The 47,965-nt window shown below is 66.4% G+C and carries 38 protein-coding genes and 2 tRNA genes; 21 read left to right on the top strand and 19 right to left on the bottom strand.

All coding sequences use genetic code 11. From position 1 onward, the window contains the following. The first annotated feature begins 252 nt into the window (after positions 1–252). Positions 253–1,251: a lipid A deacylase LpxR family protein gene (locus LWH48_RS12850; RefSeq protein WP_232912885.1), complete on the top strand. Its 999-nt coding sequence runs from the start codon at positions 253–255 to the stop codon at positions 1,249–1,251. 162 nt (positions 1,252–1,413) lie between these two features. Continuing rightward, positions 1,414–2,256 (top strand): fructosamine kinase family protein, encoded by an 843-nt coding sequence (locus LWH48_RS12855; RefSeq protein ID WP_232912886.1) that lies wholly within the window; start codon positions 1,414–1,416, stop codon positions 2,254–2,256. Between the two features lie 3 nt (positions 2,257–2,259). Here the strand turns inward: LWH48_RS12855 and LWH48_RS12860 are convergent, their stop codons facing one another. From LWH48_RS12860 to LWH48_RS12890, 7 genes are all read right to left on the bottom strand, one after another. Then, positions 2,260–3,375, bottom strand: a complete 1,116-nt coding sequence (locus LWH48_RS12860) for an ABC transporter permease (protein WP_232912887.1) — start codon at positions 3,373–3,375, stop codon at positions 2,260–2,262. Between the two features lies 1 nt (position 3,376). Next, on the bottom strand, positions 3,377–6,106 hold the full coding sequence (rbbA, locus tag LWH48_RS12865; protein WP_232912888.1) for a ribosome-associated ATPase/putative transporter RbbA: 2,730 nt from the start codon (positions 6,104–6,106) through the stop codon (positions 3,377–3,379). Further along, the gene (locus LWH48_RS12870) at positions 6,103–7,134 is read right to left on the bottom strand and encodes an HlyD family efflux transporter periplasmic adaptor subunit (protein WP_232912889.1); all 1,032 of its coding nucleotides are present in this window, start codon (positions 7,132–7,134) and stop codon (positions 6,103–6,105) included. Before LWH48_RS12870 ends, rbbA begins: the two co-directional genes overlap by 4 nt. A gap of 162 nt (positions 7,135–7,296) precedes the next feature. Then, a complete protein-coding gene (locus LWH48_RS12875) occupies positions 7,297–7,908 on the bottom strand; it encodes an ABC-type transport auxiliary lipoprotein family protein (protein ID WP_176760213.1) in 612 nt (203 codons plus the stop codon). Positions 7,909–7,964: 56 nt separating this feature from the next. Beyond that, positions 7,965–8,903, bottom strand: a complete 939-nt coding sequence (locus tag LWH48_RS12880) for an MlaD family protein (protein ID WP_023005165.1) — start codon at positions 8,901–8,903, stop codon at positions 7,965–7,967. A gap of 2 nt (positions 8,904–8,905) precedes the next feature. Continuing rightward, positions 8,906–9,688, bottom strand: a complete 783-nt coding sequence (locus LWH48_RS12885) for an ABC transporter ATP-binding protein (protein WP_031217758.1) — start codon at positions 9,686–9,688, stop codon at positions 8,906–8,908. A 5-nt stretch (positions 9,689–9,693) separates the two neighbouring features. Then, entirely contained in the window at positions 9,694–10,818 is a 1,125-nt protein-coding gene (locus LWH48_RS12890; RefSeq protein ID WP_232912890.1) for an ABC transporter permease, read from the bottom strand. Between the two features lie 107 nt (positions 10,819–10,925). Between LWH48_RS12890 and LWH48_RS12895 the strand changes: the two genes are divergently transcribed. Further along, on the top strand, positions 10,926–12,563 hold the full coding sequence (locus LWH48_RS12895) for a phospholipase D family protein (protein ID WP_232912891.1): 1,638 nt from the start codon (positions 10,926–10,928) through the stop codon (positions 12,561–12,563). On the opposite strand, the gene LWH48_RS12900 is transcribed toward LWH48_RS12895, so the two are convergent. Further along, positions 12,558–13,415, bottom strand: coding sequence for an alpha/beta fold hydrolase (locus LWH48_RS12900; RefSeq protein WP_232912892.1), 858 nt, complete (start codon positions 13,413–13,415; stop codon positions 12,558–12,560). The genes LWH48_RS12895 and LWH48_RS12900 overlap by 6 nt on opposite strands. 124 nt (positions 13,416–13,539) lie before the next feature. Between LWH48_RS12900 and LWH48_RS12905 the strand changes: the two genes are divergently transcribed. From LWH48_RS12905 to LWH48_RS12920, 4 genes are all read left to right on the top strand, one after another. Continuing rightward, positions 13,540–15,042, top strand: coding sequence for a TolC family outer membrane protein (locus tag LWH48_RS12905; protein ID WP_232912893.1), 1,503 nt, complete (start codon positions 13,540–13,542; stop codon positions 15,040–15,042). Between the two features lie 117 nt (positions 15,043–15,159). After that, entirely contained in the window at positions 15,160–16,425 is a 1,266-nt protein-coding gene (locus LWH48_RS12910; protein ID WP_232912894.1) for an efflux RND transporter periplasmic adaptor subunit, read from the top strand. Continuing rightward, complete coding sequence (locus LWH48_RS12915) at positions 16,422–19,601, top strand: efflux RND transporter permease subunit (protein WP_232912895.1); 3,180 nt, start codon at positions 16,422–16,424, stop codon at positions 19,599–19,601. The genes LWH48_RS12910 and LWH48_RS12915 overlap by 4 nt, the downstream gene beginning before the upstream one ends. 155 nt (positions 19,602–19,756) lie before the next feature. Further along, on the top strand, positions 19,757–20,455 hold the full coding sequence (locus LWH48_RS12920) for a hypothetical protein (protein WP_332875628.1): 699 nt from the start codon (positions 19,757–19,759) through the stop codon (positions 20,453–20,455). Positions 20,456–20,468: 13 nt separating this feature from the next. Here the strand turns inward: LWH48_RS12920 and LWH48_RS12925 are convergent, their stop codons facing one another. Beyond that, a complete protein-coding gene (locus LWH48_RS12925; RefSeq protein ID WP_232912896.1) occupies positions 20,469–21,083 on the bottom strand; it encodes a TetR family transcriptional regulator in 615 nt (204 codons plus the stop codon). Between the two features lie 174 nt (positions 21,084–21,257). Here LWH48_RS12925 and LWH48_RS12930 point away from each other — a divergent pair, with 174 nt between their 5' ends. Then, entirely contained in the window at positions 21,258–22,289 is a 1,032-nt protein-coding gene (locus LWH48_RS12930) for a succinylglutamate desuccinylase/aspartoacylase family protein (RefSeq protein WP_232912897.1), read from the top strand. A gap of 29 nt (positions 22,290–22,318) precedes the next feature. Here LWH48_RS12930 and dusA read toward each other — a convergent pair whose 3' ends face one another. Then, positions 22,319–23,314: a tRNA dihydrouridine(20/20a) synthase DusA gene (gene dusA, locus LWH48_RS12935; protein ID WP_232912910.1), complete on the bottom strand. Its 996-nt coding sequence runs from the start codon at positions 23,312–23,314 to the stop codon at positions 22,319–22,321. A 128-nt stretch (positions 23,315–23,442) separates the two neighbouring features. Here dusA and LWH48_RS12940 point away from each other — a divergent pair, with 128 nt between their 5' ends. Beyond that, positions 23,443–24,048, top strand: a complete 606-nt coding sequence (locus LWH48_RS12940; protein WP_232912898.1) for a hypothetical protein — start codon at positions 23,443–23,445, stop codon at positions 24,046–24,048. Positions 24,049–24,077: 29 nt separating this feature from the next. Here LWH48_RS12940 and LWH48_RS12945 read toward each other — a convergent pair whose 3' ends face one another. Next, positions 24,078–24,674: a helix-turn-helix domain-containing protein gene (locus LWH48_RS12945; RefSeq protein WP_232912899.1), complete on the bottom strand. Its 597-nt coding sequence runs from the start codon at positions 24,672–24,674 to the stop codon at positions 24,078–24,080. Between the two features lie 105 nt (positions 24,675–24,779). Then, positions 24,780–25,520, bottom strand: coding sequence for an SDR family NAD(P)-dependent oxidoreductase (locus tag LWH48_RS12950; RefSeq protein ID WP_232912900.1), 741 nt, complete (start codon positions 25,518–25,520; stop codon positions 24,780–24,782). 135 nt (positions 25,521–25,655) lie between these two features. On the opposite strand from LWH48_RS12950, the gene gltX reads away from it, so the two are divergent. The 3 genes from gltX (at position 25,656) to LWH48_RS12965 (ending at position 27,369) form a co-directional block, all read left to right on the top strand. Continuing rightward, the gene (gltX, locus tag LWH48_RS12955; RefSeq protein ID WP_232912901.1) at positions 25,656–27,134 is read left to right on the top strand and encodes a glutamate--tRNA ligase; all 1,479 of its coding nucleotides are present in this window, start codon (positions 25,656–25,658) and stop codon (positions 27,132–27,134) included. A 59-nt stretch (positions 27,135–27,193) separates the two neighbouring features. Beyond that, positions 27,194–27,269: transfer RNA gene (locus LWH48_RS12960), tRNA-Ala, on the top strand. Between the two features lie 24 nt (positions 27,270–27,293). Beyond that, positions 27,294–27,369, top strand: a tRNA-Glu gene (locus LWH48_RS12965). 406 nt (positions 27,370–27,775) lie between these two features. Here LWH48_RS12965 and LWH48_RS12970 read toward each other — a convergent pair. Together LWH48_RS12970 and gltA are read right to left on the bottom strand one after the other, a co-directional pair. Beyond that, the gene (locus LWH48_RS12970) at positions 27,776–28,666 is read right to left on the bottom strand and encodes an NAD(P)-dependent oxidoreductase (protein WP_232912902.1); all 891 of its coding nucleotides are present in this window, start codon (positions 28,664–28,666) and stop codon (positions 27,776–27,778) included. 88 nt (positions 28,667–28,754) lie between these two features. Beyond that, a complete protein-coding gene (gene gltA, locus LWH48_RS12975) occupies positions 28,755–30,038 on the bottom strand; it encodes a citrate synthase (RefSeq protein ID WP_161432515.1) in 1,284 nt (427 codons plus the stop codon). A 454-nt stretch (positions 30,039–30,492) separates the two neighbouring features. Between gltA and sdhC the strand changes: the two genes are divergently transcribed. The 9 genes from sdhC (at position 30,493) to sucD (ending at position 42,098) form a co-directional block, all read left to right on the top strand. Next, on the top strand, positions 30,493–30,870 hold the full coding sequence (gene sdhC, locus LWH48_RS12980; protein ID WP_232912903.1) for a succinate dehydrogenase, cytochrome b556 subunit: 378 nt from the start codon (positions 30,493–30,495) through the stop codon (positions 30,868–30,870). Then, positions 30,864–31,211 (top strand): succinate dehydrogenase, hydrophobic membrane anchor protein, encoded by a 348-nt coding sequence (gene sdhD, locus LWH48_RS12985; protein WP_161432513.1) that lies wholly within the window; start codon positions 30,864–30,866, stop codon positions 31,209–31,211. The genes sdhC and sdhD overlap by 7 nt, the downstream gene beginning before the upstream one ends. 3 nt (positions 31,212–31,214) lie before the next feature. Then, positions 31,215–32,987, top strand: coding sequence for a succinate dehydrogenase flavoprotein subunit (gene sdhA, locus LWH48_RS12990; RefSeq protein ID WP_161432512.1), 1,773 nt, complete (start codon positions 31,215–31,217; stop codon positions 32,985–32,987). Positions 32,988–33,013: 26 nt separating this feature from the next. Continuing rightward, positions 33,014–33,718, top strand: coding sequence for a succinate dehydrogenase iron-sulfur subunit (locus LWH48_RS12995; protein ID WP_161432511.1), 705 nt, complete (start codon positions 33,014–33,016; stop codon positions 33,716–33,718). A 267-nt stretch (positions 33,719–33,985) separates the two neighbouring features. Next, complete coding sequence (locus LWH48_RS13000; RefSeq protein ID WP_161432510.1) at positions 33,986–36,820, top strand: 2-oxoglutarate dehydrogenase E1 component; 2,835 nt, start codon at positions 33,986–33,988, stop codon at positions 36,818–36,820. A gap of 42 nt (positions 36,821–36,862) precedes the next feature. Further along, the gene (gene odhB / locus LWH48_RS13005) at positions 36,863–38,419 is read left to right on the top strand and encodes a 2-oxoglutarate dehydrogenase complex dihydrolipoyllysine-residue succinyltransferase (protein WP_232912904.1); all 1,557 of its coding nucleotides are present in this window, start codon (positions 36,863–36,865) and stop codon (positions 38,417–38,419) included. Between the two features lie 63 nt (positions 38,420–38,482). Continuing rightward, complete coding sequence (gene lpdA / locus LWH48_RS13010) at positions 38,483–39,922, top strand: dihydrolipoyl dehydrogenase (RefSeq protein WP_161432508.1); 1,440 nt, start codon at positions 38,483–38,485, stop codon at positions 39,920–39,922. A 137-nt stretch (positions 39,923–40,059) separates the two neighbouring features. Then, complete coding sequence (gene sucC, locus LWH48_RS13015) at positions 40,060–41,226, top strand: ADP-forming succinate--CoA ligase subunit beta (protein WP_161432507.1); 1,167 nt, start codon at positions 40,060–40,062, stop codon at positions 41,224–41,226. Next, positions 41,226–42,098, top strand: coding sequence for a succinate--CoA ligase subunit alpha (gene sucD, locus LWH48_RS13020; protein ID WP_161432506.1), 873 nt, complete (start codon positions 41,226–41,228; stop codon positions 42,096–42,098). The genes sucC and sucD overlap by 1 nt, the downstream gene beginning before the upstream one ends. Here sucD and LWH48_RS13025 read toward each other — a convergent pair. The 5 genes from LWH48_RS13025 to LWH48_RS13045 all read right to left on the bottom strand — a co-directional run. Beyond that, positions 42,037–43,200 (bottom strand): lysylphosphatidylglycerol synthase transmembrane domain-containing protein, encoded by a 1,164-nt coding sequence (locus tag LWH48_RS13025; RefSeq protein WP_232912905.1) that lies wholly within the window; start codon positions 43,198–43,200, stop codon positions 42,037–42,039. The genes sucD and LWH48_RS13025 overlap by 62 nt on opposite strands. Then, complete coding sequence (locus LWH48_RS13030) at positions 43,193–44,311, bottom strand: glycosyltransferase family 4 protein (protein WP_232912906.1); 1,119 nt, start codon at positions 44,309–44,311, stop codon at positions 43,193–43,195. The genes LWH48_RS13025 and LWH48_RS13030 overlap by 8 nt, the downstream gene beginning before the upstream one ends. Before the next feature lie 147 nt (positions 44,312–44,458). Next, entirely contained in the window at positions 44,459–46,399 is a 1,941-nt protein-coding gene (locus LWH48_RS13035) for an exoribonuclease II (protein WP_232912907.1), read from the bottom strand. A 170-nt stretch (positions 46,400–46,569) separates the two neighbouring features. Then, positions 46,570–47,010, bottom strand: a complete 441-nt coding sequence (locus LWH48_RS13040) for a universal stress protein (protein WP_161432499.1) — start codon at positions 47,008–47,010, stop codon at positions 46,570–46,572. Between the two features lie 99 nt (positions 47,011–47,109). Next, positions 47,110–47,965: TIGR01620 family protein (locus tag LWH48_RS13045; protein ID WP_232912908.1), on the bottom strand; the 856-nt coding region annotated here is incomplete at its 5' end.

Consider the following 47,965-nt stretch of genomic DNA (forward strand, 5'->3'; position numbering starts at 1 on the left):
CACTTTGGTCATCAACGTGACACCGCTCAGGACCATGACACAGGGCAGCGCTGTGCAGCTGCAGCCAAGGCCGAGACGATAACTTAAATCGGGACGTTTTCTGTCTTGACGATGGGGTCCACTTTAGAGGTCCTGCTCTTCGATTTGCCGTGAGCGCCCAGGCGCCGTCGGGTGTTGATTGTTGATCCGGTCATCAGTTGCGATATTATTAGCGTTAAAAATACATTTCTGTTTGTATATAAAAGGGGCCGCATGGTGCAGGTACGAGCCTGGGTATTGGGTGGGTTGCTGCTTGGATTGACGTCGCTTGTGCATGCGCAGCAACCGGCATCGGGGTTGCTGACGATTAAATCCGAGAACGACAGCTATTCCGTCTTCAGCGATTCGGATGGGCACTATACCAACGGGGTCGAAGCCATCTGGTCATTCGAACCCGAGGCGCAGCACTGGCTTCACCGGGTCGCCGCCATCCTACCGGGCTGGCGTGACAGCGGGCTGGATGGCGGGGCGTATCGTCTGACACACCAGATGTATACCCCCGAGGAGATCCGAATCCCCCGCCTGGTCGAGGACGACCGCCCCTATGCGGGCCTGTTGCTGGGCGGTATCTCGCTCTTCGATAACGTGCCACATGCTGGCTGGCGGGAAGCGCGAAGCCTCAACCTAGATGTTGGCCTGGTGGGGCCGGCCTCGGGGGCCGAGTTGCTCCAGCGCGAGTTCCACGAGGTCATCGCCGCGGACAAGCCGCGTGGCTGGGATCATCAGCTGAATAACGAGCCGGTGGTCAACCTGGCCTACAAGCACGCCTGGATCGATCGCGCTTCAGTGGCGGGGCTCGACCTGGAGTACGGTCCCCGGCTGGGCTTCGCGTTGGGGAACCTCTACACCTACGCCGCCTCGGGCCTCGGGTTGCGTCTCGGCTCCAACCTCGATGCCAGCTTCGGCATCCCGGCCATCGCCCCGGCCCAGGGCGGCTGGTCATACTTTCGACCCGACCAGGACTTCAACTGGAGTGCCTTCGCCTCTCTGGAGGGGCGCTACATAGCCCACAACCTGCTGCTCGACGGCAATACCTTCGAGGATAGCCACTCGGTGGATCGCGAGGAGTGGGTGGGGGATGCATTGATCGGCGTGACGCTCTCCTGGGATCGCTGGCAGCTCTCCCTGGCTCACGCCTGGCGCACCAAGGAATTTGCCTCCCAGAATGCCCACCACGCCTTCGGGTCGCTCACCCTGTCGCGCTGGTTCTGAACGGTCGCCATCGATAAGTCCGAAGCGGCGGTGTTGGCGTAAGCCCCTCACTGCAGCGAGCGACGCGGCCGCGACAGGGCGATCATCAGGAAGACGCCGCCCCTTGACGCCCATCGCCACGACGGCAAGCCTGGGGCTCCTGGCCATGACGGGAGGAGACAGATGGAGTCGAGTCTGCAGAGCTGCCTGGCCGCAGCCGGGCTGACGCCGAGAGGTGAGCTCGAGCCGCTCTCGGGTGGCGATATCGCCGCGGTCTATCGCCTGGCCACCGACCGTGGCGAGGTGGTGGTCAAGCGCGACGCCGCCGAGCGCCTGGCGGGTGAGGCCGATGGGCTGCGTGCCCTGGCTGCGGCAGGCTCGGGGCTGGTGGTGCCCGAGGTGCTGGCCGAAGGCGATGGCTGGCTGGTGATGGAGGCGCTTGAGGCGGCACCCGGTCGCCGTGATCCGGTGGCACTGGGCGAGGGATTGCGACGGTTGCATGAGGCTACCGGCGAGTCCCATGGCTGGCCTTGTGACAACGCCTGCGGGCGGACTCCCCAGCCCAATGCGCCGCTCTCCGATGGCCGTGCCTTCCAGCGCGAGCGTCGGCTGCTGCCGCTGGCCGAGGCGTGCCATGCGAAAGGTCTACTCGATCATCGATTGCGCACCCGGGTGGAGGCCATCGCCCACGGCCTGGAGGCATGGCTGCCTGACGCCCCGGCGAGCCTGGTGCATGGTGACCTGTGGTCAGGCAACGTACTCTTCACTCCGTCGGGACCCGCGCTGATCGACCCGGCGGTCTATCGCCACTACCCGGAGGTGGACCTGGCGATGCTGACCCTGTTCGGTGCACCGGGCGAGGCCTTCCTCGAGGCCTACTGGGATGGCGAGCCACCAGTGGAGTGGCCGCGCTGCGAGACGCTGTTCCAGCTCTACCCGCTGCTCAACCACCTGCTGCTGTTCGGCGGCGGCTATCGTGGAGCCGTGGAACGTGCGGTAGCGCGGCTGGAGGCCGGCATATCGTGAATGTTACTGCAGCGAGCGACGCAGGCGTGACAGGGCAATCACGAAGAAGCCGGCACCGATGGCGGCCAGGGCCAGCAGTTGGGGCCAGATAACCGCGACCCCGGCGCCGCGGAACAGCACCGCCTGGGCCAGTTGGATGAAGTGGGTGGTGGGGGCAGCGAGCATGATCTGCTGCACCAGCTCGGGCATGCTCTCGCGGGGTGTCATGCCACCGGAGAGGATCTGTAGCGGGATCAGCACCAGGATGATCAGCAGGCCCAGCTGAGGCATCGAACGGGCCAGGGTGCCGAACAGGATGCCCATGGAGGTGGTGGCGAAAAGGTGCAGAGCGGCGCCGAGCAGGAACAGTTCCACCGAGCCTCGCACCGGCACCTCCAGCCAGCCCTGGACTACCAGGCGCAGGGCCAGCGCCGAGGCGACCAGCACTACAGCGGCCATGGACCATACCTTGGCCAGCATAATCTCCAGTGGCGTGACCGGCATTACCAGCAGGTGCTCGATGGTGCCGTGCTCGCGTTCGCGGATCAGCGCAGCCCCGGTGAGGATGATCGACAGCATGGTGATCTGGTCGATCACCGAGTTGATCGCACCGAACCAGGCACGATCCAGGTTGGGGTTGTAGGCGGTGCGTATCACCGCCTCCACCGGCATGACCGGTTCGGCGCGGTGGCGGGCCAGGAACTCGACCACCTCGGCGTTCATGATCTGCTGTATATGGCCGGCGCCGGTAAAGGCCTGGGAGACCTGGGTGGCGTCGACGTTGAGCTGGATTTCGGCACCGCGCCCACCTAGCAGGTCGCGCTGGAAGTCGGGGGGAATGTCCAGGGTGAAGGTAAAGCGACCACTATCCATGCCAGTGTCCATCTGTTCCCGGGTAATTGATTCGGGGGGTAGGAAGTAGGGCATTTGCAGGGCGTCGATCAGCCGCCAGGAGAGGGCCGAGGCGTCTTCGTTCACCACCCCGACGGTGGCGCGATGCGGCGACTCGGGGACGGCCGTGGCGCTGGTATGGATATCCAGGCTGAAGGCATAGAGGATCAGCAGTACCATCGCCGGGTCCCCGGCCAGGCTGCGCAGCTCCTTGATCCCCAGCTGCAGGATATTGCCCAGTGATGGCATTTTATTTCTCCTGGTCGCGCAGGCCGGCCACGCTGGCCAGCGTCAGTAGCGGAATCGCCACCAGCAGCGGCACGAAGTAGGGCCACAGCTCGGTGAAGCCCAGGGCCTTGGAGAACACTCCCCGTGTGATGATCAGGAAGTGCGTGGTGGGGTAGGCCTGGCCGATCAGGGCACTGATGCCCTCCATGGCCGAGACCGGATGAAGCATCCCCGAGAATTGCACCGCTGGGATCAGGGTGAGAACCGCGGTGCCGAAGATGGCAGCTATCTGGCTGCGTAGTAGCGAGGAGATCAGCAGCCCCAGGCCGGTGGCACACAGCAGATAGAGTAGAGCGGCCAGGCCAAGGGTTGCCAGGCTGCCGCTCACCGGCACCCGAAAGACCCACACGGAAAGCGCCACCAGGGTAACGAAGTTGATCATGCCCATGGCCACGTAGGGCAGCTGCTTGCCGAGCAGGAACTCGGTACGGGTGACCGGCGTGACATAGAAGTTGGTGATCGACCCCATCTCCTTCTCGCGCACCACGCCGAGCGCGGTGAGCATGGCCGGAATCATCATCAGCAGTAGCGGAATCACCGCCGGCACCATGGCGGGCAGACTCTCCACGTCGGGGTTGTAGCGGTAGCGAAGGGCGATCTCCACGCCCGGGACTGCCACGGGAGCCCCCGACTCGCGAGCCAGGGTCTGCAGGTAGTTAGTGTGCAGGCCCAGGGCGTAGCCCTTGATGGTATCGGCTCGGGTGGGCATGGCCCCGTCGATCCAGAAGGCAATCTCGGGAGTCGCGCCGCGCTTGAGGTCTCGGCCGAAGCCGGGCGGGATCTCCACCGCCAGGCTGATATCGCCGCTGCGCATCCGAGACTCCATCTCGGCCTGGTTGGTCAGTGCCGGGCGCTCGGTGAAGTAGCGCGAACCGGACAGGTTGAGGACATAGGCCTGGCTGGTGGTGGTCTGGTCGTGGTCTAGGACCGCATAGTCGAGGTTCTCGACATCCAGGCTGATGCCGTAGCCGATGATGAACATCAGCAGCACGGTGCCAAACAGGGCCAGGATGCCGCGCAGCGGGTCGCGGCGCAGCTCCATGCTCTCCCGCCGGGCGTAGCTCATCAGGCGTTTGAGACTGAAGACCGGCGGGTCACGATGGGAGCCCGACGTCTCGGTTGCCTGGGGCGTGGCCTGCAGGTCGGCGGGAGGCTCATCGGAGGCCTCCTCCAGCCAGGCGATAAAGGCCTCCTCGAGGGTGTCGGTACCGCGCTCCTTGCGCAGCGCCTCGGGAGTGTCACAGGCCAGTACACGCCCCGCGTGCATCAGCGAGATCCGATCGCAGCGCTGAGCCTCGTTCATGAAGTGGGTGGAGATGAAGATGGTCACGCCCTCTTCACGCGAGAGCCTGACCAGTTCGCGCCAGAAGGCATCCCGGGCCACCGGGTCGACTCCGGAGGTAGGCTCGTCGAGGATCAGGATCTCGGGACGGTGCAGCACGGCCACGGCCAGGGAGAGCCGCTGCCGAATGCCCAGCGGCAGCCCACCCGACAGGCTGTCGGCAACCACTGTCAATGCGAAGCGCTCGAGCATCTCCTCGATACGCGCCTCGTGTTCAGCCTGGGGCAGATGGAAGAGCCGCGCGTGCAGGGCGAGGTTCTGGCGCACACTTAGCTCGCCATACAGGGAGAATGCCTGGGACATGTAGCCCACCCGGCGTCGGGTCGCCAGATCCCGGGGATCGACCCGCTGGCCGAACAGCTCGGCCTCGCCTTCGCTTGCCGGCAGCAGGCCGGTGAGCATCTTCATGGTGGTGCTCTTGCCGCAGCCGTTGGAGCCCAGGAAACCGAAGATCTCACCACGCTCGATGCGGAAGTCCACGCTGTCAACGGCGGTGAAGTGGCCGAAGCGCTTGGTCAGCCCGCGGGCCGCGATGGCGATGCTGTCGCTGGCGGTGCGTTGCGGGATGCTGATGGGGTGATGCTGGCGGCGCCTCGCCTCGGGCAGCAAGCCGATGAACGCGTTCTCCAGATCGTGCGTCCCGGTGCGTTCCAGTAACTCTGCAGGCGACCCGCTGGCCAGTGGCCGGCCGGCATCCATGGCGACCAGGTGATCGAAGTGCTGGGCCTCATCCATATAGGCGGTGGCAACGATCACGCTCATTTCCGGGCGCGCTCTGCGGATGCTTGCGATCAGCGCCCAGAACTGACTGCGTGATAGCGGGTCGACGCCGGTGGTGGGTTCGTCGAGGATCAGCAGGTCTGGGTCGTGGATCAGCGCACAGCACAGCCCCAGCTTCTGTTTCATGCCGCCGGAGAGCTTGGCCGCCGGTCGCTCAGTAAAGGAAGCCAGCCCCGTGGCGCGGGTCAGTGTCGCGATACGCCGATCCCGTTCGGCGCCATCCTGACCGAACAGCCTGCCGAAGAACTCGAGATTTTCGCGTACCGATAGGGTGGGGTAGAGGTTCCGACCCAGTCCCTGGGGCATATAGGCGATGCGCGGGCAAGTCAGGCGGCGGTGGTGGCCATCGCGCATGTCACCGCCGAGTACCACGATTCGACCCTGCTGCAGGCGTCGAGCCCCGGCGAGCAGCGCCAGCAGGCTGGACTTGCCCACCCCGTCGGGGCCGATCAGGCCGACCATCTGGCCGGCCGGAAGGTCCAGGCTGATATTGTCCAGGGCGAGGATTTCGCCGTAGCGCTGGGTTACCCCCGCGATGCTGGCGACCTGAGCTGCCTGCTGCGGACTCATGGCGTGACTCGGATCTCGAGGGTGTCGGGCCAGTTGGCTGCGTCGTCGAGCTTCAGGTAGGCCAGGCCCGGCAGCCCGGTCTTGACCTGTTCGATATGACGGCGCAACAGTTCGGGATCGATCCTGGCGCGCACGCGGAACATCAGCTTCTCTCGCTCGCTCTCGGTCTCCACGCTCTTGGGGGTGAACTGGGCGACGCTGGCCACGTAGCTGACACGCGCGGGGATCACGTATTCCGGCGCGGCGTCCAGCACCAGGCGGGCCTCGTCGCCGATGGCCACCCGGCCCGCCTCTCGGGTAGGCAGGAAGAAGGTCATGTAGACATTGGTGAGATCAACCAGGTTGAGCACCTTGCCCCCGGCCCCCAGCACCTCGCCGGGTTCGGTAATGCGGTACTGCACGCGGGCCAGGCGGTCCGCCGTCAGCACGCTGTCATCCAGGTCGGCCTGGATGCGCGTCAGGGTTGCTTCACTGGCCTCAACCTGGGACTGGGCCTCGATCACCTGGGATTCGGTGGCGCGGATGGCGGCACGGGCGGAGAGCACCTGGGCATTGGCCGAGGCCAGGGCCGCCTGCTGGCTCTGCCAGGCGGCCAGGGTGTCATCGAACTGTTGTCGCGAGATGGCATTACGGTCCACCAGGCTGGCGGCGCGCTCGTAGCGTTTGCGCGCCGCCTCGAGCTCGGCCTGGCGTTGGCTGACCACCGCCTGAGCGGCGCTCAGCTCGCTCTCGCGGAGTGCCACCATGGCCCGGGCCGTTTCCAGGGCATTCTCGGCGCGGCGCCTCTGGGCCCGGGCCTGGGCGAGCTCGGCCTCCAGGGTTGCGGTATCCATGCGGGCAACTGCTTGGCCGGGCTCGACGATCTCGCCTTCATCGACCAGTACCTCGGCAAGGCGACCGGGAAGCCGCGTGGCAACATCGATCTCGGTGGCTTCAATTCGGCCATTTCCCGATGTCAGGCCCGGATGCTCGGTTTCCGGCTGCAGCGCCCACCAGGCTACCCCTGCCAGCAAGGCAAGCGCTGCCATGACAAGGACCACCTTCAGCAAGCGCCCGGTAACGCGGTTGCCCATGCCGATTCTCCCCATTCCTGGAACTCCCTTGATGATACACGTTAACTCCCTTGATGATACACGTTATCCGCCGGAGGTGCCGTGAGCTATATCAAGGAGCTGTGGCATCCTGATGATCTACTGGTCCTCCAGAACCTCTATCGCCCAGCCTGTCAGAACTTCGGCGAGCTCATCGCTTGCCACACCGAAGGACATCACCGCCGCCTCGGGCGTGGCGTCGCTGGCCTCGGCCATGGTCTCGAAGCGGCGGCTGGCCAGCAGCTTGCGACTGGATTCGTCGATCAACTGGGCGTCCAGGCGCACCACGGCCCGGCGAGTATCGCCGTCGAGGCGCAGGTGAAAGGCGGCAATATGGCCGCTCAGGACCGCGTCGCTGCGTGCGTTGCTGTTATCGTCGATGACGCCGTCCAGGCGTCCCGCATGACGAAAGGCCTCGAGCAGTCGCTCCTGAAGGAGTCGTGGGGCATCGTCCCGCCAGCGCACGCCGGCCCAGGCCTCGTATTCGTCCGGGGCGGGCATCACCAGCAGCTGGTTGCCGCCGTGAGGCGCGCTGGCGGTAAGCGAATCGATGCGCAGGGTAGCGCTTGTGGTCGGGCCCGAGGCATCGATATCGGTACCCCCGGGCAGGGCGAACAGCCGCTGGGGCTCGCGCTCGGGCAGGATCGTGCAGCCGGCCGCAAGCACCAGCAGCAGGGCCAGCAGCGTGGGGGCAAGGTGGCGTGGGCTCATGGGCTGGACTCTCATGGCGTGTGCGTTCAAGGGGTGTACTTTCAAGGATCGTACTTTCAAGGGTCGTATTGGGGCAGCGGGTCGCGGCCCAGCAGGGCGTCGGCGGGGCTCTCCTCGAGGCGCCGCACCAGGCGGTTGAGGGCGCGCAGCGCGGCGTGCAGTTCCCGCATGGCAGGATCGAGCTCGCCGATGCCCTGCAGCCCCTGGGCGATATCCTGTTCGTGGTCGGCGGTCAGGCGGGCCAGCCGGCCGGCACCCTCTTCCAGGGAGGCCATGGCGCGTTCGGCGCGGCTCAGGGTGCGCTGGCCCTCCGCGTCGAGCAATCGGTCGGCACGCTCGCCAAGCCGGGCGTAGGTCGCAAGCGTCGCCTCGGCCTGGATCAGGGTGGCTTCGACGCGCTCGCCGAGGGCAGCCAGGTCGAGCTCGTCGCCGGAGAGGCGGGCGGTGGCCTGCTCCAGGTTGGCCAGGCTCCGCGACAGGTGCGCGACGTTGTCGTCGGAGAGCAGCTCGCTGGCGCCATCGAGCAGGCGATTGAAGCGGATCATCAGCTGTTCGCTGTTGCTGAGCAGCGAGCTCAGCGGCGAGGGGTCTGCCTGGATCAATGGCGGGTCGTCGCGGTCGCCCTCCAGGCGCTCGCTCTCCGGGGTTCCGCCGGAGAGCTGGATGTTCATGCTGCCGGTGATATTGGCCAGGGCCAGGCTGGCGCGGGTGTCGGCCTTGATGGGGATGTCGCCGTAGACGCGGATCAGCGCCCGCACCTGGCGAGGATCCTGGGGATCGAGGCGCAGTTCGACCACATTGCCTACCTCGATGCCGCTATAGTTCACGGCGTTGCCCTCCGCCAGTCCGCTGACGGCACGGTTGAAGCCGACCTCATACCAGGCATAGTCACGGTCGACACTGGACTTGCCGAGCCACAGCGCGAACAGCAGCGCGCCACCCAGGGCGAGCACGGTGAACAGGCCGATCAGCACATGGTGAGCGCGAGGCTCCATGGTCAACTCTCCTTGGCGGTGCGAGCGGCGCCTTCGGCCGCGCGGCCCCGTGGGCCGTGAAAGTAGTCGTGAATCCAGGCGTCCTCGGTGGCCGCCACGCTCTCGAGGCGACCGGCCACCAGCACGCGGCCCTGAGCCAGCACCGCCACCCGGTCGCAGGCCGTGTAGAGGGTGTCCAGGTCGTGGGTGACCAGGAACACGCTCAGGCCCAAGGCGTCGCGCAGGGTCAGCAGCAGCTGGTCGAAGGCCGCCGCGCCGATCGGGTCCAGGCCGGCGGTGGGTTCGTCCAGGAACAGCACCTCGGGGTCCAGCGCCAGGGCCCGGGCCAGGGCGGCGCGTTTGATCATGCCTCCGGAGAGCTCGGCGGGGTACTGGATCGCCGCCTTGGCGGGTAGTCCGGCCAGGGCGAGCTTGACCCGGGCCAGGCCCTCGGCATCGGTGCGGGAAAGCCCGATGTGCTCGATCAGCGGCAGGGCAACGTTTTCCTGCAGGGTCAGCGACGTGAACAGTGCCCCGCGCTGGAAGAGCACCCCGAAGCGGCGCTCCACCCGGGAGCGGTCCCGGGGCGAGAGACGCTGCAAGTCCTCGCCGAACACTTCGATGCGTCCGGCGCTGGGGCGGTGCAGCCCGACGATGCTGCGCAGCAGTACCGACTTGCCGGTGCCGGAGCCACCGACCACGCCGAGGACCTCGCCCGGGTAGAGGTCCAGGTCCAGCCCCTGGTGGACGACATGGCGACCGAAGCGGTTCTCCAGGTCGCGTACGCGAATCAGCGGTGGCGGCATCTCACTCACCAGCCCATCTCCATGCAGAACAGCGCCGCCAGCGCATCGAGCAGTATCACCATGAAGATGGACTGCACCACGCTGGAGGTGGTGTGCTCGCCCACCGACTGGGCGCTGCCGCTCACCTTGAAGCCCTCGAGGCAGCCGATCACCGCGACCACGAAGGCGAACAGCGGGGCCTTGCCGATGCCCACCAGGAAGTGCTGCACGGCGATATCCCGCTCGAGGATGGCGACAAACTGCACCGCCGAGATGTCCAGGGCCACCAGGCAGACCAGCGCCCCGCCGAGGATGCCGCTGAGCATGCCCACGAAGGTGAGAATCGGCAGCGTCAGCATCAATGCCAGCACCCGCGGCAGTACCAGCAGCTCCATGGGATCGAGGCCCAGGGTGCGGATGGCGTCGAGCTCCTCGTTGGCCTTCATGGCGCCGAGCTGGGCGGTGAAGGCGCTGGCGGTGCGACCGGCGAGCAGGATGGCGGCCAGCAGTACGCCGAACTCGCGCAGGAAAGCGAAGGCGACCAGGTTGACGGTGTAGATAGTAGCGCCGAAGTCGCGCAGCACCGTGGCGCCGAGGAAGGCCACCACCGCACCCACCAGGAAGGTGAGGAGGGCGACGATGGGCAGGGCATTGAGGCCGGTCTGGTGGACCTGGGCCACCACCGCGGTGGGCCGCCAGCGACGCGGGTGCCAGAGGGTGGCGGCCAGGGTGGCGAGGGTCAGGCCGATGAAGCCGAGCAGCTGGCGTTGCTGCTGCCAGAGGCCGTCGACCCGCTGGCCGGTCTCGGCCAGGAAATCACGCACCGGGCGTGCCGGCCGCAGTGCGGGAGGCGAGTGTCCCACCATGGCCTCACCCAGGGTACGCAGCAGGGCGCGACGGGGCGCAGGAAGCGCGGGAGCCCAGTCATCGATGGCGGCGAGTTGCTCGCTGCCGACCAGCTCCATCAGCAGGGTGGCACCGGCGGTATCCAGGTCAGCGATTTGCGAGAGATCGATGCCCAGCGAGGAGGGCTCGCGTATCTTCGCCAGGCCCTCGACCCGACGCTTCAGCGTGGCGTAGTGGGGGAGAATCCAGTCACCGCTGATGGCCAGGCGGTCGTCCTGCTGGTCGATGTGGCCCGGTTCGGTCATGGTCGAGGGGGAGCTCGCATTCGGCGTGTCACCAGATACTATCACTGCACACGCTTGTATGTAAGTTGGCCACGCCTTGTCGTCTCGCGAAGTCGGGGCGAGTGGGCTTGGATCTAGCAAGTGGTGGTTGCCGACGGGCGTGCAGGGATGGATCATACCGCAACGATCCACCGCCGGACAGGAGCGCTACCATCACGACACATCTCACCCTGGCCCGGGGTCTTGCGTGGCTGGGCCTGCTGGCGCTGCTCGGTGGCTGCTCGCTGCCCTCCCTCGAGGGTCGGCTCGAATCATCGGCGCTGGACGAGGAGCAGAGCCGCGCCACGCGGCTCGGCCAGGCCCTGGCGCCGCGGGTCGCTGAACATCCCGGCCTGAGCGGTATCCATCCCCTGGCCAGTCCCACCGATGCCTTCGCCGCCAGGATGGTCTTGGCCAAGGCGGCGGAGCGCACCCTGGATCTGCAGTACTATATTTGGCGTCCCGATATCACCGGCGTGCTGTTGCTGGAGGCGCTGCATGCGGCCGCCGACCGGGGGGTCAGGGTGCGCCTGCTGCTCGATGACAGCGGCACCGCGGGGATCGATGCGGAGCTGGCGGCGCTGGCCAGCCACCCCAATATCCAGATCCGGCTCTTCAACCCCTTCGTGGTGCGCTCCCCCAAGTGGCTCGGCTTCCTGACCGATTTCTCCCGGGCCAACCGGCGCATGCACAACAAGGCCTTCATCGCCGACAACCAGGTCTCGATCATCGGTGGGCGCAATATCGCCGACGAGTACTTCGCCGCCACCGAGGAGGTGCACTTCTCGGATCTGGATGTGCTGGCCGTCGGCGATGTGGTCGATGAGGTCTCCACGGACTTCGATCGTTACTGGCGCAGTGCCTCGGCCTATCCGGTGGCGCGCATCCTGTCGGGAGCCGACCCCGAAGGACTCGAGCGGCTCGCCAGGGCGGCCGACGAGGAGTCCCGTGATCCCGAGGCGGATCGCTACATGCAGGCCGTAGCGGAGACCGAGCTCGTGCAGAAGCTGGTCGCCGGAGAGCTCGAACTGGAGTGGAGCCCGGTTCACATGCTCAGCGATGATCCCGCCAAGGGGCTTGGGCAGGCGAGTGACGAGGGGCTGCTGTTCCATGAGCTGGAGCGCCTGCTCAGCGATGCCGAGGCCTCTGTGGCGCTGGTTTCCCCCTATTTCGTGCCCGCCGAGGCCGGCACGGCAGCCCTGGTTCGCCAGGCACGCCAGGGCATTCGGGTGCGGGTGCTGACCAATGCCCTGGAGGCCACCGATGTCATCGCCGTGCACGCCGGTTATGCCAAGCGGCGCAAGGCCCTGCTCGAAGCGGGAGTCAGGCTCTACGAGATGCACCGTGGCAGCAACCACCAGGGTGACGGGCTGAGGGCCGGCCCCTTCGGTAGTTCCGGGGCCAGCCTGCATGCCAAGACCTTCGCCGTGGATGGCGAGCGGGCGTTCGTGGGGTCGTTCAACTTCGATCCTCGCTCGGCCCACCTGAACACCGAGCTGGGGTTCATCATCGAGAGCCCGGCACTGGCTCGGCAGATCGATGCCACCTTCGAAACCGGGATCCCCTCCAGCGCCTACGAGGTGCGCCTGGATCGTGAGGGGGATCTCTACTGGATCGAGCAGCGCGATGGGCGGGTGATTCGCCACGACACGGAACCCAACACCGGCAGGTTGAAACGGCTGGGCGTCTTCCTGATCTCGCTGCTGCCCATCGAGTGGTTGCTATAGCTCTCGGCGCTGGGGAGTGTGGCACGCCAGGAAGTCGGCAATGGCGGTGACCTGGTCGTCGCGATCCAGGAAGGGGGCATGGCCGCAGCCGGCCGCCTCCAGGCTGACCAGGCCCGGCTGGGTTTCCGCCATGCGTTGCACCGTGTTGGCGGCGAGCAGCGGCGAGTGGGCGCCGCGAATCACCATCGCCGGACAGCCCAGGCTGGCCCAGTCGGCCCACAGGTCGCGGGGCGTGTCGTTGGCAAACTGTGCGGTGATGGCCGGGTCGTAATGGAAGCTCCAGCGTCCGTCCGGCAGGCGCCGGGCGCTCTCCAGGGCCAGGCGGCGCCAGCCGTCGTCATCGGCGATGCCGAAACCCGCGTAGTGATGGCGCAGCTCCGCCTCGAGGTCGCGGAAGCTCGTGAACTCGTGGGGACGTGAGAAGTACTCGCCCAGTTCGCTCAGCCCTGCCGGTTCGAGCTCGGGGCCGATGTCGTTGAGCACCAGGCGTGCGATGCGTGTGGCGGTGGCGGGCTCGGCGGCCAGGCGCAGGCCCAGCAGGCCGCCCATGGAGGTGCCCAGCCAGGCCACGCGTTCGAGGGCGAAGTGGTCGAGCAGCGCCACGGCGACCTCGGCATAGCGGGCGTAGGTGTAGTCGCGTTCGGGCCGGGGCGACCAGGTAGAGAGGCCGCGCCCCGGGGTATCCGGCGCCAGCACGCGCCACTCGGGCCCCAGGCGGCGGGCGAGGGCGGCGAAGTCGCCGCCGTGACGGGCGAGGCCGTGCCAGGCCACCAGGGTACGGGGCGCGTCGGGGTGCCAGACCCTTACCGCCACGTCGAGAGCGTCTACATTGATCCACTCAAGCTGCTGCATGCTGCGCCTCTGCCACCGGGGATACTACAATATGCCATATTGTTCCTCGATGATAAGGTGGAATCGATCCGCGAACATGCGACAATGTATGTATATCAACTTCCCATCGATCGAGGATGAGCCGATGACGTCACCCTGCCCGTCGCGTTGTGCCCGCCCTGCGCGAGTCCTGCGCCGTGCCCTGCTGCCGATGATGGTGGCTTCCGCCCTGGCGGCGCCCGCCCAGGCGGCGGACCTGCTGACCATCGCCCGGGACGCCCTGCAGAACAACGCCGAGCTGGCCTCGGCGCGCTCCCAGACCAGCGGCGTCGAGGCGGGGCGTGACGTGGAGCGGGCGGACCTGTTGCCCCAGGTCGAAGCTAGAGGCAGCGCCACACATAGTCGTGACTATGAAAATCAATCAAGTTCCAGGTCGGGCTCGGACTTTAGTGGGCTTACCGCTGAGCAGCAGCAGATTGCCGCAGCGCTTGCGAGTGGTACGTCCTCGCAAGATGACAACGTCAACAGTGTTGGGCTGGAGTTACGTGCTACCCAGGCGCTGTTCAACGCCATCGATAGCCGCCAGGTGGAGCGCAGCGAGCGCGAGATCGACCAGCAGCTCTATCGCCTGGCCGCCACCGAGCAGGGCGTGCTGATCAACGTCTCTACCGCCTACTTCGAGATCCTGCGCGCCCATGAGGTGCTGGAGGCGCGCCGCGCCCAGGAGCGCGCCATCAACCGCCAGCTCGAGCAGGCCCGTGAGCAGTTCGAGGTGGGCCTGATCGCCATCACCGAGGTGGAGGAGGCCAAGGCGGCCTTCGACCAGGCCAGGGCGATCCGTATCGCCGCCGAGAGCGACCTGCAGGTGCGCTTCGAGGCCCTCGAGCGGCTCACCGGCCAGCGCTACGAGAGCATCGACGCCCTGGGCGAGGCGCTCGCCATCGCGCCCCCGACGCCGACCGACCGCGGTGCCTGGGTCGAGCTGGCCATGCAGAACAATCCCCAGGTGCTGGCCAGCCAGGCCGGCATCGAGGTATCGCGCAGCGCGGTGGAGATCGCCCGCGCCGGGCGCCTGCCCCGGGTCAACGCCTTCGCCAACTACAGCTACGCGGACAGTGATGCAGATGGTGTAAGTGGTTATGACTCAAATAGTCAAATTGGTCTGGAGGCAACTTTGCCGCTCTACACCGGGGGCCGCACCAGCGCCTCGGTACGCCAGAACACCTATCTGCTGGAGTCCTCCCAGTATGACTTCGAGGACCAGCGTCGCAGCACCATCCAGGACGTACGCTCCAGCTATACCCGGGTGACCAACGACGTCTCCACGGTGGAGGCGCGCGCCCAGGCGGTGGTCTCCAACCAGAGCGCCCTGGATGCCACGCGCGCCGGCTACGAGGTGGGTACCCGCAATATCGTCGATGTGCTCAACGCCGAACAGAACCTATACAACGCCATCGCCGAGCTGGCCGGTGCTCGTTACGACTACGTGATCAACCTGCTGACCCTGCGCCAGCAAGCCGGCACCCTCGACGAGGAGGCCCTGGCCGAGGTCAACGCCTGGCTCGATGGCGGCAGCGTCGATTTCCAGCTGCCTGACGAGAGGGGCAGCGACCCGGTGATGGATATCGGCGAGCGCCCCACGCCCTAGCGGCAGGTATCGCGGACATTAGCCGCCTGGGCTTTGCTTAGGCGGCTAATATTTACATCCATACAAGAATGAATGTAAGATTCGTTCCAACTTGACGCCATAACGGGAACCCCACGCATGAAAACCGCATTCCGATTCGGCCGGGCGGGCCTTCTCGTCCTGGTCGCCGGCCTGTTCCTGGCCGCCTGTGGTCAGGACGAGGCACCTGCGCAGGCCCAGCAGGGCGGGCAGGAGAAGCCGCCGCACCCGGTCGAGGTGGCCGAGCTGTCCCGCCAGGATGTTGCCCTGGAGCGCTCCTATCCCTCGCTGCTGCGCAGCGACGACGAGGTCACCCTGGTGGCGCGCGTCACCGGTACCCTGGAGCAGCGCCACTTCGAACCCGGCGAGATGGTGGAGGAGGGGCAGGTGCTCTACTCCATCGAGCCGGATGTCTACCAGGCGGCGGTGAACCAGCGCGAGGCCGACCTGCAGAGCGCGCGTGCCGAATTCACCCGTGCCCAGCGCGATGCCCAGCGCTTCGAGCGCCTGCTCAGCCAGAACTCGGTGAGCCGCCAGCAATACGACCAGGCGCGTGCCGAACTGGGCGTCGCCCAGGCCGCCGTGGCCCAGGCCGAGGCGGCGCTGGCCAGTGCCCGGATCGATCTCGACTACGCCGAGGTCACCGCGCCGGTGTCGGGAATGATTAGCCTCTCCCGGGTCAACGTGGGTAACCTGGTGAGCAACGGCACCCAGCTTGCTACCATCACCCCGCTGGACCCGTTGGAAGTTCGTTTCCAGCTGCCCCAGCGCGATGCCTTCGAGCTGCGTCGCCAGTTGGATGACCTGGGTGCCATCGAGGAGATCCGCGCCGTGCTGCAGGTTCCCGGCCTGGACGGCGGCGATGGCGAGCCCCTCGTGGGTCGCCTGGACTTCCTCGGCTCCCGCGTGGAGGAGGCCACCAGCACGGTGCAGGCCAGTGCCACCTTCGCCAACCCCGAGGGTCGCGTGCTTCCCGGCCAGTTCGTGCGCGTCGGCCTGGAAGGGCTCAAGCGGTTCGATGTGCTGGCGGTGCCCGAGATCGCCATCGGCCAGGGCCTGATGGGCCCCCAGGTGTTCGTCCTCGACGAGGACGACGTGGCGCGCGCGCGCCCGGTCGACCTGGCCGAGGTGGCCGGTCCCTGGCAGATCCTGAGCGGCGGCGTGGAGCCCGGAGAGCGGGTGGTGGTCGGCGACCTGGCCGGCATCGAGCCGGGTGTCACCATCGACCCGCAGCCCTTTGATGGCGAGGCCGGCGAGATCGTTGAGGAGGTCGAGGAACAGGAACGGCAGGCCGAGCAGCAGGAGATGGAAGCGGCGGACGAGTCCGGGGCTCTCGCTGAGGACGCCGAGGACGACGCCTCATGAATTTCTCCAACTTCTTCATCAAGCGGCCGATCTTCGCCACGGTGCTGGCGATCATCCTGACGGTAATCGGGGTGGTCAGCATGCGGGTGCTGCCCATCGAGCAATACCCCAGCGTGGTGCCTCCCACCGTTTCCGTGACCGCCCGGTTCCCCGGGGCCGACGCCGAGACGGTGGCCCAGACGGTGGCGGCCCCCCTGGCGGAGGCGATCAACGGCGTCGAGGACATGCTCTACATGACCTCGAACAGTGCCGACAACGGCATGATGAGCCTCAACGTGGCCTTCGATATCGGCACCGATGGCGATATCAACACCATCAACGTCAACAACCGGGTGCAGGGGGCGCTGTCGCAGCTACCCGAGCAGGTGCAGGCCCAGGGCGTGACCGTGGAGTTGCGTTCCAGCTCGATCCTGATGCTGGTGGCGCTGATCTCGCCGGAAGGCGACTACGACAACGTCTACATGCAGAACTACGCCACCCTCAATATCCTCGACGAGCTGCGCCAGGTGCCCGGCGTCGGCGAGGCCGAGGTGCTGGGCGGCGGCGAGTTCGCCATGCGTATCTGGATGGACCCGGACAAGCTGGCCCAGTACGACCTGACGCCCACCGAGGTGGCCGCGGCCATTCGTGCCCAGAACACCGAGGTGCCGGCGGGCAGCCTGGCCGGCACGCCCCAGAGTGAGCCGCGCGCCTTCACCTATACCATCACCGCCGGCGGGCGCCTCAACAACGTCGACGACTTCCGCAACATCTTCCTGCGCACCAACCCCGACGGCTCGTCGCTGCGTCTGGATGACGTGGCGCGTATCGAGTTGGGGGCGTCATTCTACGGGGTCGACGCCGAGCTCAACGGCGCCACCATGACGCCGATCATCATCAACCAGCAGCCCGGGGCCAACGCCCTGGCGACGGCCCAGGCGGTCTACGACACCATGGCCGAGCTGGAGGGGCGCTTCCCGCCGGGGCTGGAGCAGGTGGTGCCTTATGACACCACCCTGTTCATCGACGCCTCCGTGGAAACCGTGTTCCACACCTTCATCGAAGCCTTCCTGATCGTCGGTGTGATTCTGTTTATCTTCCTGCAGAACTGGCGCTTCACGGTGATCGCCATGTCGGTGGTGCCGGTCTCGGTGCTGGCCACCTTCGCCGGCTTCTACATGTTCGGCTTCTCCATCAACCTGCTGACGCTGTTCGCCCTGGTGCTCTCCATCGGCATCGTGGTGGACGACGCGATATTGGTGGTGGAGAACGTCGAGCGGGTGCTCAGCGAGGACGAGGAGATCTCCGTTACCCAGGCCACCATCCGCGCCATGAAGGAGGTGGGAGGACCGATCATCGCCACCTCGCTGATCATGGCGGCGGTATTCGTGCCGGTGGCCTTCCTGGGCGGCTTCACGGGGCAGATCTACCAGCAGTTCGCGCTGACAGTGGCGATCTCGGTGGCCTTCTCGGCGCTGATGGCCTTGACCTTCACCCCGGCGCTGTCGGCGATCTTCATCAAGCACAAGCCGCAGATGGGCGAGTCGAAGCTGATGCGCGCGATCAACACGCCGCTGCGCCTCTTCGACAGCCTGTTCGCCGGCATCACCGCCGGCTACATGTGGGTGGTCAGGGCGCTGGTGCGCTTCTGGGGGCTGGCGCTGCTGCTCACCGGCCTGATGATCGGCGGCTCCTGGTGGCTCTATCAGGCGACGCCCTCGACCCTGGTGCCCGAGACCGACCAGGGGGTGGTGCTGGCCAGCGTTCAGCTGCCGGACTCCGCCTCACTGGCGCGCACCGAGGCCTATATGGCCGAGCTGAGCTCCCGGATCGAGGAGATCGAGGGGGTCGAGTACAGCTCCGCCGTGGCAGGCTACGACATCCTCTCCAGCGCGGTGAATACCGCCCGGGGCGTGATGTTCATCAATATGCTGCCCTGGGAGGAGCGCGAGCTGACCGCCGATGAACTGGTAGGCCGCATCATGCAGCTGGGCGCCGAGATTCCTGGCGGCTCGGCCATGGCCTTCAACGTGCCGCCGATCATGGGGCTCTCCACCACCGGCGGTTTCACCGGCTACCTGCAGTCCTTCGAGGGGGCCAGCTCCGAAGAGCTCTTCCAGGCCTCGGCCCAGGTGATGCAGGCGGCGGCCGAGCACCCGGCGCTGGAGCAAGTGTTCACCACCTTCAACGTCAACGTGCCGGGCTACCGTGCCGAGATCGACCAGCAGAAGGCGCTCAGCTACGGGGTGCCGCTGGAGGAGCTCAACGCCACCCTGTCGAATACCTTCGGCAACGGTTTCGTCAACTACTTCAGCTACCAGAACCGCAACTTCCAAGTCTACCTGCAGAACGAGGACGAGTTCCGCAAGACGCCGGATGACATGAGCAAGGTCTATGTGCGTGGCGGCAACGGCGAGCGTATCCCGCTCTCGGAGTTCGTGACCCTGGAGCGCCAGGCCAAGCCGGCGGTGGTGTCACGCTTCGGTGTCTATCTGGGGGCCCAGTTCCAGGGCGGCCCGGCCGAAGGCTACAGCTCCGGCCAGGCGATCGCTGCCATGGAGAAGATCGTCGAGGAGGAGCTCGGCGGCAACTGGGGCATGGGCTGGACCGGCACCGCCTACCAGGAGAGTCAGGTGGGCAGCACCGCCAGCCTGGCGATCATCTTCGGCCTGCTGATGGTGTTCCTGATCCTGGCCGCACAGTACGAGAGCTGGTCGCTGCCGCTGGCGGTACTGACGGCCACGCCCTTCGCCTTCCTGGGCTCCATCGGCGGTATCGCCCTGCGCGGGCTGGATACCAGCGTCTACGTGGAGATCGGCATGCTGGTGGTGGTGGGCCTGGCGGCCAAGAACGCCATCCTGATCGTCGAGTTCGCCGAGCTGCAGCGCAAGGAGCTGGGCAAGACGATCCGCGAGGCCGCCATCAGCGCCGCGGAGCTGCGCTTCCGTCCCATCGTGATGACCTCCGTGGCCTTTATCTTCGGCACCCTGCCGCTGGCGCTGGCTACCGGCGCCAGCGACGTCAGCAGCCACCACATCGGCACCACGGTGGCGGTGGGCATGGCCTCGGTGGCGATACTGGGCAGCTTCTTCGTGCCCACCTTCTACGCCATGATCGCCGCCATCTCCGACTGGCTGGGACGCAAGCTGCAAGGCAAGGAGACGCAGCGCCAGGCCCCGGCATCCGAACAGGGCTAGCCCTGCTCGCAGTCGGGCCAGCATGACAAGGGGCGCCTCACGGGAGGCGCCCCCTGTTGTCATGGGCCCTTGTGCGACGGGCCATGACGCAGGTCACGGGGGGCTCGCCACGGGACGCGGCGGATCGGCTATAGTGAGGAGCAGGAGTTGATTCGTTGGCTAAACATTACCGCGAGGAGGTGGCCATGCAGTTCATTGTGGAGATTGCGCTGAGTTTTCCGGTGGTGGTATTCAGCGTGCTGATGCCGCTGGTACTGCTCTACTGGGTGCTGGTGGCGTTGCGCCTGGTGCCGCTGGAACTGTTCGAGCACGACAGCCTGAAGGGGGACTACCTCTCGAGCTCGCTGGTCGCTCTGGGCTTCGCTGGGGTGCCGGCCTCCTTCTCGCTGTCGGTGCTGCTGTTGCTGGCCGCGGCCATCACCCTGGCGGTGGAGCTGCTTGGCCTGCGCTGGCTTGACCTGGGCTTCTTCCGGGTGCCGCTGGGCGTGGTGGTGCTGTGGGGCGCCTTCGCCATCGCCTCGCCGTTGGCCGCGGCTCTCTGCGGTTCGATGCGGCGCTGGTTTCACCGCCACCTGCTCGGCCACCAGCGCTGCCTGCTGGGGGAGCATGTCGAGGTACTGGCCGAACCGGATGGCGAGGGCTGGACGCGTGCAACCCTGGTCGATGATCCGCAGCATGAGGTGCGCCTGCACGGCAAGGCAGACAGCATGCCTCACGTCGGCGAGCATCGGGTGCTGGTGAAATACGTGGCCGAGGAGGGCGCCTATCGCAGCGTCGACGCCACGGAGTTTCGAGAGGCGCGCTCACACCTCCACCGCCTGCGCCTTGGTGGAGGCCGCTCGGCCACCGTTTGATGGGTCTGAGTGGTTAGGCACGACGCATCAGGGCGAGCTGGGTATCCACCAGCTCGCGGCCCTTGGCCACCAGCGAGAAGCGCTCGTGGTTGCGCAGCCAGTCGTGGAAGAGGCCGCCGAGCATCGCCTGCATCAGCTCGGCGGCGATGACCGGCGAGAGGTCGTCGCGCAGATGGCCCAGGCGGGCGGCGCAGGCGAAGTAGTCGGCCTGCGCACCGCAGGCCTCGTCGGCCATCTCGTTCTGCATGGCCAGCGGGTCGATATCGCCGAACACCTCGCAGTGGTGAATCAGGATGGCGTGGACTCGCCGGTAGTGAGGCTGCTCCAGACGCTCGAACCCCTTCAGGATGGCCAGTCGAATGGCCTCCAGGGGGCGCTCCACCAGACTTGGATCACCGATCTCCGCAACCAGTTCCTGGAATGGCATGCGCACCCGGCCGAGCATCGCCTGGAAGAGGTCGGCCTTGTTGCGGAAGTGCCAGTAGACGGCACCGCGGGTCATGCCGGCGTGGCGGGCGATCTGTTCCAGGGAGGTACGGGCGACCCCCTTCTCGAGGAATACCTCCTCGGCGGCGTCGAGCAGTGCCTCGCGGGTGGCGGCGGCCTCGGCCTTGGTGCGTCGGGCCATGGAACGAGCCTCATGCGGGGAAAGATGCCAGTATTCTACCCGATCCCTTCGGGCATTTACATACAAGCATGTATGCCTGGCACCCTTGTCGACGTCATGGTTCGCGAGAGCCCTCGCCATCGCCGCTCGCGGGGCGTATAAGGATTCGGTGAACGTCAGCTCAAGGAGCGCCCGATGGCCAGAGCCCCCTTCGATCTCGCCGGCGTCAGGATTGCCGCCGGTTCCCGGACCCAGATCGACGTGCCCGCCGCACGCCTGTATACCCATGCGCCGCTCTCGATTCCGGTGGAGGTGGTGCACGGCCGCCAGGCAGGGCCCACGCTGCTGGTATGCGGTGGCATCCACGGTGATGAGATCAACGGCGTGGAGATCGTGCGCCGTCTGCTGCGTTCGAAGCAGCTCCAGGGGCTGCGCGGGACACTGATCGCCGCCCCCATCGTCAATGTCTTCGGTTTCGTGCAGCACAGTCGCTACCTGCCCGACCGGCGCGATCTCAACCGCTGCTTCCCGGGCAGTGAGTCGGGCTCCCTGGGCGGGCGCATGGCGGCACTGTTCCGCGAGGCGATCGTCGATCAGGCCACGCATATCATCGACCTGCACACCGGGGCGATCCACCGCACCAACCTGCCCCAGATCCGCGCCCAGTTGGTGGCGGGTAGCGAGACCGAACTCATGGCCAACGCCTTCGGGGCACCGGTGATCCTCAACGCCGAGCTGCGCGAGGGCAGCCTGCGTCACTACGCCCAGAATCGTGGCATCCCGGTGCTCACCTACGAGGCCGGCGAGGCGTTGCGCTTCGACGAGTGGGCGATCACCCCCGGCGTGCGTGGGGTGATCAGGGTGATGCGCCGCCTGGGGATGCTGGCCGGTGAGCGGCGTCGTCGCGATCCGCCGGCCGCCGAGGTGGCCAATGGCTCGAGCTGGGCACGGGCACCCATCGACGGCATCCTGCGCCCCAAGGTGCGCCTGGGTGCCCGGGTGGCCAAGGGCGATGTGCTGGGCCGGGTGGCGGATCCCTTCGGCAACGCGGAAGGAGAGGTGCATGCCATGGCCGACGGTATCGTCATCGGCATGAGCCGCTTGCCGCTGGCCAACGAGGGCGAGGCGCTGTTCCATATCGCGCGCTTCGATGCCATCGAGGAGGCGGAGAGCGCCATCGAGGACTTCCACTCCAGCCTGGAGCCGCCACCCGACCCGCTCTACTGAATAGTGTGCTGAGTGTGTACCGAGTGGCCTCAGGCCACGGCGCGGGTCTCGCGCTCGGTGACCAGGCCCAGGGCATCGTCGAACACCGACAGGCCCGCGCCCTCGCGATGGGCGTTCTCTGAGAGGTGACGGCGGAACTTGCGTCCGCCCGGCTGGCCCTGGAAGAGCCCCAGCAGGTGGCGGGTGAGGTGGTTGAGCTTGGCGCCCTCGTCGAGGCGACGGGCGATATAGGGGCGCAGGGCGCGGGCCGCGCCGTGGCGGCTCTCGGCCGGCCCCGGCACGCCGTAGAGGGCCTGGTCGACGCCGGCCAGCAGCCAGGGGTTCTGATAGGCCTCGCGGCCGATCATCACGCTGTCGACGCGCTCGAGCTGCTCGCGGCACTCGTCCAATGTCGTGATGCCGCCGTTGATGCCGATGTGAAGCTCGGGGCGGCTCGCCTTGAGGCGATGCACCCGCGGGTAGTTGAGCGGCGGCACGTCGCGGTTCTCCTTGGGGGAGAGCCCCTCGAGCCACGCCTTGCGGGCGTGCACGATGAAGGTGTCGCAGCCGGCGTCGGCGACGATCTCGATGAAGCGCGAAAGATCCGTGTCCTCGTCCTGGTCGTCGATGCCGATGCGACACTTGACGGTGACCGGGATCGATACCGCCTCGTGCATGGCGCGCACGGCGGCGGCCACCTTCTCCGGGTGGCCCATCAGGCAGGCGCCGATCAGGTTGTTCTGCACCCGATCGCTCGGACAACCGACGTTGAGGTTGACCTCGTCATAGCCCCACGCCTCGGCGATGGCCGCGCACTCGGCCAGCTCGCCGGCATCGCTGCCGCCCAGCTGCAGGGCGAGGGGATGCTCCACCTCATCAAAGCCGAGGAAGCGCTCGCGAGGACTACCGTGCAGGATGGCCCCGGTGGTCACCATCTCGGTATAGAGCAGGGCGTGGCGCGTCAGGGTCCGGACGAAGGCGCGGTAGTCGCGGGTCGTCCAGTCCATCATGGGGGCCACGGAGAAGGTACGGTCGAGCTGGGGCATCGGCATCACGGGTGTCGGTCGAGAAGGCGCATAGTTTATCAGTCCCCCGCGGTCAGGCCGAGGGGTGGACGACGCCAGTCCCCCGGGAGTGGTAGCCTGAGAGTTAATGACATAGTCGGAGATGGCAGATGGCAAGGGCTCGATGCGCGATACTTTCGTGGGCGTTGCTGGTAGGAATGGCGCTGGCGACGGCCGGGTGCGGTGGCGAGGGCGAGCCGCCGGCGAGCGAGCCAGCCGAGACGAGCTCCGCCGCCGAGACTCCTGAGCCGCAGGTTGCGCCCGAGCCCGAGGCACCCGAGGTGCCGCCCTTCGACCAGCCGGCGGCGATCGAGATTACCTCCCGACTGGGTAGTGATCGGCGTCTGACGGTGGAGGGCAGCACCAACCTGCCCGAGGCAACTCGCCTGCAGGTCATCGTGGAGAGGGAACTCAGCGGGGTGCGCTGGCGCGAGCGCGTGTCGGTGGAGGCTGGCGGTTTCGTGGCGGGTCCCTTCGGCCCCGGCAGCGGGCTGCCGGATGGTGGCTATCGCGTCACCGTCGATGTGCAGGAGAGCAGCGTTCAGCCACGTTCGGTGCGTGACCGTCTGGGCGAGGAGAACGAGCATCTCAGCGGTCCCCTGGTGGGGCAATCCAGGCATGGCCTGGGGCAGGTGGCGAGCTTCAGCCAGCGTTTCCTGGTGGGCAGCGAGACGCGCCGTACCCACGATCGGGTGGAAGTGCTGCGAGTCGAGTAGGCGCCCGTCCGAAGGGCGCCGCTAGCCGATCATGTCTGTAGCAGGCCGGGCTGCCAGCGTGCCAGCAGCTTGCCCAGCAGCAGGGTGTCGGAGGTGTAGCCCGAGGAGGTGTCGGCGCCGGGGTGGGCGAAGCGCAGGGCGCCGTCCGTGGCCTGGGTGACGTGGCGTACCCGGTGCTCGCCCTCCTGCTGGATCAGGTAGAGGCCGGCGCGGCGGAAGATGTCGGTGGGCGCCACGGCGACCAGGTCGCCGGGGGCGAGATAGTCGAAGGGCTCGTCGGGGGCCGGCGTGACCAGGAAGCAGTCGCCCTCCCACTCGAGTTCGGGCACCAGTTCGAAGGGCAGGTCGATGCGACCGGCGTGGCGATCATGCCAGGGGGCCGGCGGGTGTCTCCGCAGATAGAGCGGCGCGGCGCGGTTACTGCTGTCACCCTCCAGCAGGCGGGAGAGCGGGCATTCCAGGGCGCGGGCCAGGGCGACCAGGCGCTCATGACCGATCTGCTTGATGGCCCCGGACTCCCAGTAGGAGATGGTCACGTCCGAGACACCCACCCGGCGAGCGAGGGCGGCCTTGTTGAGCTTGGCTTCCTCGCGCAACGCCTTGATCCGCGGGCCTAGTTGGTGCATGTCTCCATCCTGTCGACTTTCGTGAGGTTGTTGTGATGACCCAAGATGATCTGCGATCAACTGGGCCTGTGCAATAGCGTGCAGCCAACGCTGCATCAGCGTGGACTACCAGGCGACCGGCTCGCCAGCCCAGTCGTAGAAGCTGCCGCTCTCCTCGGAGGCGCGTTCGCCCAGCACGGTGAGCAGCCGTTCGGCGACGAAGGCCTGGGAGAACAGCTTGCCCTCGGGAACCCGTGCCTGGAAGGGGCGGGAGAGACCGGTATCGGTGGTGCCCGGATGCAGGCAGACCACCGTGATGTCGGGGTTGAGGCGGCGCAACTCAACCGCCGCGGTCCGCATCAGCATGTTATGGGCTGCCTTGCTGGCGCGGTAGCCGTACCAGCCGCCTAGGCGATTGTCCCCGATGGAGCCCACTCGAGCCGACAGACTGGCCACCAGCGCGGGGTGTCTTCCCTTCAGGGCGGGCTGCAGCGCCTGGATCAGCATCGCCGGCAGGATGGCATTGATCTCGAACAGCTGCGCCAGCGCCTGTGGGTCTAGGTCGTCGAGGCGCTTCTCCGGGTGGATCCCATGGCCCTCGTCGTGAAGCAGGCCGATGGCATTGAACAGCAGGTGCAGCGGGCGGCCGTCGAGATGGTGTGCCAGGCCCGCGCGCCCCTCCGGTGTGGCGAGATCCAGGGCCAGGCCCTCGAAGCGCTCGTCGTTGCGGCTTGTCGGCTGGCGGCTGACGGCAATCACGCGGCCGGGTCGCGGACTCGCCAGCAGGGCGTCCACCACGGCAGCGCCGATGCCGCCTCCGGCACCGGTAATCAGGGCGGTAAAGCCCTCGGGGAGTTGGCCGAGCATCACGCTCTCCTTCGCAGATGACCAGACATTGACCCCGGTCAGGCAGGATGATTCCCGGCCACGGCTGCCGAGGCGTCGGCAGGTGCGTATAATGCCGCCATCCATCCACCATCGGACCCGGGACACCGTAACGACATGACCGTACGCACGCGTATCGCGCCATCACCGACCGGCGACCCCCACGTCGGCACCGCCTACATCGCCCTGTTCAATCTGTGCTTCGCCCGCCAGCACGGCGGTCAGTTCATCCTGCGCATCGAAGATACCGACCGGGTGCGCTCCACCGCCGAATCGGAACAGATGATCCTCGACTCGCTGCGCTGGCTGGGCCTGGAGTGGGACGAGGGGCCCGACGTGGGCGGCCCCCATGGCCCCTACCGCCAGAGCGAACGCGGCGATATCTACGCGGAGTACGCCCGGCAGCTGATCGAGTCGGGCCACGCCTTCCGCTGCTACCGCACCAGCGAGGAGCTGGACGAGCTGCGCGAGGCGCGCAAGGCCGCGGGCATGCACCTGGCGCTCAAGCCCGCCGACCTGGCTCTGCCCGCCGAGGAACAGGCACGCCGCGAGAAGGAGGGGTGGCCACATGTAGTGCGCATGCAGGTGCCGGCCAGCGGTACCTGTGTGGTGCAGGACATGCTGCGCGGCACCATCGAGGTGGACTGGGCCCAGGTGGATGCCCAGATCCTGCTCAAGTCCGACGGCATGCCCACCTACCACCTGGCCAATGTAGTGGACGACCACCTGATGGGCATCACCCATGTGCTGCGCGGCGAGGAGTGGATCAACTCCGCCCCCAAGCACCAGCTGCTCTATGAGTACTTCGGCTGGGAGATGCCCGAACTCTGCCATATGCCGCTGCTGCGCAACCCGGACAAGTCGAAGCTCTCCAAGCGCAAGAACCCGACCTCCATCAACTACTACCGGCGCATGGGTTACCTGCCCCAGGCGGTGACCAACTACCTGGGCCGCATGGGCTGGTCGATGCCCGACGAGCGTGAGAAGTTCAGCCTCGACGAGATGATGGCCCACTTCGATATCCAGCGGGTCTCGCTGGGCGGGCCGGTCTTCGACCTGGAGAAGCTGACCTGGCTCAACGGCCTCTATATCCGCGAGGAGCTGGACGACGAGGGTTTCCTCAAGGCGCTGATGGAGTGGGCCTTCAACGAGCCCTACGTCAGGGAGATCCTGCCCCAGGTGCGGCCACGCGTGGAGACCCTCTCCGAGGTGGTGCCGCTCGCGGGGCACTTCTTCTCCGGCCTGCCGCGCATCACCGAGGAGAGCTTCGACGGTGTGAAGCTGGGCCGCGAGGACCTGCTCAAGCTGCTGCAGTTCCTGGTGTGGCGTTTCGAGACGCTACCCGCCTGGCACAAGGAGGCGCTGCTCGCCGAGGTCAAGGCGCTTGCGGCACACTTCGAGCTCAAGATGAAGGAGTTCCTGGCTCCGGTGTTCATTGCCGTGACCGGCTCGCCCTCCAGCACCTCGGTGATGGATGCCATGGCGATCCTCGGCTCGGACATGACCCGGGCACGGCTGCGCCACGCCATCGAGGTGCTGGGCGGTGTCTCCAAGAAGCAGGCCAAGCGCTTCGAGAAGGAATACAGGGAGCTCTGAAAAATAGTTGACGAAGTCGGGGCGGATCAGTAACATACGCCTCGTCTTCACGGCACGTTGGGGCCTTAGCTCAGCTGGGAGAGCGCAACACTGGCAGTGTTGAGGTCAGCGGTTCGATCCCGCTAGGCTCCACCAATTCGTGCGCAGCGTGAAGGTCACGTCCCATTCGTCTAGTGGCCTAGGACACCGCCCTTTCACGGCGGGAACAGGGGTTCGAACCCCCTATGGGACGCCATCTTGATTCAAAAAGGGCACCCCCTTGCGGGTGCCCTTTTTGTTCCCCGGTGATACCTCAAAGCGCCTGTTGCCAGCGTTGACATTTCTCACGTTATACCCCCTCCCTGACGCCGATTTCGTGGCGATTTCCGCTTGACTTGTCCACTCGGCATGGTTCCGTGCGGCTGTCTGTGCATAGTTCGGCCGCAAAGGCCCGTGCTGCCTGGCTTTTAATTAAATCCCTTTAAAAACAACAGTTTATACGCGATCAAAAAATGATCAATCTAAGCTCAGGCCGCTGATCATGGCGATTGTGAGACCTTTTCGAGGGGTTTTGAACAGGGTTATCCACAGAATGTGTGGAAAACGCCGGGGCGGTGGAAAAACAACCTTGCGGCGGCCCTGAAGGCCGCCGCGGGAAAGGGTCAGTCGGGCTTCACGGCGCGCAGGCGACGCAGCAGCGAGGAGGTGTCCCAGCGACCGCCGCCCATTATCTGGACGTCGGCATAGAACTGGTCGACCAGGGCGGTCACCGGCAGGCGAGCCTGGAGTCGGCGTGCCTGTTCCAGGCAGATGCCGAGATCCTTGCGCATCCAGTCAACGGCGAAGCCGTGCTCATATTCGTCGGCGATCATGGTCCCGTGGCGGTTCTCCATCTGCCAGGAGCCGGCGGCCCCCTTGGAGATCACGTCCACTACCCGCTGGCGGTCGAGACCGGCCTGCTCGGCAAAGTGCAGCCCCTCGGCCAGCCCCTGGACCAGGCCGGCGATGCAGATCTGATTGACCATCTTGGTGAGCTGGCCGCTGCCGGCGGGGCCCATCAGCGTCACCGCGCGACCGTAGTGGCCGAGTAGCGGCTCGATACGGGCAAAATCGGCGTCATCGCCACCGCACATGATGGTCAGGGCGCCGTTCTCGGCGCCCTGCTGGCCGCCGGAGACCGGGGCGTCCACGAAGCCGATGCCGCGCTCGCGGCAAGCGGCATCCAGCTCCTCGGCGAGATCAGCGGAAGCCGTGGTGTGGTCCACCAGCAGGCTGCCCTCGGCCATGCCGGAGAGGGCGCCGTTCTCGCCGGTGGTGACCTCACGTACATCGTCGTCGTTGCCCACGCAGACCAGTACCAGGTCGGCACCGCTGGCGGCCTCGCAGGGCGTTGCGTGGTGGCTGCCTCCGTGTTCCCCGGCCCAGGCCTCGGCCTTGGCCGGGGTGCGGTTGTAGACGCGCACGTCGAGGCCTGCGCGGGCGAGGTGGCCGGCCATGGGGTAGCCCATCACGCCCAGGCCGATAAAGGCGACGGTGGAGATCTTCTGGCTCATGGAGAATTCCTTGTTCTTCGGGTTGGGATAACGCAGAAAACCGCCCGAAGGCGGCTTTCTGTGATGGGTCGCGATGCCTGCCAGCGACTTACTTGGCAGGATAGTCGCGCTGATCGTGGCCCGTATAGAGCTGGCGCGGGCGACCGATCTTGTAGCTGTCGCTGAGCATCTCGTGCCAGTGGGAGATCCAGCCGATGGTGCGCGACACCGCGAAGATCACGGTGAACATGTTGGTCGGGATGCCCATGGCCTTGAGGATGATGCCGGAGTAGAAGTCGACGTTGGGGTAGAGCTTGCGCTCGACGAAGTACTCGTCCTCCAGGGCGATCTGCTCCAGACGCTTGGCGATCTTGAGCTGCGGGTCGTCGATGCCGAGCTCGGCCAGGACCTCATCGCAGGTCTCCTTCATCACCTTGGCGCGCGGGTCGAAGTTGCGATAGACGCGGTGGCCGAAGCCCATCAGCTTGAAGGGATCATCCTTGTCCTTGGCCTTGTCGATGAAGCGCTGGATGTTCTCCTCGGAGTCGTCACCGATCTCGTCGAGCATCTTGAGCACCGCCTCGTTGGCGCCGCCGTGGGCCGGGCCCCACAGGGCCGCGATGCCGGCACTGATGCAGGCGAACGGATTGGCGCCGGTGGAGCCCGCCAGGCGCACCGTGGAGGTGGAGGCGTTCTGCTCGTGGTCGGCATGCAGCATGAAGATGCGGTCCATCGCCTTGGCGTAGACCGGGTTGATCTTGTACTCCTCGCACGGCGTGCTGAACATCATGTAGAGGAAGTTCTCTGCATAGTTCAGGTCGTTGCGCGGGTAGTTGAACGGCTGGCCCACATTGTACTTGTAGGACATCGCGGCGATGGTCGGCATCTTGGCGATCAGGCGGATCGCGCTGATGATGCGATCCTCCTCGACGTTGATGTCCATGTGGTCGTGATAGAAGGCGGCCAGGCCACCCACGACGCCGCACAGGATCGACATCGGATGGGCATCGCGACGGAAGCCCTTGAAGAAGTTGTTGATCTGGTCGTGGACCATGGTGTGGTTGCTGACCCGCGACTCGAAGTCGGCGTACTGCTCATCGTTGGGCAGTTCGCCGAATAGCAGCAGGTAGCAGAGCTCGACGAAGTTCGACTCCTTCGCCAGCTGGTCGATGGGGTAGCCGCGATGCAGCAGGACGCCCTTGCCACCATCGATGTAGGTGATGGCCGACTGGCAGGAGGAGGTGGCCATGAAGCCGGGATCATAGGTGAACAAGCCCTCGGCGCCGAGTCCACGGACGTCGACGACGTCGGGGCCCAGGGAGCCCGAGTAGACGGGCAGTTCGATCGTCTTGTCCAGGCCGTCAACCGTCAGCGTCGCTTTCCTGTCAGCCATGAAAGGCCTCCTCTCGAGTTCGTGATTAGGGCGATAAGTCATTCATTCTTTGGCGTCTTCGCAGGGGGATGCCGGCGAAAAAGGTTCGCCCACTATAGAAGCGTCCCAGCGATTGTCAATTAGCCCATGGCGAGGGCTCTCATCTACTCTGATCGTCTTGTTGCATAGGACTTGCATAGGAAATGGTGCAAAGCACCATTGTGCGGGGGCTGCCCGGCGGCTCACGACGGCACAGCGGAGAAAAGGGAAGGGCGAAAGCTTTGTACCATGGTCTAGTCGGGGGCCGCCCGGTTTGTCATGGGCCGGGCGGGCCCCTATAATCCACCCCGCGCGACTGGCAGGTACAGCCGGTCTTGCCGCCCTCCGGCAACGGCCGATGCCTTCCCGAAACCACCGCCCGCCCGGCGCCTGTCCAGGCTTCCCAAAGCGGGCCATAGAGAGTGTGTAGAGAGCCGTGAATAGCAAACGACCCGTAAATCTGGATCTGTCCACGATACAGTTTCCGCTACCCGCCCTGACGTCGATCGCTCACCGCATCACCGGCGTCATCCTTTTCATTGGCCTGATCTTTGCCTTCTGGGCGTTGAGCACATCGCTCTCCTCCCCGGCAGGCTTTGTCGCGGTAAGCGATGCACTGGCCGGCAACTTCCTGGCCAAGCTGGTCGCCTGGGGTCTGCTGTCTGCCTTGGCATTCCACTTCGTTGCCGGCATCAAGCACCTGCTGATGGACATGGATATCGGCGTGACCCTCGAGGGCGGCCACAAGAAGGCGCAGATCACCGTGGTGGTGAGCGCCGTACTGATCATTCTGGCGGGAGTCTGGGTATGGTAACCAACGTCACGAACCTCGGTCGCAGTGGCCTCTCCGACTGGCTGATCCAGCGGGTCTCGGCCATCATCCTGGCGCTCTATACGCTCTTCATCGTTCTCTACCTGCTGTTCAACCCGAATCTCGACTACGCGACCTGGAGTGGCCTGTTCGCCCAGACCTGGATGCGCATCTTCTCGCTGCTGGCCTTCGTCTCTCTGGCTGGCCACGCCTGGGTGGGGCTGTGGACCGTGACCACCGACTATCTCAAGCCGACCGCCATCCGCGTGACCGTTCAACTTCTTGTCATCCTGGCCATTTTTGCCTTCCTGGTCTGGGGCATTCAGATTCTGTGGGGAGCCTGATTCATGTCCAACATGCGTAGCCTGACCTTCGACGCCATCATCATCGGCGGTGGCGGTGCCGGCCTGCGGGCCGCCCTGGAACTCGCCAAGTCCGGCAAGAAGACCGCGGTACTCTCCAAGGTCTTCCCGACCCGCTCGCACACCGTGTCTGCCCAGGGTGGCATCACCTGTGCCATCGCCTCGGCCGATCCCAACGACGACTGGCGCTGGCATATGTACGACACCGTCAAGGGCGGCGACTATATCGCCGACCAGGACGCCGCCGAATACATGTGCTCCGAGGGTCCCAAGGCCGTCTTCGAACTCGAGCACATGGGCCTGCCGTTCTCGCGCTTCGACAACGGCCGCATCTACCAGCGTCCGTTCGGTGGCCAGTCCAAGGACTTTGGCGCCGGTGGCCAGGCGGCACGCACCTGTGCGGCGGCTGACCGTACCGGTCACGCCCTGCTGCACACGCTTTATCAGAACAACCTGAAGAACAACACCACCTTCCTCAACGAGTGGTATGCCGTCGATCTGGTCAAGAATGCCAACGGCGACGTGGTGGGCTGCATCGCCATGGACATCGAGACCGGCGAAGTGGTGCACGTCAAGTCCAAGGCGACCGTGCTGGCCACCGGTGGCTCCGGTCGTATCTACGCCTCCACCACCAATGCCCTGATCAACACCGGTGATGGCATCGGCATGGCGCTGCGCGCCGGCTTCCCGATGCAGGACATGGAAATGTGGCAGTTCCACCCCACCGGCATCTACGGTGCGGGCACCCTGGTCACCGAGGGTTGCCGTGGCGAGGGTGGCTACCTGGTCAACAAGGATGGCGAACGCTTCATGGAGCGCTATGCGCCCAACGCCAAGGACCTGGCCGGCCGCGACGTGGTCGCGCGTTCCATGGTCATGGAGATCCTCGAGGGCCGTGGCTGCGGCGAGAACGGCGACCACGTCTACCTCAAGCTGGATCACCTGGGCGAGGAAGTCCTCGGCAAGCGTCTGCCCGGCATCGTCGAGCTCTCCAAGACCTTTGCCCACGTGGACCCGGCCAAGGAGCCGATCCCGGTTGTGCCGACCTGTCACTACATGATGGGTGGCGTGCCGACCAACGTGCACGGCCAGGCCATCATGCGTGGTGAAGACGGCAAGGACCAGATCGTCAACGGCCTGTTCGCCTGTGGCGAGGCGGCCTGTGTCTCGGTCCACGGCGCCAACCGCCTGGGTGGCAACTCGCTGCTCGACCTGGTGGTGTTCGGCCGCGCGGCGGGCATGTTCATCGAAGGCGCGCTCAACGAGGGCATCGACTACCTCGACGCCTCCGAGTCCGACGTCGAGACCGCGATGAAGCGCATCACGCGCTGGAACGAGTCCGAGGGCGGCGAGACCGTGCCGGAGCTCAAGCGTGAACTGCAGGCCATCATGCAGAACTCCTTCGGCGTGTTCCGCGAAGAGGAGAACATGCAGAAGGGTGTCAAGCAGCTGGCCGAACTGCGTGGCCGTATCGCCAACGCCTACCTGCCCGACAAGACCAACGCCTTCAACACCGCGCGTGTCGAGGCGCTGGAGCTGGACAACCTGATGGAGGTCGCCGAGGCCACTGCCATCGCCGCCCTCGAGCGCAAGGAGAGCCGTGGCGCCCACTCTCGCTACGACTACCCGGACCGTGACGACGTCAACTGGCTGAAGCATTCGCTCTACTTCCCGGCCGACAAGTCGGTCGGTCAGCGCGATGTGAACTTCAAGCCCAGGACCGTCGACACCTTCGAGCCGAAAGTCCGTACCTACTAATTCAGCAAATACGAGGGTGAGCCACGATGCTTCAGGTATCCATCTACCGCTACAATCCGGAGACCGACTCCGCGCCCTACATGCAGGAGTTCCAGGTCGACACCCAGGGCCGCGACGTCATGGTTCTCGACGTCCTGCACATGATGAAGGAGCAGGATAACGGCCTGGCCTACCGTCGCAGCTGCCGCGAGGGCGTGTGCGGCTCCGACGGCATGAACATGAACGGCAAGAACGGCCTGGCCTGCATCACGCCGCTTTCCGAGGTGGTCAAGGGCAACAAGCTTACGCTGCGCCCGCTGCCTGGCCTGCCGGTGATCCGCGACCTGGTGGTCGACATGGGGCTGTTCTATCAGCAGTACGAGCGCATCCAGCCCTACCTGCAGAACGATGAGCCGGCGCCGGCCATCGAGCGCCTGCAGTCACCGGAGGATCGCGACAAGCTCGACGGCCTCTACGAGTGCATCCTGTGCGCCTGCTGCTCCACCTCCTGCCCGTCGTTCTGGTGGAACCCGGACAAGTTCGTGGGTCCCGCGGGTCTGCTGCAGTCCTACCGCTTCCTGGTGGACTCCCGCGATACCGCCACCCGCGAGCGCCTGTCCGAGCTCGAGGATCCGTTCAGCGTGTTCCGCTGCCGCGGCATCATGAACTGCGTGGCGGTGTGCCCCAAGGGGCTCAACCCCACTCGCGCGATCGGCAAGATCCGCGAGATGCTGTTGGCCAACGGTAGCTGAGTCGATGGCACTTAAATCGTGTTCCGGGGCTTGGTATCATATGTCCAGCCCATCTCCTGCGACCATGGGTCGCGGGTAGCAGGGACACAGTGTTGGAAGCCGGTGCCCTGGGTGCCGGCTTCTGACCATGAAATTCAAGGTTTCCGGCCAGCGACGGCCGGAAGCGCCGGATACGCATAGGCCCCAGCCGGCAGGGCACCCCCGATGTCGCCGTGGCCGCGTCGCGGTGACGCCGATCACACCCCATCAGTGCAGGGTGACCGAGAGATGCAACAAGGCATAATGGAGTTGATGTGGCGCTCCTCCCACGTCACTGGCAGCAATGTCCACTACGTGGAAGCGCTCTACGAGCAGTACCTCGATGACCCCTCCGCCGTTCCCGACGAGTGGCGCCAGTACTTCGACGAGTTGCCGCGCCCCGAAGACGGCCCCTCCCACGATGTTCCCCTGGCCCCGGTCCGCGAACAGTTCCACCAGCTCGGCAAGCAGCGTCGTACGGCACTGGCACCCGCTGCTGCCGATGGCGAGGAAAATCGCAAGCAGGTCAGGGTCCTGCAGCTGATCAACGCCTACCGCTTCCGCGGTCACCAGAAGGCCAATATCGATCCGCTGGGACTGCGCAGCCAGATGCCGGTTCCCGACCTCGACCTCTCCTTCCATCAGCTGTCGAAGAGTGACCTCGATACCGAGTTCCAGACCGGTTCGTTCTTCCTGGGCATGGACAAGGCTCCGCTCAAGGAGATCGTCGACGCCCTGGAGCAGACCTATTGTCGCTCCATCGGCTGCGAGATCATGCATATCGTCGACACCGAGGAGAAGCGCTGGCTGCAGCAGCGCTTCGAGTCGGTGCGCAGCGCGCCCACCTTCAGCAATCAGGTGCGCCAGCATGTGCTGGAGCGCCTGACCGCTGCCGAGGGCCTGGAGAACTACCTGGCCTCCAAGTACCCGGGTACCAAGCGCTTCGGCCTGGAGGGGGGCGAGTCCTTCATTCCGATGATGGACGAACTGATCCAGCGTGGTGGTGGGTATGGCGTCAAGGAAGTCGTGATCGGCATGGCGCACCGCGGTCGCCTCAACCTGCTGGTCAACATCCTCGGCAAGAACCCCGGCGAGCTGATCGACGAGTTCGACGGCAAGAAGGTGATCGAGCGCGGCTCCGGTGACGTCAAGTACCACCAGGGCTTCAGTTCCAACGTGATGACGCCGGGCGGCGAAGTGCACCTGGCACTGGCCTTCAACCCCTCCCACCTGGAGATCGTCTCCCCGGTGGTCGAGGGCTCGGTGCGTGCTCGCCAGGATCGCCGTGACGACAGCGACGGCACCAAGGTGCTGCCGATCAACGTGCACGGCGATGCGGCCTTCGCCGGTCAGGGCGTGGTCATGGAGACCTTCCAGATGTCCCAGACCCGTGCCTACAAGACCGGCGGCACGCTGCACATCGTCATCAACAACCAGGTCGGCTTCACTACCTCGCATCCCGAGGACTCGCGTTCCACCGAGTACTGCACCGATATCGCCAAGATGGTCCAGGCGCCGATCTTCCACGTCAACGGTGACGATCCGGACGCGGTGCTGCACGCGACCCAGGTGGCGCTCGACTACCGCCAGCAGTTCAAGAAGGACGTGGTGATCGACCTCGTCTGCTACCGCCGCCGTGGTCACAACGAGGCCGACGAGCCCAGCGGCACCCAGCCGATGATGTACCGCAAGATCAAGGATCACCCTTCCTCGCGGGCCGTCTACGCGCAGCGTCTGGTAGAGCAGGGCGTGCTCTCCGAGGACGAGGCCAAGGCGATGATCGAGACCTATCGCGAGGACCTGATGGCCGGTAACCATGTGGCCAATGCCCTGGTTCAGGAGCCCAACACCTCGCTGTTCGTCGACTGGAAGCCCTACCTGGGACACGAGTGGACCGGCCACGCCGACACCTCGGTGCCGATGAAGAAGCTGCAGCGCCTGGCGGCGAAGATGTGCGAGATTCCCGACGGGGTCGAGGTCCAGCGTCAGGTGGCCAAGATCTACGACGACCGCCGCAAGATGCAGGCCGGCGGCATGGCCCTCAACTGGGGCTTCGCCGAGACCCTGGCCTACGCCACCCTCATCGACCAGGGGCATCCGGTACGCATCACCGGCCAGGACGTGGGTCGCGGCACCTTCTCCCACCGCCATGCGGTGGTGCACAACCAGAAGGACGGCAGCGCCTACGTTCCCCTGCAGCACATGGCGGACGGTCAGCCGCGCTTCACCATCCATGACTCCTTCCTCTCCGAGGAGGCGGTGCTCGGCTTCGAGTATGGCTATGCCACCACCGCCCCCAATGATCTGGTGATCTGGGAGGCGCAGTTCGGGGACTTCTTCAATGGCGCCCAGGTGGTGGTCGACCAGTTCATCTCCTCCGGCGAGACCAAGTGGGGTCGGCTGTGCGGCCTGACCATGCTGCTGCCCCATGGCTACGAGGGGCAGGGCCCCGAGCACTCCTCGGCCCGTCTGGAGCGCTTCCTGCAGATGTGCGCCGAGCACAACATGCAGGTCTGTGTGCCCACCACCCCGGCGCAGATCTTCCATCTGCTGCGTCGTCAGGTGATCCGCAAGGTGCGAAAGCCGCTGGTGGTGATGTCGCCCAAGAGTCTGCTGCGCCACAAGGATGCCACCTCCAGCCTCGACGAGCTGGCCGAGGGCAAGTTCCAGATGGTGCTGCCCGATCAGGCCAACCTCGAGGCGGCCAGCGTGGAGCGCATCATCCTGTGTGCCGGCAAGGTCTACTACGATCTGGCGGCCTGGCGTCAGGAGAACGGTCGGGACGACGTGGCCATCCTGCGCGTCGAGCAGCTCTACCCCTTCCCCAAGGAGGAGCTGTTCGAGGCGATCCAGGCCTATACCAACGTTACCGATATCGTGTGGTGTCAGGAGGAGCCGCTCAACCAGGGCGCCTGGTATCCGAGCCAGCACCATATGCGTGCCGTGGCGGACATGCTCAAGGACGGTCTGGGAGGCAAGCTCAAGTTTGCCGGCCGGCCGGCCTCGGCGGCTCCCGCTGCCGGCTATATGTCCGTGCACACTGAACAGCAGCGCCAGCTGGTGGAAGACGCCTTCAATCTGTAACGGCGCCCACCAGGACGAGAGAGAACTCACAAGGGATACGACATGGCTACCGAGATCAAGGCCCCAACCTTTCCGGAATCCGTTGCCGAGGGCAGCGTTGCTGCCTGGCACAAGAAGCCGGGTGACAGCGTCGAGCGTGACGAGCTGATCGTCGAGATCGAGACCGACAAGGTCGTGCTCGAGGTGCTGGCCCCCGAGGCGGGCGTCCTCGCCGAAGTGCTCGCCGAGGAGGGCGAGACCGTGGAGTCCGAGCAGGTGCTGGGAAGTATCGGTGAAGGCTCAGGCGACAAGCCGCAGGCCCAGGGCAACGACAAGGCCGATGCCAAGGCCGAGAAGAAGGACGACGCCAAGGTCGACAAGCCGGCCGGCGGTGGCAAGCAGCATGAAGTGAAAGCGCCGACCTTCCCGGAGTCGATCCAGGAAGGCACCGTGGCCAGTTGGAGCAAGCAGGTTGGCGAAGCGGTCAAGCGCGACGAGGTGCTGGCCGAGATCGAGACCGACAAGGTGGTGCTCGAGGTGGTCGCCCCCGCCGATGGCGCGCTCGCCGAGATCAAGGCCGAGGAGGGCAGCCAGGTCACCTCCGAGCAGGTGCTGGCGATCTTTGCCGAAGGCGCCGGCGGCGAGGCGAGCACTTCCGCCGATGCCGAACCGGCCGCCTCCGCCGATGACGGCGCCAGTGACGAGAAGGTGGGCGACAAGATCCTCGCCCCCGCCGCGCGCAAGCTGGTCGCCGAGCACGACCTCGATGTCAGCAAGATCGAGGGCACCGGCAAGGGCGGGCGCATCCTCAAGGAGGACGTGCAGCGCGCCGTGAAGGAGGGCTCGGCCAGCAAGTCCGCCAAGGCTTCCGGTGGTGGTGCCGCCAAGGCCGCTGCCGCGGCACCCGCCGTCGAGGGCGAGCGCCCCGAGAAGCGCGTGCCGATGAGCCGCCTGCGCCAGACCATCGCCAAGCGACTGGTTCAGGCCCAGCAGACCGCCGCCATGCTGACCACCTACAACGAGGTGGACATGGGCGCAGTCATGGACCTGCGTGCCCAGTACAAGGACACCTTCGTCAAGACCCACGACGTCAAGCTCGGCTTCATGGGCTTCTTCGTCAAGGCGGCAAGCGAAGCGCTCAAGCGCTTCCCGGACGTCAACGCCTCCATCGACGGTACCGACATCGTCTATCATGGCTACCAGGACATCGGCGTGGCGGTCTCCACCGACCGTGGCCTGGTGGTGCCGGTGCTGCGCGATACCGACAGCATGAAGATCGCCGATGTCGAGAAGGGCATCGTCGACTTCGGGAAGCGGGCCCGTGACGGCAAGCTCGGCATCGACGAGATGCAGGGCGGTACCTTCACCATCACCAACGGCGGCATCTTCGGTTCGTTGATGTCCACGCCGATCATCAACCCGCCGCAGACCGCCATCCTGGGCATGCACAAGATCCAGGAGCGCCCCATGGCGGTGAACGGCAAGGTCGAGATCCGCCCGATGATGTACCTGGCGGTCTCCTATGACCACCGCATGATCGACGGCAAGGACGCGGTGCAGTTCCTGGTCACCATCAAGGAGCTGCTGGAAGATCCGGCGCGCCTGCTGCTGGACATCTGAGCGGCAAGAGCCGCCGGTTGACCCCGGCGGCGCCTGAATCCAAGACATGCAACAGGAGCCAACATGGCCGACAAGTATGATGTGATCGTGATCGGTGCGGGCCCCGGTGGTTACGTGGCCGCCATTCGCGCCGCCCAGATGGGTCTCAAGACTGCCTGCGTCGAGAAGTGGATCGGCAAGGAAGGCAAGGTGGTGTTCGGCGGTACCTGCCTGAACGTGGGCTGCATCCCCTCCAAGGCGCTGCTCGAGGCCTCCCACAAGTTCGTCGAGGCCAAGCATGACTTCGATGACATGGGCATCCAGGCCGGCGACGTCCAGATGGACGTCAAGAAGATGATCGCCCGCAAGGACAAGATCGTGAAGAACCTCACCGGTGGCATCGCCGGCCTGTTCAAGGCCAACGGCGTGACCGGCATCGAGGGCACCGGCAAGGTGACCGGCAGCAAGCAGGTCGAGGTCACCGACCAGGACGGCAAGGCCACCACCTTTGAAGCGGACAACATCATCATCGCCGCCGGCTCCGTGCCGGTGGAGATCCCGCCGACCCCGCTCACCGACGACATCATCGTCGACTCCACCGGTGCCCTCGAGTTCACCGAGACGCCCAAGCGCCTTGGCGTGATCGGTGCCGGCGTGATCGGTCTGGAACTGGGCAGTGTCTGGAACCGCCTGGGTTCCGAGGTCACCGTGCTCGAGGCCATGGACAGCTTCCTGCCGATGGTCGATGGCGCCATCGCCAAGGAGACCCAGAAGCTGCTCAAGAAGCAGGGCCTGGACATCAAGCTGGGCGCTCGCGTCACCGGCTCCGAGGTCAAGGATGGCGAGGTCATCGTCAAGTACAGCGACGGTGACAACGACCAGGAGATGACCTTCGACAAGCTGATCGTCTGCGTCGGCCGCAAGCCCTATACCCAGGGCGTCATCGCCGAGGGTGTGGGCGTCGAGACCGACGAGCGCGGCTTCATCCAGGTCGATGACCAGTGCCGCACCAGCGTGCCGAGTGTCTACGCCATCGGCGACTGCGTGCGCGGCCCGATGCTGGCCCATAAGGCCTCCGAGGAGGGCGTGATGGTGGCCGACATCATCGCCGGCCACAAGGCGGAGATGAATTACGACGCCATTCCCAACGTCATCTACACCTTCCCCGAGGTGGCCTGGGTCGGCATGACCGAGCAGGATGCCAAGGCCAAGGGCATCGAGGTCAAGACCGGGTCCTTCCCGTTCGCTGCCAGCGGTCGCGCCATGGCCAACAATGCCACCGAGGGCCAGGCCAAGATCATCGCCGACGCCGAGACCGACCGCGTCCTGGGCATGCATATCGTCGGCCAGCATGCCGGCGAGATGATCGCCCAGGGCGTCATTGCCCTGGAGTTCGGCTCCAGCGCCGAGGATCTCGCGCTGACCTGCTACGCCCACCCGACCATGTCGGAGGCGGTGCATGAGGCCGCGCTGGCCGTGGAAGGCCATGCCATCCACATGGCCAATCGCAAGAAGAAGAAGTAAGGATAACAAGCGCCGCCCACCGGGCGGCGTGCCCCTTCCGGCCATGCATCGGAGGGGACGGTGGCGTCCCGTGAGTCAGTCTCTCGAGGTCGAGCAGGGGCGCCGTTCGAGTCACATGCAACCAATGGCATGAATCGATGAACCTTCACGAGTATCAGGGCAAACAGCTGTTTGCCGACTATGGTCTGCCGGTGTCCAAGGGTTTCGCCGTGGACACTCCCGAGGAAGCCGCGGAAGCCTGCAAGAAGATCGGCGGCGACATGTGGGTCGTCAAGGCCCAGGTCCACGCCGGCGGTCGCGGCAAGGCTGGCGGCGTCAAGCTGATCAAGAGCCCGGATGAGGCCAAGGCCTTCGCCGAGCAGTGGCTGGGCAAGAATCTGGTGACCTTCCAGACCGATGCCAATGGCCAGCCGGTCGCCAAGATCCTGGTCGAGACCTGCACCGATATCGCCGACGAGCTTTACCTGGGCGCAGTGGTCGACCGTGGCACTCGCCGCGTGGTCTTCATGGCCTCCACCGAGGGCGGCGTCGAGATCGAGAAGGTCGCCGAGGAGACGCCCGAGAAGATCCTAAAGGCCGAGATCGACCCGCTGGTGGGTGCTCAGCCCTACCAGGCCCGCGAGCTGGCTTTCGCCCTGGGGCTCAAGGGTGACCAGGTCAAGCAGTTCACCAAGATCTTCCTGGGCCTCTCCAAGCTGTTCCATGACAAGGATCTGGCGCTGCTCGAGATCAACCCGCTGGTGATCACCGACGAGGGCAACCTGCACTGTCTCGACGCCAAGATCGGCCTGGACGGCAACGCCCTCTATCGCCATCCGGACCTGCAGGCGATGCGTGACCCCTCCCAGGAGGACGAGCGCGAGGCCGAGGCAGCGGCGTGGGAGCTCAACTACGTGGCCCTCGACGGCAACATCGGTTGCATGGTCAACGGTGCCGGCCTGGCCATGGGTACCATGGATATCGTCAACCTGCATGGCGGCAAGCCGGCCAACTTCCTTGACGTCGGCGGCGGCGCCACCAAGGAGCGCGTGGCAGAGGCGTTCAAGCTGATCCTCTCCGACGACAACGTCAAGGCGGTACTGGTCAACATCTTCGGCGGTATCGTGCGATGCGACATGATCGCCGAGGGCATCATCGGTGCTGTCGAGCAGGTCGGTGTCAACGTGCCGGTCGTGGTGCGCCTGGAAGGCACCAACGCCGAGCTGGGCGCCGAGAAGCTGGCATCCAGCGGACTCAACATCATCGCTGCCGAGAGCCTCACCGATGCGGCTCAACAGGTAGTCAAGGCAGCGGAGGGCAAGTAATGAGCATCCTGATCGACAAGAACACCAAGGTCATCTGCCAGGGCTTCACTGGCGGCCAGGGGACCTTCCACTCCGAACAGGCGATCGCCTACGGCACCCAGATGGTCGGCGGCGTGACCCCGGGCAAGGGCGGCCAGGAGCACCTCGGCCTGCCGGTGTTCAACACCGTCAAGGAAGCCGTGGAGAAGACCGGCGCCGAGGCCAGCGTGATCTATGTGCCGGCCCCGTTCTGCAAGGACTCCATCCTCGAGGCCGCCAACGCCGGCATCAAGCTGATCGTGTGCATCACCGAGGGCATCCCGACCCTCGACATGCTCGACGTCAAGGTGAAGTGCGACGAGCTGGGCGTGCGCCTGATCGGCCCCAACTGCCCAGGCGTGATCACCCCCGGAGAGACCAAGATCGGCATCATGCCGGGCCACATCCACAAGCCCGGCAAGGTCGGTATCGTGTCGCGCTCCGGCACCCTGACCTACGAGGCGGTCAAGCAGACCACCGATCACGGTTTCGGCCAGTCCACCTGTGTGGGCATCGGCGGTGACCCGATCCCGGGCTCCAACTTCATCGACATCCTCGAGATGTTCGAGAAGGACCCGGCCACCGAGGCGATCGTGATGATCGGTGAGATCGGCGGTACCGCCGAGGAAGAGGCGGCGGCCTACATCAAGGCCAATGTCTCCAAGCCGGTGGTCTCCTACATCGCCGGCGTCACCGCTCCGGCGGGCAAGCGCATGGGCCACGCCGGTGCGATCATCGCCGGCGGCAAGGGCACCGCAGACGACAAGTTTGCCGCCCTCGAGGAGGCCGGCGTCAAGACCGTGCGCTCCCTGGCCGAGATCGGCAGCGCTCTGAAGGAAGTGACCGGCTGGTAAGCCGAGAGCTCCTCCAGCGATGTTGAAAGGGCGCCTTCGGGCGCCCTTTCTCGTGGTGCCCAGGGCAGGTTGCGATGCCGCCGCTTGCTGCCGGTGAGGAGCGACGCAGCAGGCTACCGGCCAGCAGAAGGAACAGCGGCGCGCCGGCGGCCAGATAGAGATGGTAGGAGACCAGGCGCCATACCAGCACCGCGGCAGCGGCCTGTTCGCGACCGACCATCGGCAGCAGCAGCCCGCCGACGCCCAGCTCGGCCGCTCCCGCGCCGCCGGGCAGGAAGCTGAACTGGCTCGCGGCCATGGCCAGCATCTGGGTAAGGAAGGTCCACAGCCAGTCGATGTTGCCTCCGGCACCCAGCACCGCCAGGTAGAGCAGGCTGTAGCGCAGCAGCCAGTGCGCCGCCGTGAGCATCAACACCGCCAACAGCGTGGTGATGGGCAGCCCCAGGGTCGTCCTGAGCGCCTGCCGACACCTGAGCAGGCGGCGGGCCAGCCAACGGCGACGGTAGCCGCTCAGCCAGCGTGCCACCGATGCTGAGGGGCGGCGCAGCAGGCGTGGCAGGCAGCCTATCGCCAGGCCGCCGCCAAGCGTCACCAGGGCGAGTGCGAGCAGGGCCAGCTGGATCAGCGAGGGGTAGGGCCAGCGTGGCTCACCCAGCAGGGAATAGGCCACCACGGCCGACAGCATGCACAGGAAGAACAGCAGGTCACAGCCCTGGTCGAGCAGGAATACGGCGGCTCCCCGTGAGGCCGGAAGGCCGCGCCGGGAGAGCAGCACCAGCAGGGTGGCGGGGCCTCCGCCGCCTCCCGGGGTGGCGCACAAGGCAAACTTGGAGGCCAGCTCGATGCCCAGGGCGCCGCGCTGCCCGAGCCGGCCCGCGCGGCCGTCCAGCATCAGGCGTAGCCGGGCGGCGTTGAGGTTCCAGCACAGGAATGCGATCAGCAGCATTAGGGCGAGCATGGCCGCTGGGAAGTCCCTGGCCGCCGCCAGGGCATCGGCACCGCCCAGCCAGGCGGTCACCCCCAGTGGGGCCAGCAGTGCCATCAGGATCAGCAGGCCGTGCCATGGCCGCCAGCGTGGCAGATGGCGGCGAGGATCAGCCATTCCGGGAGGTCGCCTGGTCCTGGCTGCCGTGACACAGCTGCTGATAATGGCCCAGCAGATCATTGATGACCCGTTCCCAGTCGAAGTGGCGTTCCACGTGACGCCGGGCGTGGCGTCCCATGGCCTGTGGGTCGTTGAGGAACAGCTCGCGGGTCGCCCGCGCCATGTCGTCGGGATCACGGGGGCGGCAGAGGATACCGGCGCCCAGCGGCACATACTCCTTGAGGGCACCGGCGCGTGCCGCCACGACCGGTAGCCCGCTGGCCATGGCCTCCTGGGCCACCAGGCCGAAGGTCTCGCGTGTGCCGGCGTGGAGCATGGCATCGGCGCTGGCCAGGGCCGTGGCGACCTCTCCTGGCGGGCAGTAGCGAGGCACCACGCTGACATTGGCGGGGACCCGACCGGGCATCCCCGGGCCCATCAGCAGCAGGTGGTAGTCGGCTCCCAGCCGTCCCATCGTCGCCAGAAGTACATCGACGTGCTTCTCCGGTGAATGGCGCCCGGCGAAGACCAGCAGATGCTGGTGATCGCCGAGCCCCAGGCGTCGGCGCAGTTCAGGATCGCGATGGCGAGGGTGGAAGGTCTCCAGGTCGACTCCCAGGGGCTGAACCCGCAGCTTGCTCACGCCCCAGTCGGCCAGGCGTTCGGCCATGGCGGTGCAGGGCGCCAGGACGCTGTCGAAGTGGCCATATAGCTCCCCCACATAGCGCTCCAGGCGCCGGCGGACGCCGCCGCCGAAGCGATCTCCCATCAGCCGCGGCAGATCGGAGTGGAAGAAGCCGACCGTGGGCACTCCCAGGTGCTGGCCCGCCTCCACGGCGGCCCAGGCGGTCACGTAGGGGTCGCCGGCCTCGATAAGGTCCGGCGCCATGGCGATCAGTGCCTCCCGCCAGGGCGCACGGCGCAGCGGAAAGCGATAGCCCTGGCCCAGCGGCAGGCGCGGGGCGGGGAGGGTGTGCACTCCGCCCAGCGAGCCGCGCTCCGCGCCGGGAACCAGCAGGCTGGTGCGCAGATCGGGGCGGCGGGCCAGGAGGCGATGCTTGGCCTGCAGGTAGGTGCGAACGCCGCCGCTGGCCGGGGCGTGGAACATGGTGATGTCGACGAGGTGCACTTGGCCTCCTGGCGGTGGGTCGAACCGTCAGGCTAGGGCCTGTATGCGACACTTCGAAGACAGTGGCGGGGTGTCCGGCCATAACGCAACACGGCGGCCCGAGGGCCGCCGTGGTGTCGGTCATTGCCAATGGCCATGATGCGCGGCTCAGTCGGCCGGGCGGGCCACCAGGGAGCGGGTCTCCTCGCGGGCCTCGACCAGCGCCACACGCAGATGGTCGCCCAGCTTGTAGCGCTCCTCGCTCTCCACCTGGATGCGCCCCTCCTTGTCGTCGATGGCGACCTTGTTGCGCTCGCTGTGCATCATCGGCGCCGGCACGAAGGCGGTGGCGCCGTTGGCGGTGAGGCGCACGCGCATGCCGCCACGGTTGATCTGGATGACCTCGGCGTCGAAGGTCTCCTGGGCCTCGGCCGCGGGGCTCAGGTAGCGCACGTAGAGCCAGTCCTTGACGTCGCGCTCGGCCATGCGGTTGAGGCGGCGGCGCTCGGTGAGCTGCTCGGTGAGCGCCAGGCTCGCCTCGGCCGGGGCCTGCTCACCCTTGAGGACCCGCTTGATCAGGCGATGGTTGACCATGTCGCCATACTTGCGGATCGGCGAGGTCCAGGTAGCGTAGGCCGGCAGCCCCAGGCCGAAGTGCGGGCCGGGCTTCGCCGACATGCTGGTGAAGCCCTGGAAGCGACGCAGGCGGGCGTCGAGCCAGGCATCGTCGCGCCCCTCGAGCTCGCGCTTGAGCTCCTTGTAGCGGGAGAGCTCGGTGAGCGCCTCGCGCTCCACCTCGATCTCCTGGCTGGCCAGGAACTCCTGGGCGGCCTCGGCCTTGTCGTCCTCGAAGGCGCGGTGCACGTTGAAGATGCCGTGGCCCACATGCTCCGCCAGCAGGTGGGCGCAGCAGGCGTTGGCGGCGATCATCGACTCCTCGATCATGCGGTTGGCGATGCGCCGCTCCTCGGTGCGGATATCCAGCACGTTGCCGGCCGCATCCAGGTCGAAGACGAAGTCGGGACGGTCCTTGAATACCAGGGCATGCTCGGCGCGCCAGGCGGCACGGGCCTCGGTGAGGTCGCGCAGTGCCTTGAGCTGCTCGCCGATCTCCGCCGCCGGCGCCCAGTCGCCCTGGCCCTCGAGCCAGTCGGAGACGTGGTCGTAGACCAGCTTGGCGTGGGAGGTGGCGGTGGCGGCGAAGAAGCGATAGTCGCCCAGGCTGCCGTCGGCATGCACGGTCAGCGTGCAGGCCAGCACCGGGCGCTCCTTGCCCTCCCACAGCGAGCAGAGGTCGTCGGCCAGCTGCTCGGGCAGCATGGTGACGTTCTGCCCCGGCAGGTAGACGGTGAAGGCGCGGGTACGGGCCTCGAGGTCGGCGGCGTGGCCCTCCTCGACATAGGCGGTGGGGTCGGCGATGGCCACGCTGAGGTCCCAGCCGCCATCCGCGCGGGGCACGATGCGCAGGGCATCGTCCATGTCGCGGGTCTTCTCGCCGTCGATGGTGAAGAAGGGCTCGGCATTCAGGTCTTCACGCACCAGGCCCTCATCGCGCAGCGGCCAGTCGTCGCCGGCATCCGGGCACTCCTGCTCCAGCGCGTGGCGGGCCAGGGTCACCCGCCACGGCACCGCGGGGTCGTCGGCCTTGGCCACCAGCTCGTCGATCTGGGTGAAGAAGCCACGATCGTCGGCCTTGAGGGGGTGGCGCACCAGGCGAGCGACGACCCAGTCGGCGTCGCCGATGGTGGCTTCATCGAGGCTGCGCTTGATGCGTGCCTTGAGGACATTCTTGATCGAAGGGTGGTCCGGCACCACGGCCAGACGGCCCTCGCGCTTCTGGACCCGGGCGATGAAGCGGTCGAGGCCCTGTTCGATCAGGGTGTCGGGCTCGACACTCTTCTTGTCGCCCTCCTCATGCAGCACCGCCGCGACGCGATCGCCGTGCAGTACCTGCTTCATGGCGGGGGGCGGCACGAAGTAGGAGTCGCCCTCGTCGGTCTCGAGGAAGCCGAAGCCCTTCTCGGTGGCCTTGATCACGCCCTCGACACGAGGGGTGGTGGAGCGAATCTGTTGCTTGAGTTGGGCAAGCAGGGCGTTGTTCTGCAGCATGATCACGAACGTGTGGCGGGGGTAGGCTGGCCACTATACGGATTCCCGTGCGCCGCGCCAAACCTGGCGTCGGGGGGATACCGCGAATCAGTGGCTTGGCGCGAGGCCAGAGCTGCGGAACGCATGACGGCGCCTGTCGGCGCCGTCGCAAGTCACCCGGGGAAGCGGGATCAGCGTACCGTGATCACCGTGCACTCGGCGGTGTGTGCCACCTTGTGAGAGACGCTGCCGACCACGAAGCCCTTGAGGTCGCTGAGGCCGCGGCTGCCCATGACGATGGCATCGACGCCGCGCTTGCGCGATTCACTGAGGATGGCGCGGGCCGGGTCGCCCTGAGCGATCACCGTCTCGATCTTGGTCGCGCCCTGCTCGCGGGCCGCCTCGGCGGCGCGGCTGATCACCTGCTTGCCGGCTTCCTCGCGCTCCTCGCGGGAGGCCTCGATGGCGATGGCGCCGATGCCCCAGACCAGGGTGGTCTCGTGGGAGAGCTCCTCGGGGATATGCAACAGGTGCAGGAGGCTACCCTCCTGGCGGGCCAGCTGGCAGGCCACGGCGAGGGCCTTTTGGGCGTGCTCGGAGCCGTCGACGGGAACCAGGATGGAGGTATACATGGAGAGACTCCTTGTCGGTAGGGGGCTATCTCGAGCCTAGCGGTTTTCCCCGCCGGGGTCATCTGCCATGCCGCCGGGCAGGCGCAACCTTGACCTGCATCACGGCTGCTGGCGTTCGCCGTCCGCCTCGAGGCGACGCAGCTGCTGCCATAGCTCCCGGCGCAGGTCGGCCAGGCGCGGGGCCTGGTCCGCGCGGAAGGGCAGCGGGCGGGTCAGGCGCTGGGTGCGCAGCCCCAGCCGGGCGCTGGTCAGGCCGATACCCAGGCCCTGGGCGGCCCGGGTCGAGAGGCGTCCGGCGAGGTTCATCGAGAGCATCTCCATGCCGGCGTCGCCGGCCATCTCGGTGGCCCCGGCGAAGGCCATCTGGCGCAGCACCTCGCGCAGCAGGCGCAGCCGCGCCGCATAGCCCAGTTCCAGGCCGTAGAGCCGGCATAGGCGGTCGACCATGGCCAGGCTGCGCCAGGCCACCAGCGCCATGTCGACCAGGGTAAGCGGGCTCACCGCCACCATCACCGCGGTCTCGCCGGACATCCGCGACACCAGGCGGCGAGCCGCTCGATCTCTGGGGGCCAGCAGGTGATGGTCGAGCAGGGTATGGAGCTCGGTTCCGCCGTGATGAGGCTGTCTTGCGGCCAGGAAGGCCTGCCAGTGAGGGTGGTCGGTCTCCAGGTCCAGGGCACGACGCAGGGCCTCGGCGGTGGCATCGGCCTCGCGGCGGGAGGCCGCGGAGAGATCGCCCAGTCGCTCGCGTAGCCGATTGTGGCGACGCAGCTTGCGCAGGCGCCACAGCTCGCGGCCGAGGGCGCCTCCGCCCAGTGCCAGGGCGAGCAGCAGCAGCAGGCTCCAGGCGCCGGCCAGCCAGTCACCGCCCAGGCCGGCGGCGTAGAGGGTGGTGCCGGCCTCGACCGCGCCCAGCCCGAGGCTACCGCCCAGCAGCATGAGCAGCCCCCAGCGG

This window comes from Halomonas sp. G15 (genome assembly GCF_021282295.1).
Lineage (GTDB): Bacteria > Pseudomonadota > Gammaproteobacteria > Pseudomonadales > Halomonadaceae > Halomonas > Halomonas alimentaria.

Excerpts from the sequence above, each read along its gene's own strand:
- LWH48_RS12850 (WP_232912885.1), top strand. The coding sequence starts at position 253 with ATGGTGCAGGTACGAGCCTGGGTATTGGGTGGGTTGCTGCTTGGATTG.
- LWH48_RS12855 (WP_232912886.1), top strand. The coding sequence starts at position 1,414 with ATGGAGTCGAGTCTGCAGAGCTGCCTGGCCGCAGCCGGGCTGACGCCG.
- LWH48_RS12860 (WP_232912887.1), bottom strand. The coding sequence starts at position 3,375 with ATGCCATCACTGGGCAATATCCTGCAGCTGGGGATCAAGGAGCTGCGC.
- rbbA (WP_232912888.1), bottom strand. The coding sequence starts at position 6,106 with ATGAGTCCGCAGCAGGCAGCTCAGGTCGCCAGCATCGCGGGGGTAACC.
- LWH48_RS12870 (WP_232912889.1), bottom strand. The coding sequence starts at position 7,134 with ATGGCAGCGCTTGCCTTGCTGGCAGGGGTAGCCTGGTGGGCGCTGCAG.
- LWH48_RS12875 (WP_176760213.1), bottom strand. The coding sequence starts at position 7,908 with ATGAGCCCACGCCACCTTGCCCCCACGCTGCTGGCCCTGCTGCTGGTG.
- LWH48_RS12880 (WP_023005165.1), bottom strand. The coding sequence starts at position 8,903 with ATGGAGCCTCGCGCTCACCATGTGCTGATCGGCCTGTTCACCGTGCTC.
- LWH48_RS12885 (WP_031217758.1), bottom strand. The coding sequence starts at position 9,688 with ATGCCGCCACCGCTGATTCGCGTACGCGACCTGGAGAACCGCTTCGGT.
- LWH48_RS12890 (WP_232912890.1), bottom strand. The coding sequence starts at position 10,818 with ATGACCGAACCGGGCCACATCGACCAGCAGGACGACCGCCTGGCCATC.
- LWH48_RS12900 (WP_232912892.1), bottom strand. The coding sequence starts at position 13,415 with ATGCAGCAGCTTGAGTGGATCAATGTAGACGCTCTCGACGTGGCGGTA.
- LWH48_RS12905 (WP_232912893.1), top strand. The coding sequence starts at position 13,540 with ATGACGTCACCCTGCCCGTCGCGTTGTGCCCGCCCTGCGCGAGTCCTG.
- LWH48_RS12910 (WP_232912894.1), top strand. The coding sequence starts at position 15,160 with ATGAAAACCGCATTCCGATTCGGCCGGGCGGGCCTTCTCGTCCTGGTC.
- LWH48_RS12915 (WP_232912895.1), top strand. The coding sequence starts at position 16,422 with ATGAATTTCTCCAACTTCTTCATCAAGCGGCCGATCTTCGCCACGGTG.
- LWH48_RS12925 (WP_232912896.1), bottom strand. The coding sequence starts at position 21,083 with ATGGCCCGACGCACCAAGGCCGAGGCCGCCGCCACCCGCGAGGCACTG.
- LWH48_RS12930 (WP_232912897.1), top strand. The coding sequence starts at position 21,258 with ATGGCCAGAGCCCCCTTCGATCTCGCCGGCGTCAGGATTGCCGCCGGT.
- dusA (WP_232912910.1), bottom strand. The coding sequence starts at position 23,314 with ATGCCCCAGCTCGACCGTACCTTCTCCGTGGCCCCCATGATGGACTGG.
- LWH48_RS12940 (WP_232912898.1), top strand. The coding sequence starts at position 23,443 with ATGGCAAGGGCTCGATGCGCGATACTTTCGTGGGCGTTGCTGGTAGGA.
- LWH48_RS12945 (WP_232912899.1), bottom strand. The coding sequence starts at position 24,674 with ATGCACCAACTAGGCCCGCGGATCAAGGCGTTGCGCGAGGAAGCCAAG.
- LWH48_RS12950 (WP_232912900.1), bottom strand. The coding sequence starts at position 25,520 with ATGCTCGGCCAACTCCCCGAGGGCTTTACCGCCCTGATTACCGGTGCC.
- gltX (WP_232912901.1), top strand. The coding sequence starts at position 25,656 with ATGACCGTACGCACGCGTATCGCGCCATCACCGACCGGCGACCCCCAC.
- LWH48_RS12970 (WP_232912902.1), bottom strand. The coding sequence starts at position 28,666 with ATGAGCCAGAAGATCTCCACCGTCGCCTTTATCGGCCTGGGCGTGATG.
- gltA (WP_161432515.1), bottom strand. The coding sequence starts at position 30,038 with ATGGCTGACAGGAAAGCGACGCTGACGGTTGACGGCCTGGACAAGACG.
- sdhD (WP_161432513.1), top strand. The coding sequence starts at position 30,864 with ATGGTAACCAACGTCACGAACCTCGGTCGCAGTGGCCTCTCCGACTGG.
- sdhA (WP_161432512.1), top strand. The coding sequence starts at position 31,215 with ATGTCCAACATGCGTAGCCTGACCTTCGACGCCATCATCATCGGCGGT.
- LWH48_RS12995 (WP_161432511.1), top strand. The coding sequence starts at position 33,014 with ATGCTTCAGGTATCCATCTACCGCTACAATCCGGAGACCGACTCCGCG.
- LWH48_RS13000 (WP_161432510.1), top strand. The coding sequence starts at position 33,986 with ATGCAACAAGGCATAATGGAGTTGATGTGGCGCTCCTCCCACGTCACT.
- odhB (WP_232912904.1), top strand. The coding sequence starts at position 36,863 with ATGGCTACCGAGATCAAGGCCCCAACCTTTCCGGAATCCGTTGCCGAG.
- lpdA (WP_161432508.1), top strand. The coding sequence starts at position 38,483 with ATGGCCGACAAGTATGATGTGATCGTGATCGGTGCGGGCCCCGGTGGT.
- sucC (WP_161432507.1), top strand. The coding sequence starts at position 40,060 with ATGAACCTTCACGAGTATCAGGGCAAACAGCTGTTTGCCGACTATGGT.
- sucD (WP_161432506.1), top strand. The coding sequence starts at position 41,226 with ATGAGCATCCTGATCGACAAGAACACCAAGGTCATCTGCCAGGGCTTC.
- LWH48_RS13025 (WP_232912905.1), bottom strand. The coding sequence starts at position 43,200 with ATGGCTGATCCTCGCCGCCATCTGCCACGCTGGCGGCCATGGCACGGC.
- LWH48_RS13035 (WP_232912907.1), bottom strand. The coding sequence starts at position 46,399 with ATGCTGCAGAACAACGCCCTGCTTGCCCAACTCAAGCAACAGATTCGC.
- LWH48_RS13040 (WP_161432499.1), bottom strand. The coding sequence starts at position 47,010 with ATGTATACCTCCATCCTGGTTCCCGTCGACGGCTCCGAGCACGCCCAA.